The organism is Ensifer sp. Root423 (genome assembly GCF_001426275.1).
Taxonomy (GTDB): Bacteria; Pseudomonadota; Alphaproteobacteria; order Rhizobiales; family Rhizobiaceae; genus Ensifer; species Ensifer adhaerens.
Window position 1 is genome coordinate 220360 of the sequence record NZ_LMEG01000044.1, and the last position, 55232, is coordinate 275591.

Below are 55232 nucleotides of genomic sequence, written 5' to 3' on the forward strand. Positions count from 1 at the left end.
TGTCGCCGGAGATCGCAAGCCGCGCTGCACCACCGGCGAAAGCTTCGGCCATGCCCTTGAACAGCCAGTCGCTTGCCCGGTCGAAGCTCTCGTCCGGTGCATAGGCATAACGCGAAAGCGTCGTGTCCTCGTCCGAATAGAGAGTCGTCACGAGGCCTGCACCGGCCTTGTAGGCGTGCTTGGTGATAAGGCGAACAAGCGGCATCGCCGCGACCGGCGCAGTCATGACAAGGTCCTGACCGCGCTGAAGCTGCAGGCCGACCTGGATCGCGACTTCCGCGAGCTTGTCGAGTTTCACCGGGTCGATCGGATCGGGCGTATTGGCGGGAAAGGTCATGATCTACCTGTCTTTCTGAAATCGGAAGAAGAAGACTTAGAGCGCTTTGCGGCGAAAATGAAGGCTGAGCCCGGGAGGTTTAGTGCAATCAGCGCGCGCCGAGCCCCGCACGCACCCGCTCGACATTGCTCCTGTGCACAGCCTCATAAGGCGCGAAATAGAGGATCGCGCCGGAGGCGATATCCTCGGCGGCGAATTCCTTGAGTGCGCCGATGGCAGCACCGGTCGCGATCGCGCGGGTCAGCCGCTCGAGATAGCCGCGATTGGCATCGATCAGTTTCGGTCCGTAGCCGCCGCTGGCGATGCGTTCGCGGTCGCCATGGGCGGGTAGAATCCGAGCAATCGGCCATTGCCGCAGGCGCTTGAGTTCCGCGATGTGCGTCGCCGTCTGATCAGCCTCGCTGATGAAGGTCGTCGTATCCTCGAGCGTATCGCCCGCCAGCAGCAACTTCTCCTCGGGCAGCCAGATCACGTTGCCGTCGGCGCTATGGATGGCGAAGTGATGCAGTTCGACCCGGCGTGCGCCGACGGTCAGTGCAAGCGTCTCGTCGAACAGGCGGTTCGGCATCACGAGGGGCTGGATCGGCGGCGTCGCCGTTTCGATCTTCTCGCGGTTTTCTTCAAGTTTCGCTGCCGTCAGCTTGAGGGCGATGATCTCGCAATCGGCAAAGACCGCATTTCCGGCCACATGGTCCTTATGCCAATGGCTGAGCACGACGCGGATCGCGGTGACGCCAAGGCTTTCGAGATGGTTGCGGATCGCCCGGGCGTGATCGAGCGAGATATGCGTGTCGTAGACCAGCGCTTGCGTGCCGTCGACGATGGCATAGGAGGCGACGCCGAGTTCGTAGGCGCCGTCATCGAGCCAGTTCGCCGCCTGCGAATAGAGCCGCACTCCGGCAACGCGCCCGTCATAGTAGGCATAGACGCCGGGATAGGGCTCAAGAACCGTAAGGGTCGAGATCATGTCGGTCACAAGGCGCTCCTCCAGCATGGCTTGCGCCCTGTCATAGAGCAGGCGCGCGCCAAACTGAAGGACGGCGTGATCTCGCGCTCTTCGCTATGCCTGTCCGGCGCGCAGCAGGTAGGCGTCGTGCTCCCTGAGGAAGGTCATCAGCCGCTCACCGTAATCCGGCGTCACGGCCGCCTTGACGCTCGGCCGCTCGGCGAGCGCCTTGCGCCAGGCGCCGACACGATCGAGTCCGTCGAAAATGCCGTGATCTGCAAGCGTGTCGAAGAGATCGAAGTAACGGAAGATCGGTGCGAAGACCGCATCGACGAGCGAAAATTGTGTACCGGCAAAGTAGGGACCTTCGCCAAGTGCCGCTTCCATGGTCACAAGTTTGCCGGCCACCGCCTGGCGTTTCTGTTCGTAGGTTTCCCGGTCCTGAGCAGTCTCGAAGCCCCAGAGATCCGAAAGGATCGACGAGCCGAATTCCATCCAGCCGCGATGACGGGCGCGCTCCAGCGCATCTTCGGGGTGAAGCTTCGGGCCGGCTTGGCTTTCCTCGACATATTCGGCGATGACGGAGCTTTCAAACAGTACCTTTTCGCCGCTCTGCTGCGGCACCTGCAACAGCGGCACCTTGCCGAGCGGCGAGATTTTCAGGAACCAGTAGGGCTTGGCCTTGAGGTCGATATAGGTCCGCTCGAAGCGAACGCCTTTTTCGTCGAGCGCGATCGAGGCACGCTGCACATAGGGGCAGAGATGGTGGCTGACGAGGGTAAGCATGGCAATCTCCCGGTTGAGGTAAAGTAGATGCATATGCATGTATGTGGGCTTGCTTCGACTTTCAAGATGGATGTAATTGCATCTATGAGCAAAGAGACGAAAATCGACGAGAAGGGCCCTGGCCCCGAAACGACCGCGGCCTGGATCGGCCTGATGCGCGCACGGGAATGCGTGCTTGCTCGGATCGAGGCCGATTTCAAGGGGGCCAGCCTGCCACCGCTTGGCTGGTACGACGTGTTGTGGGAACTGGTTCAGGCCGAAGACGGCCGGCTGCGGCCCTTCGAGATCGAGGCGCGCACCTTGCTCGCGCAGTATAACTTGTCGCGCCTGATCGATCGCCTGGTCAAAGAGGGGTTGGTCCGTCGCGAAGCCTTCGACGCCGACGGTCGCGGCCAATGGGTTGTCGTCACCGAGGCCGGAAGGGCGCTGCGCGTGCGCATGTGGCAGACTTATGGGCCTTCGATAGAGGCCCATGTCGGCGCCCGGCTGACAGAAGCGGAGGCGCGGCAGCTCGCGGGGCTGCTGGCGAAGCTCAGGTAGAGCACGTCAGTTCTCAAACAGGGTACCGGCGAACGATCGGGTAGCGCCTTCCAGGCAAGTTACCCCTCACCTTAGCGCTCTTCCTGCAGGGGGGAGAGGGGGCGTGCTGGCGTGCTGTTCGTAGCGCCGCCGACCGGAGCCGTCACAGGAGAGGGAGGTCGTCGTTGCTGAGACGAACGGGACCATGCGTCTCCGTCGCCCCGCTCGCGGGGAGAAGGTGGCCGGCAGGCCGGATGAGGGACCCCGACGGAACGAGCGTCAATCTAGGACGCCGTCGTCGCCTAGCTGCTCAGCCCGAACGACTTCTCCAGCGCTTCCCAGGTCTCGTCCATGGCGAAGGTGCCGGAGAGATAGGGAATGGCCACGTGTCCATAGAGCGGCGAAAGCTGCCACTCGGCCGTTTCCTCGTCGACCCCTGCGATCTGCTGCAGGTAGATCGTCGAGACGAGGCCGGTGCGGTCGGCGCCGGCCTTGCAGTGGATCAGAAGCGGCTTTGGCGCGTCCCTGAGGATCGCCATCAGCGCGTCGGTTTCCTTGCGGTCGATCTCGGCCGAAGCGGACATGGGGAAGTTGATGAGCCGGATACCGTTGCGCTCGGCGGCGGCAACCTCATCGCGATACCAGCGCTCGTCCAGCTTTTCGCCGCGCAGGTTGAGAATGGTGCGGATGCCGTAGGCCTTGGAATAGGCGGCGATCGCCTCCGGCGTCGGCTGTGCCGAACGGTAGACCTCACCGGCCACGAGCGTATGGAAATTGCCGGTCCACTGAAGACCGACGAGGTAGATGACCAGGGCCGCGACGAGCGCAGCCGTGCCGACGGCGAGGCGCTTCAAAAGACGCTTCGCGCTGGGAAATCTTGCAAATGCCATGTGAGAGACCCGACGCCGTTCGAAGGCGGGCGTGCATGCAAAAATTGCACATTTCGTCCCCGCATCAGCGGCTCGTATAAGGCATCTGTGATATTTTGATGGCAGCGCCTCAGGCGATGAGCGGTGCGGCGATCGCCTTTAGCGTGGCCTGGGCGTCGCGGGGTGCAAGCCGCACCTGCAGACCGCGCTGTCCGCCATTGATGTAGACCTGCACTTCGGCAAGTGCGGCCTCCTCGATTGCCGTCGGCACGTGTTTTTTCTGGCCGAACGGGCTGATGCCGCCGACATGGTAACCGGTCAGCCGCTCGGCATCCGCCGGCTTCATCATCGCCGCCGACTTGCCGCCGAAGGCGGCGGCGAGCTTCTTCATGCTGACCTCACGATCCGAGGGAACGACGCAGCAGACCGGCTTGCCGTCGACTTCAGCCATCAGCGTCTTCAGCACCCGGCTCGGATCCTCGCCGAGCGCCTCGGCCGCCTGCAGGCCGACGCGCTCCGCATTGGGATCATAGTCATAGGCATGCACGCTGAAGGTGACACCGGCCTTCGAAAGCATCTGCGTGGCGCGCGTGGTCTTCGACATCGTCGTCGCTCCAAATGGGGGTCAGGCTTTGGCGAGTACGGCCTCGTAGAGGTCCGGCTTGAAGCCGATCAGCAGATTGCCGTCCGCTTCGAGCACCGGACGCTTGATCATCGAGGGCTGGGCGAGCATCAGCGCAATCGCCTTCTGTTCGTCGAGGCCCTGCCTGTCGGCCTCGTCGAGCTTGCGGAAAGTCGTGCCGGCGCGGTTCAGCACCGTTTCCCATCCGGCCTCCTTGCACCAGCGCTCGAGATGCGGGCGGTCGATGGCCTCGGCCTTATAGTCGTGGAAGCGATAGGCGATGCCCCGGCCGTCGAGCCAGGTGCGGGCCTTCTTCATCGTGTCGCAGTTCTTGATGCCGTAAATCGTAACCGTCATTCCCATGCTCCAGCCGCAGCGAGCAATTCCGAACGGCCGCGCCGCTGGGAATCGCGCAATTTCAAAGCGTGGCAGGAGTGATAGCCGCCCGATGCGCGGGAGGGAAGACCGAGACCTTGCGTCAGGTCACGCCGGCGTAGCGTCCCGGCTTGTGATTGATCGCCAGCGTCATGTTGACGACAGCGGCCCCGATCACCGAGAGCACCAGGTTCGATGGCGGCAACACGAAGAAGGCGGCAGCCAGAATGGTGAGATCGACCGCCAGCTGGAAATAGCCGGCACGGACGCCGAACCTTTCCTGGAGATAGATCGCGACGATGTTGATGCCGCCAAGCCCGGTGCGATGGCGAAAGAGGATCAACAGGCCCATGCCCATCAGCCCGCCGCCGACAACCGCCGCATAGATCGGGTCAAGCCGGGCGATCTCCACCCAGCCGGCCGTCAGCCGAGAAAACAGCGAGACGAGGCTGACGGCGATGAAGGTGCGCAGTGCAAACATCCAGCCGAGCCGTTTGACCGCCAGGACGTAGAAGGGCAGGTTGACGAGCGAAAAGACCAGCCAGAACTCGGCGCCGGTCGCATATTGCAGAAGCAGTGCCAGGCCCGACGTGCTGCCCGTGAGCAGCATCGCCTTGCTGTAGATGATGATGCCGAGCGACATGATCAGCGTGCCCGTCAGGATCGCCAGCGCATCCTCGTAGAGGCGATGGCGTTCAGTCGGGGTTTCTGTCGCGTCGATGCTGTGCTCGGCCATCATGGTCCTCAGAGGTTCTTGAAGTTGGCGATGACGCCGTCGACTTCCGCCGTCTTCAGGCCGGCAATGTTGATGCGGCCGGAACCGGGCATGTAGATGCCGTGCTCGTTCCGAAGCCGCATGACGTCGGCCTCGGCAAGCGGAAGCAGCGAGAACATGCCTTCCTGGCTGGCGACGGCGCCGAGCGCCTGCCAGCGATCGCGCAAGCCTTCGGCGAGCGCGCGGCGGATGTTGGTGATGCGCAGCCGCATGGTTTCGAGTTCTGCTTGCCAGTCACGCTTGAGCTCGGCGTCGGAAAGGATCATCCGCACGATTGCAGCACCGTGATCCGGCGGCATCGAGTAGCTGGTGCGGGCAAGGCCGGCGAGGTTGGAGCGGACCGTATCGGCCGAAGACGAGGAGGCCGTCACCGCGAAGATCGCGCCGGCGCGCTCGCGATAGAGCCCGAAGGACTTGGAGCAGGAAACGGCAACCAGCGCTTCCGGAACGACGCCGATCAGGTGGCGGAGACCGGCGACATCCTCGTCGAGACCGCGGCCGAAGCCCTGGTAGGCAAGGTCGACGAGCGGCAGCAGGCCGCGCTCGGCGATGACGGCGGCAAGCTCCATCCACTGCGCTTGCGTGATGACGCCGCCCGTCGGGTTGTGGCAGCTCGCATGCAGCAGCACGGCGTCGCCGGCGGCAGCGCTCTGGAGCGCCGTTATCATGGTGTCGAAGAGCACGGTTTGCGTCGGCACGTCGAAGAACGGGTAACCGGCGGGCTCAAGGCCAGCGGTCTTGAAGATGCTGGCATGGTTTGGCCAGCTCGGCAGCCCGATCCAGATGCGCTTGCCGCCCATCTGGTGGATAAGGTCGGCCGCGAGCCGGAGAGCGCCGGAACCGCCCGGCGTCTGCACGCCGGCGATATGGCTGCGATCGATGGTATCGCCACCGACCAGCGTCCAGAGATGATCGATAAAGACGAGATCGCCCTCGGGGCCGACATAGGACTTGCTGTCCTGCGTTTCGAGCAGGCGCTTCTCCGCTGCCTTGACGGCGCGAAAGATCGGGGTGTGGCCGGTTTCGTCGCGGTAGACGCCGACGCCGAGATCGACCTTTCCGGGGCGCTCGTCCTTGCGGTAAAGCCCGATCAGGGCCAGCAACGGATCATCGGGTTGGCGGGTCAGAGCGTCGAACATGCCGGAAATTCCCCCTTGAGTGGCAGCGATGCGTTATCGGTCGAGAAAGCCTGCCGGCCGCCGTTCCTCCGGCTGCCCTGCGGCTTTCTTCTTAAGTCAGCGCAAGCGCAAAATCGATGCGATATTTGCCACAGAGACAATATCGACAGCGTGCTATTTGCGCAAAATTCTGCAATTCATTTGCTGATTTGCGTGCTGCGGCATATTTCCTGAAGCCGAAATCGAAGCGTTGGGGGCGATGATGGTCGAGAAGATGGCGGTGGAACTGGATCAGATCGACCGGCGGATCATCCGCCTTCTGGTGGAGGATGCATCGCTCAGCAACAACGCGCTGGCGGCGAGAGTCGGGCTCTCGCCGGCGCCGTTGTCGCGCCGCCTTGCCCGGCTCTATGCGGCCGGCGTCATCCGCCAGACGGTGGTCGTCGATCCGAAGGCAGCCGGCATCGGCTTCCAGGCCTTCGTCGAGGTGACGCTGGAGCGCACCGCAAGCAAGGTCGGCCAGCGCTTCATCGAGCTGGTGTCGCGCATGCCGGAGGTGGTGGAATGCCACACGGTCGCCGGCGATTTCGATTTTCTTCTGAAGATCGCGGTGCGCGACGTCGCGGATTACAAACGCCTGCTCTGGAGCGAATTCGAGCAGATCGCCGAGATCAAGACGTTGCGCTCGACCATTCTGCTCGACAGCCCAAAGATGACGGCCGCCACGGGGGCGTGACGGCCGCTTGAACATTCAATCCCAAGTCCTAGGCTTCGAGCGACCCGGGTTTGCGCCCGGCGCTCGACGGCGCAGCGCAGGCGATCTTCATCAAGTCCGAGCGCCGGCGTGCAAGGCGGGTCGAGACGCGGGTGACAATCAGCCCGTCCTGCGGCGCGCGCACCTCGAGGGCGCCGTCCGCCTGGCCGGGGCGCGTAAGGATCGTTGCGAGCAGATCGCCCGCCTTCACGCTCTCGCCGATATCCCGGTGGAACAGGATGGCGCCGGCCTCAGGGGCCCGGATCATCTCGATGTTGTCGAGCGGTGCGATGATGCCAGCGAAGGGTGCAATTGTTTCTTCGTCACCGGTAATGACGCCGCGGGCGACGAGGAAGCGGAAGACCCCTACGGCATCCTTGCGAGCAAGCTCCGGATAGACGTCGCGCGTGCCGCGAAGCTCGACCGTCACCGAGAGGCGTCCCGGCAGGCGTGTCTTCTTCTGCCCGGTTTCGTATTTCCAGGCATAGGCGACAGCCTCCTCGAAGGCGGAGCTTTCGCCGTCCGAAAGGAAGACCGCCTCCATATCGAGCGCCGAGGCGAGGTCGCCCGCTTCCGGCCAGAAGGCGTCGTCGATATAGGCGTATTGCAGCGCCTCGTCGTCGCAATGAAGATCGAGCATCAGGTCGGCGCCGAGCGCCATATGCAGCAGCTGCCGTTTCAGCCGATCCGTCGCCGAGTAGCGGTCGAGATCGTCGATCAGCCGGTCACGGTCGCCAAGCGTGATCAGCGGAAAATCACGGTTGAAGTTCGTGCGTGAGCCGAGGTCGAAGCGGCCCTGCAACTCGCCGAAATGCGACTGCGCGGTGCCGATCGGATTTGCCTGGGGCACGACGGTGATGTCGCCGAGGATGGCGCCGTCTTTCTCCGCCTGCTGCAGCCGCTGCAGCAGGAAATGGGCAAGTGCGGTGCCCGGCAGTTCGTTGGCGTGCAGCGCCGCCTGGATGTAGGTCTTCGGTGCAGCGGCCGTTCTGCCCTTGAAACGGAAAACCGGCAGGCGCCATTCGATACCGGGCGTATCGCCGGCGATGATGATTTCGGAAACGTCCATGGGCTCCTCCCGTATCGTTCGTTGGTCGCGCTTATCGGCATTCCCAAGGCGCTCCGCAAGTCGCTAAGAACTAGGGTGCGGTTTCGGGTTGCGCCGACGTCGCTCTGGCTTTGACATGATCGGCAGGCCTATTGTTCCGTGAAGCATCCAGCACAGGTGGGAGACAGCAAGATGATCCTGATCGGCCAATATGACTCCCCCTTCGTGCGACGCGTGGGCATCGCGCTCAGCCTTTACGACATCCCGTTCGAACACCGTCCCTGGTCGTCCTTCGGCAATGCCGACGAGCTTCGGGCCTACAATCCGCTGACGCGCGTGCCGACGCTGGTGCTGGACGATGGGACGGTGCTTACCGACAGCCATATCATTCTCGATTATCTCGACAGTCTCGTTTCCGACGACCGGGTCCTGTTCCCGCGAACGGAACCGGCGCGCCACCGGGTGCTGAGAATCGCGACGCTTGCCACGGGCCTCGGCGACAAGGCCGTCAGCCTGTTCTACGAGAAGCGGTTGCACGGGGCGGTCTCGGCACTCTGGGTCGACCGCTGCCGCCGCCAGATCGAAGAGACGCTTCAAGTGCTCGAAACGAGCCGCGCGCAAAGCACGGGCGCCTATTGGTTCGGCGAGCGCATCGGCCATGTGGATATCGCCGTTGCGGCCGTGTTGCGCTTCCTCAAGGAGGTGCATCCCGATCTGGTCGCGATGGGGCGCTATCCGCGTCTGCAGGCGCATGCGGACATGCTTGAAGCGCTTCCGGTGTTCCAGACGATCAGCCAGCCCTTCATTCCGCCCGCGTAAGGGGGGCTCCCCGTCGGAGCCGGGCTGGCACATCACCAAGGTGTACGGCTACCTTCCGCCTGGACTTCAGCGCGACGGCAATAGCGGCCAGCGGGCGAGGATCTTCGTAGAGCCCGCCCCCTGGCGGGCATGGATCAGAACGAGTTCGCGCGCCACCCAGGAGACCGGTTCGGAAACGCGGAGATCCGGCGCGACCCGATCGTTCCGGTAGAGCGTCATATGGGGGATTGCCATGAGCGGGCGTTTGAGCGCCTCGATCTGCCGGACCAGCGCGCTGAAGCCCGGCGCGGCGTCGCGCGTCGTCAGGGCGCGCGGCCGGTCGCGGCCATTGCCGTTGCTGACCAACCTGTCGAGGCGGATCTCGACCGCTGGCACGTCGACGCGGTCACCCTGCCGCAGCGCATCCGCAACCGCGAAGTCGGGCAAGCCGCGGCCCTGCCAACGCTTGTCGACAGAGACGTGCAGGCGATCGGGCCGATAGATGAAGCCATCCGCCATCTGGTCGGCGAAATCCCTTTCGGCAATCGCCAGTGCCTTCGTGGCAGCCGGCTCGTCCGGAAGCAGCGCGAAGTAGAGGATGTCGATTGCCGGCGCTGGCTGGGGACAGCCGAGATCGAATGCGAATTGGTTCGACGACATGGTACCCTCCGCCGCCCGGGTCGCGCGCCACGACATGTGGTCTCGACCGGAGATGGGGATGCCGGCTGACAATGCCAAGGACATCCGGCGGGGAATGGAAGACTTCACCCGTTGGCTGACGCTGTTGTTTCGCTACTCCGTCGGCATCCGGCCAAATTTCTGCAAATTCGGATCGAGGCGGTCCCAGGCAAGGCCGCGCACGGCGTAGGTCACCGCTTGCGGTCTGTAACGGCTGGGATCGTCGAGGCTTGCAGCGCGAACGCTGAAGAACTCCGGCATGGCTGAGAAGGTCATGTAGACCGGAGAGCCGCAGCTGGGGCAGAAGCCGCGCGTCTTCACATGGCCGCTGTCGGCGACCATGTCCCAATGCGAGGCCTGACCTTCGAGCTTCACGCCCTCGCGGCGGAACGTCATATGCGATCCGTGCCCGGTCCCGCTTTCGTGCTGGCAATCACGGCACTGGCAGTCGTTGGAGAAGACCGGTTCTCCTGAGATCTCGTAGCGGATCGCGCCGCAGGCGCATCCGCCGATATAGGACTTGCTCATACATTCGCTCCAGTCTCGGGCACGGCAAAGCCTTTCGCGTGGCTGCGAGGGCGACGCCGACCAATCACTTTGCCTGTTTCGGGGGGGCCGGATCGCTATGGCGACCCGGCCTGGGCTTCAATGCTGTTCGTCGGTAATGGTGCCGAGCCGCGACAGGACCTTCGGCCAGCCATTGCTCATGTTGGCATAGGCGCTGTCGTTCTTCGGCGTGACGAAGCCGGAATGAACGAGCCGGAGGCGGGTGCCGTTGTCGACCTTCGTCAGCGTCCAGGTGACGACCGTATCGAGACGCGAGCCATAGCCGCTGTTGCCTTCGTCGCCACCTTTCCAGGAGTAGACGAAACGCTCATGCGGGCGCACCTCCAGCACCTGGCAACGGATGGTCCCGTCCCATGCGCCGGCGGGCGTCGTCCGGAAGGTGAAATGGGTGCCTTCCACCGGTTGGAAGCCGGTCGGCGGCATGATCCATCGGCCCATCAATTCGCCGTTGGTCAGTGTCCTCCAGATCGTCTCGGGCGTATGCGGAAAGACCTCGTCGACGACGATATCCTGGGTCTCGAGTTTCAAGGCTGCTGCGTCGGTCATGGATCGATCTCCTTGAGAAGGGTGCGCAGATTGGCGAAGCGGTCACGCCAGAAGGTGCCGTAGTGGCTCATCCAGTCGACGAGCGGCGCCAGGCCCTCGGGCTCGGCGCGGTAATAGACGTTGCGGCCCTCCGGACGCTCGGCGACGAGACCCGCCTGTTTCAGCGACTTGAGGTGCTGCGAAACCGCGCCCTGCGTCACGCCGCTGCCGCGCGTCAGTTCAACGACGGTGATCTCGTCGGCATTGGCGATGCGCTCGAACACGGCGCGCCTGGTCGGATCGGCAAGGGCGCGCATGACGGCGGTGATGGGAGCGGTTTCGATCATCATGGATAAATAAATAGCGGATACTAATTGATTAGTCAACGCTATTGATTTGAATGCTGCTGCAGAACGAAAAGGCACGCTCGAGGCGTGCCTTCAGTCGCTTTGATCCCCGGAGCACATTGCCTCAATGCGGGCTCGCCGTCGGGCGCACGATGATCTCGCTGACGTCGACATCGTCGGGCTGTCCGATGGCGTAGGCGATCGACGACGCGATGGCGTCAGGACTGATGCAGACGGCCCGCCATTCCTTCATGGTTTCTCGTGCGGTCAAATCGCTGATCGTATAGGCGAGTTCGGAGGTCGTCGTTCCGGGCGAGATGACGGTAACGCGGATGCGGTCGGTCTCCTGCCTCAGGCCGTCCGAGATCGCCCGGACGGCGAACTTGGTGGCGCAATAGACGGCGGCCGTCGGCGACACGGAATGGCCGCCGATCGAGGAGATGTTGATGATCTGCCCGTCCCCTTGCGCGCTCATGATCGGCAGGGCCGCGGCGATACCGTAGAGCACACCCTTGATGTTCACGTCGACCATGCGGTCCCACTCGTCGACCTTGAGCGCTGCCAGCGGCGACAGCGGCATCACGCCGGCATTGTTGACGATGACATCGAGGCGGCCGAATTCGGCCTGGGCAAAGCGGGCGAAGGCGGCGACGTCGCCGCGGTCGGTAACGTCGAGCACGCGAAAGCGGACCTCGCCGCCGGCGCCGGCGATTTCGCCGGCGATGCGTTCCAGCCGGTCGGACCGGCGTGCGCCAATCACGACCTTGGCTCCGGCAGCCGCCAGCAGCTTCGCAGCGGCTTCGCCGATGCCGCTGCTTGCGCCGGTCACGGCCACGACTTTTCCGTGAACATTTTCCATGGATATGCCCTTTCGAAAGGTGCGTTTCTGTTTGAGTCCGGCTCGGGCGTTGGGCCTGAGCCCCGGTGAGACAGAAGATAGAAAGGGCGACCCGTTCGATCGAGGTGCCGATCGAGCATGGGGCGGTCAGAAATTCTAACCAAAGATCTGGCGGCAACAGGGCCGGCAATGGCGTCCACCAGGATCTTCCGGATTGTCTTCGGGACAAGCAAAAGGGCGACGCGTCGCGCTTCGCCCTTTTGCCTTCGTTGCCGGTTGATATCGCTTATTCGCTCGCCTGCGCTGCCTGCTCGATCAGCTTGGCGACCGCTTCCGGCTTCGAGACGTAGATGGCGTGGCTGCCGGATGTTTCGACCACGGTGGAGCCCGCGCGTTTTGCCATCTGGCGCTGGGCGGCCGGCGGGATCATGTGGTCGTCGGTCGCGACCAGATAGAAGCTCGGCTTCTCCTTCCAGGCCGGAGCGGTGACGGCGCCGGCTGCCGCTTCGACGCCCCACGGGACCTGGGAGTCGGCCATGAAGGCGGCAATCTCAGGATCGACATCGGCCGCGAAGGCGGCGGCGAACTTTTCCTTGTCGAGCGAGAGGAAACCATCGACCGGCGGCAGGATCGGCGGAACGGGCGCGCCGGCCGGCGGGTTGGCGATGAGCGAGGAAACGGACTCGCCCTTATCCGGCGCGAAGGCGGCGATGTAGACGACAGACTTCACCTTCTCATCGGTGCCGGCTTCCGAAACGACCACGCCGCCATAGGAGTGGCCGACGAGCACGATCGGGCCGTCCTGAGCGGCGATCGCACGCTTGGTGGCCGCGACGTCGCCGGCAAGCGTCAGGGTCGGGTTCTGTACGATGGTGACGTTGTAGCCGTCCTTCTTCAGGATGTTGTAGACGCCCTGCCAGCCGGAGCCGTCGGCAAAGGCGCCGTGAACGAGCACGACATTCTTGGTGGCGGGGGCGGCCTGGGCCGGCGTCAGCGCGCTTGCGGAGAGGGCGAAAGCGGCGGCGGTGATGAGGGACTTGAGCATTTCGGGTCTCCTTCGTTGAGTTGTTTTGCGCGATATTCATTATCGCGATAACAATCATATACGGCGACTCCGATTTCTTGTAAAGATATTAATTATCGCGATATCTATTTTCGCGGCAGAAGCCGCAAAGCGCCACAAGGAGGTTGGAATGCCTGACGAACCGACAACGCTGCCGCTCGACAGCCAGCTCTGTTTTTCGATCTACTCGGCGTCGATCGCCATCAACCGCGTCTACAAGCCGATGCTCGATGCGCTCGGTGTGACCTACACGCAGTATCTCGTCCTGAGCACGCTTTGGGAGAGGGATGGGTTGACGATCTCGGCGATTGCCGATCGGCTGGGTCTGGAATCGAGCACGATCACGCCGGCTGTGAAGCGGCTCGAAGCTGCCGGCTTCCTGGGGCGGCATCGCAGCGTCACCGACGAGCGGCAGGTCGAGGTCCACCTCACCGCGAAAGGGCGCGGCCTCCACGTGAAGACCGGCTGCCTGACCGATGCGCTTCTGGAAAACTCCGGCTTCACGGTGCCGGAAATGATCGATTTGAACGAGCGGGTGCGGAAACTCCGCGATGGCATGCGCGACGCGGTGAAGTAGCGCTGCACCCGGGCCGCGACTGTGCCGGGAAGCAAAAAGGGCGCGCCGAAGCACGCCCTTTAACATTTTTTATCACCGACGCAGCAGATGCGTCCGCGCGTTTATTCCCACTCGATCGTGCCCGGCGGCTTCGAGGTGACGTCGTAGACGACGCGGTTGATGCCGCGGACCTCGTTGATGATACGCGTCGCCGCGCGGCCGAGGAATTCCATGTCGTAGTGGTAGAAGTCCGCCGTCATGCCGTCGACCGAGGTGACGGCGCGAAGTGCACAGACGAACTCGTAGGTGCGGCCATCGCCCATGACGCCGACGGTCTGCACCGGCAGAAGCACAGCGAAAGCCTGCCAGATGGCGTCATAGAGGCCGGCCTTGCGGATTTCGTCGAGATAGATCGCATCCGCTTCGCGCAGGATCTCGAGCTTCTCGCGGGTGATGCCGCCCGGGCAACGGATGGCAAGGCCCGGACCCGGGAAGGGGTGGCGGCCGATGAAGCTGTCGGGCAAGCCGAGTTCGCGGCCGAGCACGCGCACTTCGTCCTTGAAGAGTTCGCGCAGCGGCTCGACGAGCTGCATGTTCATGCGCTCCGGCAGGCCGCCGACATTGTGGTGCGACTTGATGGTCACCGACGGGCCGCCGGTAAACGAGACGCTTTCGATCACGTCGGGATAGAGCGTCCCTTGGGCGAGGAAGTCCGCACCGCCGAGCTTCTTTGCCTCTTCCTCGAACACCTCGATGAACAGGCGGCCGATGATCTTGCGCTTGGTTTCCGGATCGCTCTGGCCTTCCAACTCGCCGATGAACCGGTCGGAAGCGTCGACGTGCAGGAGGTGGAGGTTGTAGTGCTCCTCGAACATCGCAACGACGTTCTTCGCCTCGTCCTTGCGCATCAGGCCGTGGTCGACGAGGATGCAGGTGAGCTGGTCGCCAACGGCTTCATGGATCAGCAGTGCCGCAACCGAGCTGTCGACGCCGCCCGAGAGCGCGCAGATCACCTTCTTGTCACCGACTTGACGGCGGATCGCCTCGACCGCCTTGGCACGATAGGCCGACATCGACCAGTCGCCCTTGATGCCGGCGATCTTGTGCACGAAGTTGGAAATCAGCTTGGCGCCATCGGGCGTGTGCACGACTTCCGGATGGAACTGCACGGCGTAGTACTTGCGCTTCTCGTCGGCGATGAAGGCGAAGGGGGCGTTGGCGGAGGTCGCGACGACCTCGAAGCCTTCGGGGATCGCGGTGACGCGGTCGCCATGCGACATCCAGACCTGGTGGCGCGAGCCGAGGGACCAGAGACCGTCGAACAGCGCGCATTCCTTTTCGACTTCCAGGAAGGCGCGGCCGAATTCACGGTGATGGCCGCTCTCGACCTTGCCGCCGAGCTGGGCGCAGATGGTTTGCTGGCCATAGCAGATGCCGAACACCGGCAGGCCGGAATCGAAGATCACCGAGGGCGCACGCGGCGAGCCGATATCGAGCGTCGAGGCCGGGCTGCCGGAAAGGATGACGGCCTTCGGCTTCAGCCGCTGAAAACCTTCTTCGGCCGACTGGAACGGCACGATTTCGCAATAGACACCGGATTCGCGCACGCGCCGGGCGATGAGCTGCGTCACCTGGCTGCCGAAGTCGACGATGAGAACGGTGTCGGGATGGGCTGTCTGGGTCATTGGGTGCCTTCAAACAAGCTTGATCATGGCGAGCCTTTAATGAAAGCCCGCCATCGACGCAACGATTCAATTGCACCCGGACAATTCCGGGGTTTTGGAGCGGGATGAGGAAAAGTGCGTGCGGTTTTCCGCCCGCATCCCGCTCTGACTTGTGAGCATCGATCACGTTTATGGCTTTGGGTCGACCAGACCCGAAGCCATCGGGGTCTAGAGCGGGATCACGCCGCTCGAAACCGCATTCTCCAACCGGTCGATCACGCTTGCAAGCTTCTCGTCGATGACGTGAAGATACTCCGTCCAGTCGTTGACGTGCTTCAGTTCGGCCTTGCCGTCGGAAATGCCGCGAAGCGCAATCAAAGGAATGCCGAAGGACTGGCAGGCGCGCAGCACCGCGAAGGTCTCCATCTCGACCATGTCGGCGTCGATCGTCTCATAGGCAGCGCCCGAGACGATGTTGGCGCCGGTCGAAAGCCGCGCTTCCGGAACGCCGGGGATGCGTAGCGGCAGCGGCACCACGGCCGGAAGGTCGAGAAACGGCGTTGCGCCCTTCTCGAAGCCGAGCGGCGAGGCATCCATGTCGCGGTAGCCGACGGAAACCGCCTGGTAAACTTCGGTCTGTTCGAGCGTGGCGGCACCCGCCGAGCCGAGCGAAACGACGAGATCGGGCAGGGCCCGCTCGGCGGTGAGTTCGGCAAGCGTGCGCGTCAACACGACGGCCGCCTCGACCGGCCCGACGCCGGTCATCAGCGGCTTGATCCGGCCTTTCAGGTGCGGACCGTACTCGGCATCCACGGCCATGACGTAGAGCACCTTGTGTCCGGCAACGTCCTTGACGGCAAAACTCATCCTTCGATCCCTTCGCGTCCGCGCACAACCATCATCGTTCCGGTCATCGAGGCGATCAGCTTTGCCGGTCCGTCGGAGCGGATCGCATAGCCGCGACCGTCGGAAACGATGATCGTCGATCCGGGCTTTGTCACCTCGCCGCGGAAGAGGAAGCGTTCGCCGCGCCCGGGCGAAAGCAGGTTGACCTTGAACTCGATCGTCAGGATCGAGGCATCCGGGTCGATCACCGAATAGGCCGCATAGGTGCCGGCTGAATCGAGCGCCGCGGAGATCACGCCGGCATGCAGGAAGCCGTGCTGCTGCGTCAGCTTGTCGTCGAAGGGCAGCTCGATTTCGACCGTGCCTTGCTCGACAAGTGTCAGTTCGGCTCCGATCGTGCGCATTGCCGCCTGCCGCGCGAAGCTCTCGCGAATGCGCTTCCGGAAATCGGGGGGATCACGGTCGTCCATCAGTCCATGGGCCTTTGTGTCGGGCGGCATCATTATGACCGCGGGACAGTGGCACGGTCGTGAAGGTCGGACAAGTTCAATTCATGAGCAAAATCGCGCTGTTGAGCGCCGTCGCAAACGCAACCCAGACGAGATAGGGAAGGAACAGCAGGGCTGAAATGCGATCCCGTTGCCAACTTGCGACGACGAAGCCGGCAACCGCGATCACGAGCGCGATGATCACGATCAGCGCCGACGCTATATCCTGCATGCCAAAGAACAGTGGCGACCAGAGGAAGTTGAGGATCATCTGCGCCAGCCACAGGCGCATGGCGGCGCTGCGCCGATGATCGAGAAACATGCGGGCGCCGACAACGCCGATCATCACGTAGAGGATCGACCAGACCGGCGCGAAGATCCAGTCCGGTGGATTGAAGGCTGGCTTTGCCAGCGACCGGTACCATTCGCCGGGGATGTTGTTGGTGCCGATGAGAAGGCCGAGGCCGAGAACGGCGGCGATGAAGACTACGTATAAGATGGTTCTGTTCATGATCTCGCCAGATAGAACAGACTTTCCGTCTTTCCAGCGGGGCCGCCGTTTTGAAGCCATCATGCACCACCTATATGAGCTGCCATGAAGACCTTCCGACGTATCGACATCCGGCCGGCCGGCCCGGATGACATCATGATGATCGCCTCCGTTATCGTCGAAACCTGGCGATCGACCTTCCGCGGGCTGATTTCCGATGCCTTTCTCGACGCCATGAGCATCGAGGAACAGGCGTTGCGCCACGCAAGACGCATGCGCATCGCCGACGTCTTCCATCTGGTTGCGGTTGACGTGAGCACGAACAAGGTGATCGGCTTTGCCAATTACGGCAAGGCGCGCTCGATGCCGCCGCGGTTCGACCGCGAGCTCTATGCGCTTTACATCCTGAAAGAGTTCCAGGGCGCGGGCATCGGCTCGGCACTGGTGCGCAGCGTCGCCGGTCACTGCCGGGAGCTTGGCGGCAAGTCGCTCTTTGCCTGGGTGCTTTCCAGCAACCCGAATCGGGGCTTCTACGAGCATCTCGGCGCCATTGCCGTTGGCCAGGGCCAGGTGAGCCTCGGCGGCGAAAACCACGACCAGACCGCCTATCGTTGGAACGATCTGGCAAAACTCTCCGGCGACGGCCGTTTTTCGGCCTGAGATCGTCTTAGGCCTAAGCCAACCGCACGATGTGCTGGTCCCAGGCCACTCGGCTCTTGTTAGCCTTGAAGTGGCCGTCATAGGAGGAAACGGCAAAGCCGTGGTCGGCACTGGCGACCCCCGCCGCATCGGCGACGCGCTCTTCCTTCAGCACGGTACCGGTTCGTGCATCGAGCATCACCGCCACGCCGCCCTTCGGCGAAGTCAGTCCGATCAGCCCCTCGTTCCGGTTGACGGCGATGGCGCCGACATAGTTCGCCAGCGCTTCCGTCGTGCGCTCGGGCAGAGACAGGAACTTCAGGTCTTCGCCCTGGGAAAACGAGCCGACGAGCGGCGGCAGGTCGCTGCGCGCACCCTCATACTGGCAGGCAAACCAGATCTCGCCCTTCGGACCGATATCGACATGCCGGGTCGACAGGCGGCTCAGATCATCCGGCAGACCGTGCTTCTGTACGAGCGCGCCGGTTCGCGTATCGACCAGCGTCAGGCTCGGCTCCATATGGTCGAGATTGAGCTTGGTGCGGCCAAAATCCGGATGGGTCTCGATGCCGCCATTTGCAATCGCCAGCAGTTTCCCGTCGGCGCTCAGCGTCATGTCGTGTGGGCCGATGCCGTAGGTCGGGAATTCGCCGATGCGGGTGAAGTGGTCGCTGCCGTCATAGATGCCGACCATGCCGCGATTGGCGGCAAAGTCGTTCTCGGTGGCGTAGAGCAGCTTGCCGTCTGCCGAGAAGCAGCCATGGCCGTAGAAATGCCGGCCGTCGGCAGCGGTGATCACGATCGGCTCGGCCGTGCCGTCGGTTGCAAGGATCATCGCATAGGTGCCCGGCCTGCGGGCAAAGGCGACGATGCGGCGGCTGACGGGCGAATAGGCCATGCCGTGTGCACGGGCCGGCAGCGCCGTGCGGTCGATGATCTCGCCCGCTTCCGTCAGCGTCGCGACGCCATAGCTGCCGTCCGGCGCCATGAAGGCCGAGGCAAAGACGGCGTCGGCCCTGGTCAGGGCGAAGGCTCGCTCAGGCGCGAGGCTCGCCACCCAGGCCGCGCCCGCCATCCTCAGGAAACTGCGCCGGTCGATCAGGCCCGTGGCGGCTGTCATGCCATCCTCGCTCGTCATGGAAATTTGCAAGCCCTGGGCGGAGTGCCCGCTCAGGGCTGCGATGCAGCAGGTTGCGCGCTCAGAGCCAGCCGCGCCGCTTGAAGTAAAAATAGGGCACGATCGCCGAGATCACCATCAGCATCAGTGCCGCAGGGTAGCCGAATTCCCATTGCAGTTCCGGCATCACCCCGAAGTTCATGCCGTAGATCGAGGCGACCAGCGTCGGCGGCAGGAAGACGACGGCGGCAACCGAGAAGATCTTGATGATTTGGTTCTGCTCGAGGTTGATGAGGCCAAGCGTCGCGTCGAGCAGGAAATTGATCTTGTTCGACAGGAACAGCGCGTGATCACCAAGCGACGTCGCGTCCCGCTGGATCAGCTTGATCCGCTGCCGGCTTTCCTTGCCTGCCTTGCGCGGCCCCATGCCTTCGAGCGCCACATGATAGGCGACGAGCCGGCCGATGCTGACCAGGCTTTCGCGGATGACCGTCAAAAGGTCGCCCTTCTGGCCGATCTGCTCGATCAGCGACTGCAGGTCGCGCGTCTTCTTGGTGGCGCTGGCATTGGTCTTGCGGAACACATCCCGCGAAATTCCGTCGACCTCGCTGCCGGCGCGCTCCAGCGCATCCGCCGTACGGTCGATGATCGCCTCAAGCAGCCCGAGCATCACCAGTTCGCCGCTTTCGCAGATCTGGCCGTTGGCCTTCTGGATGCGGTTGGAAAAATTCTGGAACGGCTTCGGGTCCGCGTGGCGCACGGTAACCAGCGTCGCGCCCTTGAGAATGAAGGTCACCGGCACCTTGACCGGATAATCGCTGTCGAGCTTGGCGGCGGCCGTCATCGTCATGAATTCGGCGCCGGCCTCCTGGTAGAGGCGGTCGGAAAGCTCGATCTCCTGCATCTCGTCGCGGGTCGGGATCTCGATGCCGAGCTGGCCTTCGACGAGCCGCGTTTCCTCGGCCGATGGATTGTAGAGGTCGTACCAGATTGCCGGCGTCGGCAGGGCGATGCCGTCGATCATGTCGACAAGCACGAGGTGGCTGTTCTGGCTTTTGTAGATGCGCAGCATATTGGGCTCCATAGGGCGAGTCATCCGACCGCCTGAAGCCCTGATCAATCAGGACCGGACGGCCGTGAGCGTGAAGGCTCGACTTCGACTGTCGGGGTTCATTGGGAGTTGGTCCTTGTGGTGAAACGTGCCCGCGAGAGCGGACACGGGAAGCGCTTTGCGCCCAAAAACCTTGATTGTCAACACTCGGCGCTCAACCGGGATGCGGGCGGAAACCGCGCACATGTTTCCTCATCCCGCTCTAGTCGCCGTCGGCGAAGGAGAAGCCGGCGCCAAGCCCGATCGCGCCGCCGAAATCCTTGTTCAGCCGATCGAGAAGGTCGTTGGTATTGAGCGACAGGAAGGCGAGCTTGGCCCGTTTGTCCTTGTCCTCGAGCGCCTGATCGATCGGTCCGTCGATGTTGCCGGCCATGCCGATCACCGACTTGAAGACGAAGTCGGCTGAACCCGCGACCGAGCGGCTGTCTTCCGGCAAAAGGCTCTGCATGTCGGCAACGTCGAACAGTGTCTTCAGGCCTCGCACGTTGGCGGCGATCGACGGCATGGTGTTGCCGGAGCGCCAGTAGATCGCGAGCTTCGGATGTCCCTTGTCGTCCTTGCTCTCGTAGAACGGCTTCAGCCGCTGGTCCTTCACCGTCTCGACGCCATGGACGAGAATGCCGAGCAGTTCTGTTGCCGCTTCGCGGTTGTCGCGGAACTCGGGATTGTCAGGGCCCGGATGTTTCCAGGCCGCCTGAATGCCATCGGGCTTCTGCCATGCGGCCAGGAACTCGTTGGCGATCGTGTCGAGGTTCTTGGTGATCGCCAGGCCGTAGCGGCAGCGGAAATCGCCATCCTTGTTCAGAAGTGACTCGGCGCCCGTGCCATAGAGCACGTATTCGAGCGCGCCGAGCCCTTGTGCGGCGACGCTCTTGCCCTTGAGTTTGGCCTCGTCCGTTGCGCTTTCATCGTGCTTCGAAACGATCGCCTGCACCTGCTTCAGGCCCGTGCTCTTGCGGTCGGGGTAGAACAGGAACCGCTCGAAGCGGTTCTGCTCAAGTGCCGGACCAAGCCTCACCACCTCGATCGCCGACCAGGCGCCAACCATCTCGGAAAAGGCAACGCGAGCGCCATCGACCGTCGCCTGCGACGGCGCCGCGCAGAGCTTGGCCGTGGCCTGCGTGGCGGCAGCGGTCTTTTCCGTGAGGTTGCGATAGCCGGGGATGATGAAGTCGTCGACGGCTTTGGCCATGACCGCCGGCACGGCCGCCTCGTTGACGACGCGCGGCGAGAGCGCGCTTCCTTCCTGGGCCACCGCCGGGAAAACGGCCGTCAAGGTCAGGGCAAAAGCGAGAGTAAGCGTATGCGTGCGGGGCATCAGAGTGACTCCAGGAAGGCAAGGAGATCGCGGCGATCGCTTGCGGCAAGGGCGGCAAAGGCGTCACGGGCCTTCTGCCCTTCGCCGCCGTGCCAGAGGATCGCTTCGGTGAAATTGCGGGCGCGTCCGTCGTGGAGCAGGAAAGTGTGCCCACTGACGGTCTTCGTCAAGCCGATGCCCCAAAGCGGCGGCGTGCGCCACTCGCGGCCGGTGGCCACACCCACCTGCTGTCCGTCGGCAAGACCCTCGCCCATGTCGTGCAGCAGGAAATCGGAATAGGGCCAGATCAGCTGGAACGACTGCGCCTTGTTGGCCGCGTCCCGGCGGGTGACGAATTTCGGTGTGTGGCAACTGGTGCAGCCGAGTTCGTAGAAGACCTTCTTGCCACGCAGTGTCTCCTCAAAGCTCGCCTTGCGCCGCGCCGGCACGGCCAGGTTCTCCGAATAGAAGGTCACGAGGTTGAGCACCGGGTCGGGCGCTTCTGTGGGGCCAAGGCGTGCCTGCTCGCCGGTCGGCATGGTCAGGCATTGTGCCTGGGCCGCGGTGCAGTCGCCATGCGGGCGGTCGGCGTCGGGTGAAGAGATGCCGATGTCGGTGGCGAAGGCATCGGCGCTCTGTTGCCGCACGGTGGCGTTCTGCGCCTTCCAGCCGAAGCGCCCGAGCATGAGCTTGCCGGTCCTGGCGTCGCGCGTCAGCGCCGGCCGTCCGCTGATGCCGTCGCCATCCCTATCGTCGGGGTCGGCAAGGGCGAGGATATCCGCCTCGTGGATCGCCTCGATCAGGCCGAGGCCGATCATCGGCTGCGCCACACGCGGCGAGAGCGTGGTTTCCGGATCGAGCGGGCCATAGGCGAGATCGGCCACCGAATAGCCTGGTCGGCGCAGAGAGGCCGTTTCGCCGTCGGGGAAAGTGAAGGGCTCCTCGGTGTAGCTGATCTTCAGATGGCCTTCGGCGGCAAGGCCGGGCACGGCGCTATCCTGAAGCTGGGCGCCATAAACAGCGTCGCCGAAGTTCACCACCTCGTGCGCCGCAATCATCCGGCGCTCCTCGTCGTCGCGGGGCGGCCGCGCCAGGCGGAAGAACATCGAGGTTGTATCGACGGCACCTTCCGGCGGCCGGCCGCGTCCGTCCTTCAGGTGACAGCTCTGGCAGGCTCGGGCGTTGTAGAGTGGGCCGAGCCCGTCGGAGGCCTGTGTGGAGGAGGGGGAGGAAACCCAAAGCTTGCGAAAGAGCGCGTTGCCGAGCTTGAAGCCCTCTTCCTCCTGGAAGGTGAGATTGGCCGAGAATTGCGAAAAACTGTCGGCATTGACGGGCGCGATCGAGGTCGCGGCACCGCCGGACATTGCTTCGAAGGTTTCTGCCTTGGAGAAATCGGTCGCAGGCCGCGTCACCGCCTGGACGCGCTGGCGGTCCTTGTCGTTGAGGTCGGAGCGTTCGGTCAAAAGGCCGTCGCCGGCGAAGGCGGGCAGGGCCGTGAAAAGCGCTTGAACGAGAACAAGCGCGCAAAGGCGGAAAGCGCCAGATTTCATCTCAGGAGGATCGGGCCGCGTCTTTGTCGATGCGGCCCGCCTTTTCAGCTTATTGGAAGACGGCGTTAGGATTATCCAGGCTGTCGGAACCTTCAAGCTCGACAGTGCCGAGATCCAGCGACGCAATGACGCGCTGTACGGTCTTTGCTTGGGCGATCAGGCCGTCGATCGCCGCCTGAACGGTGGCGTTGCCCTCGGCATTGCCTTCGCCGATCATCTGGTCGTAGGCCTCGGTCGTTTCCGCGCGCTTGGCCATCGCCTGCATCTTCTCGACCGTGGTCGAAAGGTTGCCGGCCATTTCCTTGTCGAGCGCTGCATCCTTGGCGGCGACGAGTTCGGACAGCGACGGGCCGGTCATCTTCGTGCCGTCGACGCGGGTATATTCGCCGGTATAGGCCGACTGGATGCCGATCGCATCGTGCAGGTGCGAGTTGTGCGTGTTGTCGGAGAAGCAGTCATGCTCTTCTTCCGGATCGTGCAGTAGCAGGCCGAGCTTCATGCGCTCGCCCGCCAGTTCGCCATAGGAGAGCGAGCCCATGCCGGTGAGGATGGCGACGAGACCAGCCTTCGGATCGGCCTCGACCGCCTTGGTGGCGGCACCATCCGGCGTCCAGTTGGCAACCATCTCCTTGAGGTCGGAAACGAGCAGCTCGGTCGCAGCCTTCAGGTAGGCGGCGCGGCGGTCGCAATTTCCGCCGGTGCAGGCCTTGGTGTCGTAGTCGGTGTAGGGGCGGTTGCCGGCGCCGGCCTTGGTCCCGTTCAGGTCCTGGCCCCAGAGCAGGAACTCGATCGCGTGGTAGCCGGTCGCGACGTTCGCTTCGATGCCGCCGGCTTCCTGCAGCGTGCCCGCCAGGAATTCCGGCGTGATGTTGGAGGCGTCGACGTCCTTGCCGTCGATCTTGATCGTCTTGTTGGCGATGACATTGGCGGTGAACAGCGCGTTCTCGTCGCTCTCGGTGCCATAGCTCGGGTCGACATAGTCGATCAGGCCCTCGTCGAGCGGCCAGGCGTTTACCTTGCCTTCCCACTCGTCAACGATCGCATTGCCGAAGCGGTAGACTTCGGTTTCCTGGTAGGGGTTGCGGGCCTTCTTCCAGGCGTCGCGCGCGGCCTTCAGCGTTTCTTCGCTCGGCGTCGCGATCAGCGCGTCAACGGCCTTGTCGAGCGCTTCTGCGGTCGTCAGCGCGTCTTCGAACTTGGCGTGGGCGACGGCGGTGTAGTGCTTCACCACGGCGGCGGCATCGGTTGCGGCATGGGCCGGCTGCAGGGCCATCGCCGAGGTCGCCGTCATCAGCGCCAGCGCGGCGCCCCGGAAAAATTTCTTGGTCATGACCCTCTCCTGTTGCGTCCCCCGGCGCCGTCGAACGAGCCGCAAAACATGGCGTCGTTCAGCCGTCGAGCCATCAGAAAAGGCCCCGCCGAGCTCGCTTCTCATGAACCAAAAGCAAACTTGTGTCAAAGTGTATAGTTTAGAACGCTTTCAATCTGATGCGCGTCTTTTGCCGATCGTCAAACGGCGTTAACCCTTGCGTTGCATCAGGCAGAAGAAGAAGCCGTCCGTGCCGGTGGAAGCGGGTGTCAGCGTCACCGTCTTCATGTCCGCCGACCAGGGCTGCGGCTTGTCGGTGCCGAACAGCGTCGCCCAGATATCGGCGGCCGACAGGATCTCGAATTCCGGATTGTCTTCGCAGAAGCCGTAGACCTGCGCCTCGTTTTCCTCAGGCAGTACCGAGCAGGTGACGTAGATCAGATGGCCGCCGGGACGGACGAACTGGGCAGCGCTTGCCAGCGCTTCTTCCTGCTGGGAGATGCGCTCTTCGAGGTTCTTCTGGTTCAGCCGCCACTTGGTGTCCGGGCGACGGCGCCAGGTACCGGTGCCGGTGCAGGGCGCATCGACCAGCACGCGGTCGAAACGGCCGGCAAGCGGCGCGAGGCTGTCGGTGGATTCATGCACCTGGACATTGCGGGTGCCGGCGCGCTTCAGCCGCTCGATGATCGGGGCTAGCCGCTTGCGGTCGGTGTCGTAGGCGTGCACCTGGCCCTTGTTGTTCATCGCCGCCGACATGGCGAGCGTCTTGCCGCCGCCGCCGGCGCAATAGTCGAGCACCTGTTCGCCTTCCTGCGGATAGGCGAGATCGGCGACGATCTGCGAGCCCTCGTCCTGAACCTCGAACCAGCCCTTCTGGAAGGAAAGCTCGGCCGTGACGTTCGGCAGGCGCGAGGCGCCTTCGCCGGCGGGAATGCGGATACCATTACGGGCGATCGTTGCGGCCTCGGCACCGCTACGCTCCAGTGCCTTCAGGACCTTGGCGCGCGACGCCTTCAGCGTGTTTGCGCGCAGGTCCAGCGTCGGCCGGCCGGCGAGCGCCTTGGCTTCTTCCAGCCAGTCGTCGGAAAAGTTCTCTTCAAAGGAGGCCTGGACCCATTCGGGGATGTCGCCCTGCACATGGGCCGGGGCGTCCTCGATCCGGCGCGACCTGAAGGCTTGAAGCTGTTCGGCCGGTGCCTCCGGCGCGAACTTGTCGCCATCGAGCTCGGCGGCCAGCGCCTCGGGCGAAAAGCCCCACTGGCGGTACATCACCGCGTGGCCGAGGGCCGAGGCGCTGTCGCTATCCATCAGGTAGGCGTGGGAGAGCTTCATGCGAAGGGCGTCGTAGACGATGTTGCCGATCGCCGAGCGATCGCCGGATCCGGCGAAACGGTGGCCAAGGCCCCAATCCTTGAGCGCGTCGGCGACCGGGCGCTTCCGCTTTTCGATATCCTCAAGAACCTCAATGGCTCCAGCGAGCCTGCCGCCCAAACGCATCTTCGATCAACTCCTTTTTCGCCGTGGTAACGGCGATGGCATCGAAGAGCAAGACGGCGGAGAAGATTAACCGCCGGGAACGGCCTTTAGCGAAGTAGATCCACCCGCCCGCAGGCCGGGTAGCAGTATTTCAAGATCAGGAATTGACGACGCGATAGCAGACGCTGGCAGTGCCGGAGCGGACCATGCCGATCTGCGATGCTGCAGCCTTGGAAAGATCCATGACGCGACCGCGGATAAACGGGCCACGATCGTTGATGCGAACGATAACGCTCTTGCCGTTGCGCTTGTTGGTGACCTGCACCTTGGTGCCGAATTTCAGGGTGCGATGGGCGGCCGTCAGGTGAGCGGCATTCATGCGCTCGCCGGAGGCGGTCTTGGAGCTCAGCGCATACCAGGATGCGCCGCCGCAGCCGGCGCCGGCTGCATGGCTATCGGAAACGGAGACGAGACCGATAGTGGCCGTGAATAGCGCTGCAGCGGCAGCAGTCGTGATCTTCGCTGGCGTCAAACTGGCGATCCCCTCGGTCAAAACACTTGGTTAAAAACTTCTGAGAACCGCTAATTGGGGCGAAAAATGGCAAAAACGTGCTTCAACCATTTACGCTCTATTAGGATTTATTAAAAAATGACGAAATTTCAAAAACGAAGATTGTTTGAAATAGTTTAAACGCAGACAGGAGTTCTTTGGAATCAGGGGTTGAGCGTTCGCCAGCCTCCGCACGCGAGCCGAACCCGCCCGTAATCGAAAAATTTCATTAAAAATTTCGAATTGGACCAATTTTCCGGAATCCGGATGGTCGAAAATTCGTTACTAGCGCGCAGGTTGTATGAAATTAACCAAGTATCGAACGATTATCCAAAGAATGTCACAATTGCGGTGGCCCAGCCCTGGCCATTACTGACGGACTGACTATCGACGTTCTATAAGCATTACGGGTTATGCTATCTGGCGGGTGCCGTATTGCATTTCACTGTCCGCGCCACGCGCCCGACTGCCAAAGCTGTGCAAGCGAGACGCGATAATCCGGAAAGGCAAATTCAAAACCGGTTGCACGCATGCGGGCATTCGAAACCCGCTTGTTTTCTCCATAGAAAGTGCGGGCCATCGGTGACAGTTCGGCTTGCTCGAAGGGCGTTTCCGGCGGCGGCTCGACGCCCATCAGCCGGGCGGCTTCCGCGACCACGTCCTGCGGCGGCGCCGGCTCGTTGTCGGTGATGTTGAAGACGCCGCTGGTGCCATTGTTGGCGAGGAACAGCGCTGCGGCGCCGATATCCTCGACGCGGATTCGATTGAACACCTGGCCGGGCTTGACCAGCCGCCGTGCCGTGCCGTTTTCGAGATTGCAGAAGGCGTTGCGTCCGGGGCCGTAGATGCCGGAGAGCCTGAGCACCGCGACCGGAATATCCTGCTTCTTGCCGAAGGCGATCCAGGCGTCCTCCGCTTCCACGCGCTCGACAGAGCGGGCCGAGACCGGCTTGCGCAGCATGTCCTCGGTGACCCATTCGCCGCCATGGTCGCCATAGACGCCGACCGTTGAGAGATAACCGATCCATTCGAGGTTCGGTGCGATCTGCGTGAGGTCCGGGCTCGTGGTGCGGAACATGGGATCGCCATCGCGACCGGGCGCGATCGACTGGATCAGATGAGTTGCCTTGCCGAGGGCGGCGGCTAGGTCGTCGGAGATCGTCTCGCCGTCGAAGAGCACCGGGCGGAGGCCGGCCCTTTCGAGTTTTGCCGCCTTCTCCTCGCTCCGGGTGGTGCCGATAGCGCTTGTGGCCGTTGGGGCCATCGCTTTTGCGATTGCCGTACCGGAGTAACCGGCGCCAAGGATCAGGACATGCATCGGCTCACTCCCGCGATCTGCCATTCGTTGAGGACGTCTTCGTCCGTCTCTGGCTCGCATTGTTCGGCAAATTCCGCAAGCGCCGCAGGCGCGACCAATCGTGACAGCGCCCACACCGCCATCGCCCGCACCACGGCTGAGGTGTCGTTGACGCGGGCCTTGACTGCGGGCACCAGCGCCTGGCTGCCTGAATTGCCGGCGGCGATCAGCACGTTCCGCACGAACCGGTCGCGACCGATGCGCTTGACCGGTGAGCCTGAGAACAGGCTGCGAAAGCTCGGATCATCGAGGTCAAGCAGGGTTTCGAGCGACGGCGCCTTCAGATCGTCGCGTGCTCTGAGCTTCATTTCCGAGGCTGCCTGCGCGAACTTGTTCCAGGGGCAGGCGGCAAGACAGTCGTCGCAGCCATAGATGCGGTTGCCGATCAGCGGCCGGAATTCGGGATCGATCGGCCCCTTGTGCTCGATCGTGAGGTAAGAGATGCAACGTCGCGCGTCGATCCGGTAGGGCGCCGGGAAAGCGTCTGTCGGACAGGCATCGAGGCAGGCGCGGCAGGAGCCGCAATGGTCGCGCTCGGCTTCGTCGAAGGCGAGGTCCGCCGTCGTGAACAGGCTGCCGAGAAAAAGCCAGGAGCCGAATTCGCGGCTGACCAGATTGGTGTGCTTGCCCTGCCAGCCGAGGCCGGACTGCTCCGCCAGCGGCTTTTCCATCACCGGGGCGGTATCGACGAAGACCTTGACGTCCTCGCCAGCGCGCGCGGCAAAGCGGGTCGCGACTTCCTTGAGCTTGCCCTTGATGATGTCGTGGTAGTCGCGGTTCTGGGCATAGACCGAGATCGCACCGCGATCGGTCCGCTCAAGAATGCCACGCGGATCGTGTTCCGGGCCGTAGTTCATCGCGAACATGACGACGGAGCGCACCTCGCTCCAGAGCGTGCGCGGATCGGAACGGCGCTCGGCTGTCTCTTCGAGCCAGTCCATCGTGCCGTGAAAGCTCTCGTCGAGAAAGTCTCGAAGCCGGGCCGGTGCTTGCGGAATGGCATCCGGCCGGGTGATGCGACAGAGATCGAAGCCCTTGTCTGCCGCCTCTGCCTTCAGGAACGCCGTCAGCTTCAGCCGGCGCCGTTCCTCACTGTCTGCCTTGGCATCGATGCCGGGCACGGTATTCGCCTCAGAAGTCGAGATCCGCATAGTGCGGAACGGGGGTGACGCCGCGCACGCGCTCGGCAAGCAGCGGCCGGAAGGAGGGGCGGGACTTCAGCCGCTGGTACCACTCCTTGGCGCTCGGGGCGTCCGACCAGTCGATTTCGCCGAGATAATCGAGCACGGACACCGTCGCGGCGGCGGCAAGATCGGCATAGGAAATCCGGTCGCCGGCAAGCCAGGTGCGCGTGCCCGCGAGCCAGGAGAGATACTTCATATGCTGGCGGATGTTGGCGCGCGAGGTCCGCAGGACCTTGCTGTCGGGTGCGCCGCCGCCCTGGTCCGGCGTCATCTGCAGCTTGAAGATCCGCTCGCGCACCAGCGGCCGCGTCACATCGGCTTCCATCTTCTGCAGGAACCATTCGACCAGCCGGCGGATTTCCGCGCGCTGGAACGGATCCTCGGCCAGAAGGCGGCGATCCCGCTTCATGATGCCGTTCGTCTCGTCGAGATATTCCGAGATGATCGTCGCCCCACAGAGCGCCCTCATACTGTCGTCAACATAGACCGGTAGCGTTCCGGCCGGGTTCAAAGCCAGGAAGTCGCGCCGGTTCTCCCAGGGCTGCTCGTCCGTCAATTCCGTCTGGTAGCCGTATTCCGAAAGGATCAGGCGAACGAAGCGTGAAGCGGCGGACATGGGGTGGTGATACAGTGTCGGCATCGATGATCTGGCTTCTCAGGGCTTTGGCTTGGGGGCGTCAGCGTGGCGGCGCAAGCGTCTGGCCACGGCTCATGTGTTAGAGCTATAGAAATTTGTGGTGGCAAACACAAGCGAATCAGCCTTTTCCTCCCACTCCAAAACTTGTCAGGAAATTCTCATATATGGCGGATCAATCGATCATCAGTGCGCTTGTCCTCGGTCTGATCGAGGGCCTGACGGAGTTCATCCCCGTCTCATCGACGGCGCACGTCCTTCTCGCCGGCCACTTCCTCGGCTTCAAGTCGCCGGGCAACACCTTCGCCGTCCTCATCCAGCTCGGCGCCATTCTGGCGATCCTGCTCGTCTATTTCCAGAAGCTTCTGTCGATCGCGCTGGCGTTGCCGACAAGCATCAAGGCGCGCCGCTTCGTCGTGTCAGTGCTGCTCGCCTTCCTGCCGGCGGCGGTCATCGGTGCCATTGCCCATGATTTCATCAAGACGGTGCTGTTCGAGACGCCTGTCCTGATCTGCGTCGTACTGATCGTCGGCGGCGTCATCCTTTATGCGATAGACCATCTGCCGCTGAAGCCGCGCTATACCGACGTGATGGACTACCCGCCGTCGCTGGCGCTGAAGATCGGCCTGTTCCAGTGCCTGGCTATGATCCCCGGAACGTCCCGTTCCGGCGCGACGATCGCCGGCGCCCTGCTGATGGGCACCGACAAGCGTTCGGCCGCCGAATTCTCGTTCTTCCTGGCGATGCCGACCATGGTCGGCGCCTTTACGCTGGACCTCTACAAGAACCGCGATGCGCTCTCCTTTGACGATTTTACCCTGATTGCAGTCGGTTTCATTGCGGCCTTCGTCGCCGGCATCTTCGTCGTGCGCTCATTGCTCGACTTCGTCTCGCGGCGCGGTTTCACGCCTTTCGCCATCTGGCGCATCATCGTCGGGATCGCCGGCCTGATCGGTCTGTGGCTGCTTGGCTGAGCAGAACCGACGATCTCAGAATGACAAAAGGCGCGTCCCGGACGCGCCTTTTTCTTTGACCTGTTGTCAGGCCCTAAAAACAAAGCCGCGTGCGTCTCATGGTGAAACGCACGCGGCTACTGGCCCCCGCCAATAACTTTTGATGCCTCGTCGAGGCGCCGGCCCTTAGTGGCCGGAAAGGTCGATCGATGCCGTGGTGCACGGATCGACGCCATAGGCCGGTGCGCAATCCTTGCCGCTGCTGGCGACCGTGTTCGGCGCCATGAACGAGCCAGCCAGAATGATCAGTGCCGCACACGCAAAAAAGATTGCGATCGACTTGCCCATGGACGCTATGCCTTTCGAGATTGATGCCGCCGCCCGCCGTCATGCCTTGGGATCGGGGGCGCGAGGCGGTGTTTAGTTGGTGGATATGACATGATCAATATCAGGACATGTTGAATTTGCGGTAAATGCCAATCGCTTTTCCGACTGCGGCAGAACTGCAACGCTGTTACCGCAATACAACAGAAAACGGCCGCCGGTGGTTCCGGCGGCCGTTCAAAAAAATCGTTGGGCTGCTGCCGATCAGGCGGCGCGGCCGCTACGGGTGTACTGGCCCTGCGGGCGGTAGCGCACCAGATAGGTCGGCAGGATCGATTCCAGCATCGTCGGGTCGATGCCGATGCCGGAAAGTGTGCGGCCTTCCGATACGGCCTTTGTGGAGACGACATTGTCGGATTTCAGCAACACCACCTGGTCGGCGGTAAGCGGCGGCGTGACGAAGGGGATCAGCGACGAAACGCTGCCGATCAGAGACGCGACGCCGAAGGGCAGCGAGACGAGCGTGCGCTTGCGGTCGATCGTGTTGAGCATGATCTCGAGACAGTCGCGGAAGCTCAAGACGTCAGGGCCGCCGAGTTCGTAGATCTTGCCCTTGGCGATCGTGCCGTCGACGGCGCGGGCCACGGCTTCGGCGACGTCGGTCACGTAGACGGGCTGGAATTTCGTCTCGCCGCCGCCGATCAGCGGCAGGACCGGCGAGAAGCGGGCCATGTTGGCGAACTTGTTGAAGAAGCCGTCCTCTGGACCGAAGACGACCGATGGACGCAGGATGATCGCGTCAGGCTTGGTCTCAAGGATAGCGGCCTCGGCGCGGCCCTTGCTGCGGGCGTAGTTCGATGCAGAGGAGGCGTCGGCGCCGATGGCGGAGATATGGGTCAGCGTCGCGCCGACGCCGCGGGCCGCTTCAGCCACGGCACGGGCGCCGAAATCCTGGACCGCATCGAAGGTGTTGCGGCCGCTCTCGAACAGCACGCCGACGCAGTTGATGACGTGATCGGAGCCTTCAACGGCGCGGTCGACCGATTTACGGTAGCGCAGGTTCGCCTGAACGAAGGAGATCTGGCCGACATTGCCGAGCGGCTGGAGATGACCGGCAAGGTCCGGCCGGCGAACGGCGACGCGGATGCGATAGCCGCGTTTGGCGAGCGCGCGCACCACATGACGGCCGACGAACCCGGATCCGCCGAAAATCGTCACCAGCGGCGGAAGGTTGGACAAGGTCATGGGATGTGCACTCCTGATCGGATCGGAAAGAATTGATTGCTACATAGCCCAACAGCCGCGAGAGGTGAAGGCCAATCGACGCCTGCGTGCAGAGCCTGCTGAAGGTTGGGGGCGGTGGGATCAGACGCCTTCGACGACCACCATCTCGGCGTCGGCGACTTCCTGGCGGATCGCGGCGGCAATCTGGTACTCGGGAGAGTTATAACAGTCGATCGCCGCCTGCAGCGATGGAAATTCGATGACGACGTTGCGGGCGCGAACGCCACCCTCCAACCGATGATGCAGCCCGCCGCGTGCCAGAAAATTGGCGCCGTATTTCTCGAAGGCGGGCTTTGCGGCCGCTACATAGTCCTTGTAGCGCTCGGGGTCGCGGACATCGACCCGTGCGATCCAGTATCCCTTGGCCATATTGAGCTCCTCGTCTTGCAGCACGAAAGGCTGACGGGAGTGTTACTTCCGGCAAATTTGGGCCAAGGTCAAGCGGATCGACCGGGCGCGTTGGTCCGACGGGTGTCGCCCGGCATCAGCGCGCGAGCGCACCGTTCATTTCGGCAAGGATGGCGCGGGCAGCCGCAAGCGGCTCGGCGGCTGCGACGATTGGGCGCGCGACGACGAGATGGCTGGATCCGGCCTTGAGCGCCTCGGAGGGCGTCATCACCCGCTTCTGGTCGCCCTTGTCCGCGCCGGCCGGGCGAATGCCCGGGGTGACGAGTGCCATGTCCGGCCCGATGATCTTGCGCACTGCCGCCGATTCTTCCGCTGAGCAGACGATGCCGCCCATGCCGGCGGCGCGCGCCTGTTCGGCCCGGCGCAGCACCAGCGTGTGCGGATCGTATTCATAGCCGGCATCGATCACGTCCTGCTCGTCCATCGAGGTGAGCACGGTGACGCCGAGCAGGCAGAGGTCGGAGCCTTTCGCAGCCTCGACAGCCGCCTTCATCGCCTTCGGATAGGCGTGCAGGGTCAGCATCGACATGCCCATCTTGGCGATGTTCTCGACGCCCTTGGCCACCGTGTTGTCGATGTCGAGCAGCTTCATGTCGAGGAAGACGTTCTTGCCGCTTTTGGCCAGGTCGCGCGCGAATTCCAGGCCGCCGGCAAAGACCAACTGGTAGCCGATCTTGTAGAAGGAGACATCGTTGCCGAGCGTCGACACGATCTTCTCGGCATCCGCAATCGTCGGAAGGTCGAGGCCTACGATCAGTCTGTCGCGCGCGGTTTCGGTCATCGTCTAAATCCCCTGCCAGTGTTCCATCGGGGTCCAGTCGCATGCAACAGTCCGATCCGCAAGGCGGAAAGCGAAGACATTGCCGCCGCCACCACCCTTCTGGTCGGCTGCGCGCGAGATTGGCGCGCCGGTAAGGCGGCATTTCAGAAGTGTGCCGACGCCGCCATGGCCGACGAAGGCAATCGGGATTTTCGGATCGTGATCGCCGAGGATCCGAAAGACCGCGTTCGAGATGCGGCTCTGGGCATCGATCGCGCGCTCCCAGCCCTCGAAGCTTTCGGTGGGATTGGCGAAGAACCAGTCGGCCGCCTTCTCGAATTCCGGCGGCGGCAGGAAGCCGGTGGCCGAGCGATCGTTCTCGCCCATGTCGTGGTGGACCTCGATCGTCACGCCGGCCGCATCGGCCAAAAGTTGTGCCGTCTCGATCGCCTTGGTTTCGTCGCTCGAAACGATCCGTCCGAGCGAACGCACCCAGGGCAATCGGGCGGTGATGACCGCGCGTTCGCGGCCAACAGTGGAAAGTCCCCATTGCGGGACGGGCACGTCCGGATCGATCTGGACCTGCGGATGGGTGACGTAGACGCCGAACATCCCGTCAGTGCGCCCGGCGATAGACCCAGAGCTGCGCCGGCGGAATGTTGCGCACGACGAAGTCGAGATGCTGGATGCTGTAGCGGTCCGGCATGGCAACGACGGGCGACAAAGGCCCATAGGAAATCTGCACGACCGGCCGGCCGACCGGAACGCGCGACAGCAGATCGTCGATCAGTTCGACGCGGCGATGCATCGGGAAGTTCAGAAGCGGCACGGCAGAGACGACGCTGTCGAAGGTCTGGCCGTTGAGTTCGCCGAGCGTGTGTTCCAGATCGAAGGCGTCGCCGTTGATGAAGTTGACGCCGTTGAAGTTGGTCTTGAGCTGATTGTAGAAATCGGTCGAATACTCGATCGACACGAGATTGGACGGCTCAAGGCCACGTTCCAGGATCGCCTTGGTGATGACGCCGGTGCCGGGGCCGAGCTCAAGAACCGGAAGGCCTGAGGCCGGATTGATGACGCTCGCCATTCGGCGCGCTGTGACGGAGGAGGTCGGCAGGATCGCGCCGACGGCCTTGGCATTGCTCATCCATCCCTTGAAAAAGCGAATCTCTTCGTCGAACTTCCGTCCGAGCCGTTCCTTCACCTTCACGCGCAAATTCATTGAACCCCTCAAAACCGCTGTCCTCTCCTCGCACAGGCCGTCCGCTCAAAATTCCTCGCCCGGTGATTCGGGCCGGCCGCGGCGGCGGTGATCATAATGTGTCCCCATCTGCGGCAAAAACAAGTCTGTCTGCGCCTGAAAGCGTTCGCTTATCAACAGTCCGCAGATGCCGCGGCCAACAAAAAACCCGTCACGCGCGGGCGTGACGGGTTGGCATTTCGCGCCGCGTCAGGCCCGGCTACACGCGCATCGGCATGAGCACATAGAGCGCATCTTCAGCGGCCAGATCACGGACGAGCGTCGGCGAGCCCGGGTCTGCCAGCATGAAGATCGCATCGGTGCCGGTCAGCTGCGAAGTAATGTCGAGCAGGTACTTGGCGTTGAAGCCGATTTCGAGCGGATCGTGGTCGTAGCCGACGGGCAGTTCTTCCGTAGCACTGCCGGAATCGGGATTGTTGACCGTCAGCGTCATCTGGCCTTCGTTCAGCGCCAACTTGACGGCGCGGCCGCGCTCCGACGAGATCGTCGATACGCGATCGACCGCCTGGGCGAAGGACTGGCAATCGACGCGCAGTTCCTTGTCGTTGTTGGCTGGGATGACGCGCTGGTAGTCGGGGAAAGTGCCGTCGATCAGCTTCGAGGTCATGACGATCGAGCCGATCGTCAAGCGGATCTTGGCGTCCGAGACTTCGACGGTGACGACGAGTTCCGGGTTGTCGAGCAGCTTCTGCAATTCGCTGACGGTCTTGCGCGGGATGATGATGCCCGGCATGCCTTCGGAGCCGGATGGCGCCTCGACGTCGGCGCGCGCCAGGCGATGGCCGTCGGTTGCGACGGCGCGCAGTTTCAGCTCACCCTTGCTTTCGACCGTGTGTACGAAGATGCCGTTGAGATAGTAGCGGGTTTCCTCGGTCGAGATCGCAAACTGGGTGCGATCGATCAACATCTTGAGGTCGGTCGCCTTGAGGCGGAACGAATGCGAGAAGCTGCCGGCGGTCAGATCCGGGAAGTCGGATTGCGGCAGGCACTGCAGCGAGAACTTGGAACGGCCCGAGGCGACGGTCATCGCCGTGCCCTCGGCGTTGGTGGCGAGCAGCACTTCCGAACCGTCGGGCAGCTTGCGCACGATGTCGTAGAGCAGGTGCGCTGGCACGGTGGTCGCGCCCGCCTGCTCCACCTGGGCCGGGGTCGCCTCGGTGATTTCGAGGTCGAGGTCGGTCGCCTTCATTTCGAGGCTGGCGCCGTCGGAACGCAGGAGCACGTTCGAGAGGATCGGGATCGTGTTTCGCCGCTCCACCACGCGGTGCACGTGGTTCAGCGATTTCAGGAGGTTGGATCGCTCGAGAGTAATGCGCATGGGATGCCGCTTTCAACCATTGCCCGGCGGGCGAAACGTCCGCCTGAGCGTCAACTGCGAGTGCCCCGGCCGACCGACCGGATAGATGTGGACCGGCAAAATGGCAGAAAGAGCGCCCGGAAAGCAAGGGGTTTGAGGGCTTCTGTCCCCAGATGCGGCACGTAGGCCCGTCGTCTTGCCCTTGCTCTGCGATGGTGGCTCACTCATAAAGACCGGACAGACACATCGGTAAGCACGATCAGGACGTTACAGGTGGAAAAGCAAAAGACAGCGGAACCGGCGGGCGGACAGAGGGAGCGCAGCTACCGGCTGCACAATGTGAGCGTTCCGGCCCGCCCCCTTGATGCCGCGCTCTATCTGGTGGCAACCCCGATCGGGAATCTCGGCGATATCACGCTGCGCGCGCTGGAAACATTGGCCGGCGCCGATGTGCTTGCCTGTGAGGACACGCGGGTCACCCGTGTTCTGCTTGATCGATACGGCATCACCAATCGGCCCTACGCCTACCACGAGCACAATGCCGACGAGGCCGGTCCGCGGCTGCTGGCAGCGCTCGCCGAAGGGCGTTCGGTGGCACTCGTCTCTGATGCCGGCACGCCACTGGTCTCTGACCCCGGCTACCGCCTGGGGCAGCTTGCGATCGAGGCCGGACATCGCGTCGTGCCGATTCCCGGCGCCTCGGCGCCGCTTGCAGCCCTCGTCGGGTCCGGCCTGCCGAACGATGCTTTCCTCTTTGCCGGTTTCCTGCCGACCAAGGACAAGGCCAAACGCGATCGCCTCAGGGAACTCGCCGCCGTGCCGGCAACGATCCTGTTCTTCGAATCGCCGCACCGGATCGCTGCGACGGTTGCGGCGGCGGCCGACGTTTTGGGGGAAGGCAGGCGGGCGTCCGTCTGCCGCGAATTGACCAAGACCTTCGAGGAATTTCGCCGCGGCACGCTCGGCGAGCTTGCTGCTCATTATGAACAGGCGGGGCCGGTCAAGGGCGAGATCGTGCTCGTCATCGGCCCTCCCGATGCCGCGCCCGAACCGGAAGCGGCCGACGTCGACGCGCTGCTGCAAAGCCTGGTCGCCGACATGCCGACCGGCAAGGCGGCAACCGAAGCCGCCCGCCAGACGGGCCTGCCGCGCAAGGAACTCTATGACCGGCTGCTGCAGTTGAAGGAACGCAATGGCGACTGAGGCGGGTGATCGGCGGAAGCTGAAGGCACTCAGGCGGGGATACCTAGCCGAGTATCGCGCCGCACTCTGTCTCTTGCTCAAGGGCTACCGCATCGTCGCGATGCGCCATCGCACCAAGCTTGGCGAAATTGACATCATTGCCCGGCGCGGCGATCTCATCGCCTGCGTCGAGGTCAAGGCCCGTCGCTCGGCCGAAGACGACGTCTTCGCCGTGACGGCGACAGCGCAGAGGCGTATCCGTGCCGCGAGCGATCTTTGGCTGGCGAAACAGCCTGATTTCAACAGGCTTTCCGTGCGCTACGACATCGTCACCGTGACCCCTTGGGGCTGGCCGCGGCACCTGCCGGATGCGTTCTGAATCGGCGCATAATGAAGGGAAATGATTGCGTTGTTCCGCGGGTGCCCCTCATTGGAACATATTCTCGAATTTGTAATCGTTCCGACATAAAAGCGTTACGGGCCTGTCATTGAAGGTCACTAGTCCACTGCCATCCGCAACCCGGTGGAGAGGATTAGTCATGTTCAAGAAGTTTACGCTCGCAGCCCTTACCCTTGCATTTTCCGCGACCTCGTCGCTTGCCGCGACCAACATTACCTGGTGGCACGGCATGGCCGGCCGCAACGGCGAAGTCATCAATGAAGTTTCCAAGAAGTTCAATGAAGCCCAGAGCGCCTGCGCGCTGACCCCGGTTTCCAAGGGCACCTACGAGGAAGCGCTCGCTTCCGGTATCGCCGCTTTCCGCTCGGGTGAACAGCCGAACATCCTGCAGGTCTTCGACGCCGGTGCCGCCACGATCATCAACGCCAAGGGCGCGGTCATCCCGGCCGAAGACCTGATCATCAAGGCTGGTCACAACTTCGACCGCAACGCCTTCATCGATGGCGTGCGCTACTTCTACGCCGACAGCGAAGGCAAGTTCGTCGGCATGCCGTTCAATTCCTCCGCGCCGATCATGTACATCAACGACGAGGCCCTGAAGAAGGCCGGCGTCGAAGCGCCGAAGACCTGGGAAGAGTTCGAGGCCGTCGCCCCGAAGCTGAAGGAAGCCGGTTACATCCCGCTCGTCCAGTCGCAGCTCACCTGGCAGTTCACGGAGAACTTCTTCTCCCGCAACAACATCCAGTTCGCCACCAACAACAACGGCTACGACGCCGTCGTCGACACTGAGCTGAAGGTCACCGACCCGAACCTCGTCATGATGTTCGACAAGCTGAAGGCCTGGAAGGATGAAGGCTACTTCGCCTTCTACGGCGCCGGCTGGAACGACAACCAGAAGGTCTTCGAAGAAGGCAAGGCTGCGTTCTGGATCGGTTCGTCGGGTTCGTTCGGCGGCCTGCAGAAGACGGCGCAGATGCCGTTCTCGGCAACCTTCCTGCCCTATTGGGGCTCGATCAAGGGCGCCGGCACCAACTCCTTCATCGGCGGCGCGGCACTCTTTGCCATGTCCGGCAAGACGGATGAAGAAAACAAGTGCGTTGCCGACTTCTTCCAGTTCCTGACCTCGCCTGAGATCCAGTACTTCTACCACAAGGCCACCGGCTATGTGGCCATCACCAAGGCAGCCTACGAGCTTGCCCAGAAGGATGGCTACTACAAGGAGAAGCCGGTTGCCGAAGTCGGCATCAAGCAGCTGATGCTGCCGGCCGGCGACTGGTCGAAGGGCTACCGCCTCGGCTTCTACCCGCAGATCCGCGAAATCATGGAACGCGAATACGGCCGCATCTTCTCGGGCGAAACGACCGTCAAGGACGCGTTCGACACCATCGAGAAGGAAGGCAACGAGCTGCTCGCCCGTTTCGCCAAGACGGCCGGCTGATCTCGATGTCGACCGCGACAGATCTCCTCCCCGCAGCGCGGGGAGGGACCGGAACAAAGACCGGGGGGCGTCGCTTCGGCGCCTTCCGGATTTTCGGTGGCCAGTCGAATAGCGGAGGCGAAAGCGCTGCAAAGCGCGTGCAGTTCTCCTCGCCGTTCCTGCCATACCTCTTCCTCGCGCCGCAGCTCGCGATCATCTTCATCTTCTTCTACTGGCCGTCGGTTCAGGCGCTCCAGTCGTCGTTCTATCTTGAAGACCCCTTCGGTTTCGGCTCGACCTTCGTCGGGATGACCAATTATACCGACGTGCTGAAATCAGGCGAATATCTCGGCATTGTCCGTTTCACCGCCGTTTTCACGGCGTTGGTCACCTTCTTTGCGCTGTCGATCGGGCTGCTGCTCGCCGTCAAGGCCGATGGCGTCATCCGCGGCAACGCCGCCTATAAGACGCTGCTGATCTGGGTCTATGCCATTGCCCCGCCGGTCGCAGGCCTCATCGGCATGATGTTCTTCGACCAGCATATCGGCCCGATCGTCGAGCTTGCGCGCTGGTTCGGCTGGGACATCAAGGTTGGTCTGAACTACTTCGACACCGCCTTTTCCATGGTGGTCGTCTCGGTCTGGAAACAGATCCCCTACAATTTCATCTTCTTCCTCTCAGGGCTCCAGGGCATTCCGGTCTCGGTGCGGGAAGCTGCGGCGATCGACTGCCGCTCGGGCTTCCGCCGTTTCTGGACGGTGATCCTGCCGCTGCTCGCGCCGACCGCCTTCTTCCTTCTGATCATCAACGTCACCTATGCGCTGTTCGACACTTTCGGCGTCATCGACGTGATGGTGAAGGACAAGGCTGCCAACAACCCGATCACCCTTGTCTACAAGGTCTACATGGACGGTTTCCGCGGCAACGATCTCGGCGGCTCCTCGGCCCAGTCAGTGATCCTGATGCTGATCGTCTTCGTGCTCACCATCTTCCAGTTCCGCTTCATCGAGCGGCGCGTGCATTACAACTGAGGTGGGGCCGATGTATCGCACCAAGATTTTCGACCACATCATCCTGCTCTTCGGCGTCTTCATCATGGTGGCGCCCGTCGTCGTCGCCTTCATGACCTCGACGCACGAGGCGGCCGACATTCACCGCAACGGTCTCAGCCTCAGCTGGGGCGGCCATTTCGTCGAGACCTACCAGACGGTACTGACGCGCGAGGGCGGCTTCACCGGCAAGATCACCGGCTTCAACATGATGCTGAACTCGATGATCCTCGGCCTGGGTTTCGCCGTCGGCAAGATCGTGCTGTCGATGCTGGCGGCCTATGCGCTCGTCTATTTCCGCTTTCCGCTCGCGACCTTCTTCTTCTGGGTGATCTTCACCACCCTGCTTCTGCCACTCGAAGTGCGCATCCTTCCTTCCTATGAAGTGATGAACACGCTGAAGCTGACCAACACCTATACCGGCCTGATCGTGCCGCTTCTCGCCTCGGCGACGGGCACCTTCTACTTCCGGCAGTTCTTCAAGTCGGTGCCGGACGAGTTGCTGGAGGCCGCGCGCATCGACGGCGCCGGCCCCTTCAAGTTCTTCATCGACGTACTGGTGCCGCTCTCGCGCACGATGATGGCGGCGATCTTCATCATCATGTTCGTCTACGGTTGGAACCAGTATCTCTGGCCCACCCTGATGACCACCGACGAAGGCTTCTTCACCCTGGTGCGCGGCATCAAGCAGATCCTGCTCGTCTGGGTCGGCTCGAACATCCCCGACTATAACGAGGCCTTTGCGCTGGCGATTCTCGCCATGCTGCCGCCGGTCATGATCGTCGTGATCTTCCAGCGCTGGTTCATCAAGGGCCTGACGGAAAGCGACAAGTAAACGGGGTCGTGGCGGGACAAAAGTCCCGCCCGCTCCTGAAACGACATCAATCTTACGGAGGCAGCCATGGCGGCCATTACCATCGCCGAGGTCTCGAAGATCTATCACGGCAATGTCGAGGCGGTGAAATCCGTCTCGATCGATATCGAGGACGGCGAATTCATCGTGCTGGTCGGCCCGTCCGGCTGCGGCAAGTCCACGCTTCTGCGCATGGTCGCGGGGCTGGAGACGATTTCGAAGGGCACGGTGACGATCGGCTCACGCGTGATCAACGAGGTCGATCCGGCCGAGCGCGACATCGCCATGGTCTTCCAGAACTACGCGCTCTATCCGCACATGACCGTCTACGAAAACCTCGCTTACGGCCTGAAGAACCGCAAGACGCCGAAGGCCGAGATCGACGCCCGCGTCGCAGAAGCCGCTCGCATGCTGGAGATCGAGCCCTATCTTACCCGCAAGCCCCGTGCGCTCTCGGGCGGCCAGCGCCAGCGCGTCGCCATGGGCCGCGCCATCGTGCGCAAGCCGGCGGCCTTCCTCTTCGACGAGCCGCTCTCCAATCTCGACGCCAAGCTGCGCGTCTCCATGCGCGGCGAGATCAAACGCCTGCAGAAGCGCCTCGGCACGACCTCGCTCTACGTCACCCACGACCAGCTCGAGGCGATGACCCTTGCAGACCGTCTGGTGGTGCTGAATGGCGGTCGCATCGAACAGATCGGCCGTCCGCTCGACGTCTATCACCGCCCGGCCTCAACCTTCGTCGCCAGCTTCATCGGCTCGCCGGCGATGAACCTGATCAAGGGTGTGATCGAAGGCGGCAACCTGCAGATCGGTCTCTACAGGATCGCGCTTGGCGACCGTGCGCCGGTCGAAGGCCCGGTCACGGTTGGGCTTCGCGCCGAAGATCTCAAGCTCGCCGGCGTCGGCGAGGACGCCATGCTGTTCCAGGTCGACTATGTCGAGGAACTGGGCGCGCAGCGGCTCGTGCACGGCACCATCGAGAGCCAGGCGCTCACCATCGCGCTGTCTCCGGAGACGCCACTTTCGGGTGATCTTGCAGTGACGATCGCCGTCGACCGTCTGCACTTCTTCTCGACCGAGACCGGCAAGCGGCTGGAGCGCGGCACGTCGTTTGCCAATGAAGCGCCGGTTGCAGCGCCACGCCTGGAGACCGCATCGTGATCTCCAAGACCGTCGAGCAGCTTGCCGTTCCTTCGCTTGAAACGCGCGCCAGCTTTGCCGAGATCGTGCGCACCATTGCCGCCCATGACGCAGCCATGGCCGCACGGCCGGAGATGAACAGCGTGGAGGTCGGCGGCACACCGGCCTCCGATACGCCGCTCGCCTTCCCGTTCACCGTTGCTGCCTGGAACCTGGAGCGCTGCCTGTTTCCGGCCGAAAGCGCCGCCCATCTCGCCGCGACGAACGCGCCGGTCGTCCTTCTTTCAGAAATGGACAACGGCATGGCCCGCACCGGCCAGCGTCACCCGACCGCCGAAGTCGCCGAAACACTCGGCATGCACTATGCGTATGGCATCGAGTTCATCGAGATGGGTCTCGGCTCCGATACGGAGCGTGAGTTCTGTGAGGACGAATTCAACGCCAAGGGGTTCCATGGCAATGCGCTGATGGCTGCGGTGCCGTTCTCCCGGCCCTTCATGTTGCGCCTATGGGGCGGACGCCTCTGGTTCACCGATGGCGAGCAGCCGCGCCTTGGCGAGCGCTGTGCGATCGGCGCCGTCATCGAGACGGAAGCCGGACCCTTCGTCGCCGTCTCCACCCATCTCGAGAGTGCGACGACTGCCGTCTACCGAGAGCGCCAGGTCAAGGAATTGATCGATGCACTCGACGAGACTTTCCCCGGCCTGCCGGTGATGATCGGTGGCGATCTCAATACCGGCAACCATGCCGGCGGCGATTTCGAGGCCGAAGGGCTGTTTGCCATGAGCGCCATCAGAGGCTTTACCCGCCATGGTGGGCCGCTCGACGTGATGACCACGCGGCCGAGCCTGATCACCCGCTGGCCAGAGCGGGCGATGAAGCTCGACTGGTTCCTGTCGCGCGGGCTGAAGATCGGCGAGACCACGATCATTCCTTCGCTTGACGAAACCGGCCGGCCGCTTTCGGATCACGATCTCATCACCTGCGTGATCGAAGGCTTCGAATAGGCTCGCCTCTCCTTGCCTAAGGCCCGCCCGCATTCTACATGTCGAGGGCTTTGCCAGTGCGGCAGAGGGCAGCGGTTTTCCCGTCCTCATTCGCTCCGGCGGTTTGAAATCGATCACGCTAAGCGTGATCCATGAGGGAATGGGTAGATGGCGAAAATCGTCAATGTCGGGGTCCAGATGGACCATGTGTCGGGCATCAACATTGCGGGTGACTCCACCTTCGCCATGAGCCTCGAGGCACAGTCGCGCGGCTATCGCCTCTTCCACTATACGCCGGAAAAGCTGTCGCTGCGCGACGGCAAGGTCTATGCGAGCGTGCAGCCGATGACGCTGCGCGACGTCAAGGGCGACCACTTCACGCTTGGCGAAGCCGAGCGCGTGGATCTTTCGACCATGGACGTCATCCTGCTGCGCCAGGACCCGCCCTTCGACATGGCCTACATTACCTCGACGCACCTTTTGGAACGCCTGCATCCGAAGACGCTGGTCGTCAATGATCCCGCCTGGGTGCGCAATTCGCCGGAGAAGATCTTCGTCACCGAATTCGCCGACCTGATGCCGAAGACGCTGATCACCCGCGACCCCGCTGAGATCTCCAGCTTCCGCCAGGAAATGGGCGACATCATCCTGAAGCCGCTCTACGGCAACGGCGGCGCCGGCGTGTTCCACTCGACCCGCGACGACCGCAACATGTCCTCTCTGCTCGAAATGTTCGGCCAGATGTTCCGCGAGCCCTTCATCGCCCAGGAATACCTGCCGGCGGTGCGCAAGGGCGACAAGCGCATCCTGCTCGTCGACGGCGAGCCGGTCGGCGCCATCAACCGCGTTCCGGCAGACCACGACGCCCGCTCCAACATGCATGCTGGCGGCCGGCCTGAGCCGACCGAACTGACGGCGCGTGAGAAGGAAATCTGCGCCCGCATCGCGCCTGCGCTGAAGGAGCGCGGCTTCCTCTTCGTCGGCATCGACGTTATCGGCGACTACATGACCGAGATCAACGTGACGTCGCCGACCGGCATCCGCGAAGTGAAGAAGTTCGGCGGCGCCGATGTCGCGAGCCTGCTCTGGGATGCGATCGAGCGCAAGCGCGCCTGATCAAGATCTCGGCCTAGGATCCATCTCGGGTCGATGGCGCTTGCCGCGGGCCTACGCCCGCGGCCGTTTGCCGAAGCGTCCCGGATACACACCCGCGCCTCCTCAAATGTTCCGTTATTGTTCTTGTTTTTGTGCGCGATCCGTGCAAGGCTTCTGCCTGCAACCCTGGGCGGTTGTGGCGCCCGATAACTGGGCTGCCTGGGCGAGGGGCAAGCATGGTCGCGCGCGTCAGCACGGTCGCATTTCAGGGTATCGAGGGCCTGCCTGTCGATGTGCAGGTGATGGTCGCGCCGGGCAAGGTCGGCATGCAGATCGTCGGCCTGCCGGACAAGGCCGTCGCCGAAAGCCGCGAGCGGGTGCAGGCCGCCCTTCATGCTTCAGGTCTGGCGCTGCCGGCCAAGCGCGTGACCGTCAATCTTGCGCCCGCTGACCTTCCCAAGGAAGGAGTCCGGAAGCCACATTGGCGATCGTATTCGTGGTAAATCGACAAAATTTTACAACACGTTATCGTCAATGTTTTTACGAATATGGATATTGGTAACCGAGCGCGGAAGATGCGCGAGGCTGGTCGAACCGCGGATGTCCATGAAGACCCGCATCCCGATGCCGCAATCAGCCTCTTGTGTCGGTGAGCTTCGTAGCGTTCGAACCTGCTGATCGATGCCATTGGCGATTAAATCCGTAACGGTGTCTGCAGGATCGCCGTCAGGGCTGTTTTTGCAAATTTGTCGTCGTCTGCAGTCGCGGGGCTTCGGCCTACCTGCCTAGCGCGATGGCGTACTGCATGCTTCCACCATCATCAGGTCGCTGCGCGGCCGGCCACTAACCGACGGCCTGTTGGCACTGTCTCTCGACGCCGGCTGGGAGCTTTTGCGCATCCTGCCGATTGGCGACGTCGCAATCGCAAGTGGCCGCTCATAGCCGCGACGTTGCCGTACAGTCGATCAGAAAAGTCTTCCCAGCTATATCTCGAGCGGTGCAACTTACCTTCAGCGCCCTATCGCCGGTCATAAGTACATCTCGTCGATCAATAATTTAACGATCGACAAATTGACTCTAGTTATGTAATAGAATCAATAATTCGTGCAAACAGACAGGGGTAATGCATTGTAACGCTTCGTGGAGTCTTTAATTATGCTGAGATCGAAGTCTTGTTATTCAATTCATAGGCGACAAGGCGCTTAAAAACAAGAATTCAACTTAAAAAATATTTCGGAAAATCAAGACACCAGATCGCTATTTATTGAGGCTGGTGGGGAGCCGTCGTTGATTGAAATTGAAGACTTCGGGATCACCGAATATAGCTTTTCGATAAGCGGGCATCGCAAGCGCTATAATTTGACCACAGTGCTGCATCTGTTCGGTGAAAAGTTTTGTAGAGGCTTAGAAGCGGCATGGCGCAGGGCCGCCACCTTTAAGGCCGGTGATACGGCGCACGGGTACTTCAAGAAGCTCCGTCTTCTCCTGCAGGGTCTTGGGGCAGCAGGATCGCTAGGGAAGGACGAGGTCGCCACGCGGGTATTTCAAACCCTTCAGGGCGGTAGGACGCCGACACAAAAAGACTGGCAACACGTCACTAACGAGTTTCTTCGTGTGATGGGCGATGTCGACGACCGATCGCTCACCATCTCCACGAAACGGAAGGTACGTGACAAGTATGTCGAGGCCGCACGCAGTGCGCTCAATTGGCTGGTCGATGCAGGGTTTCTCCCCGCCGTTCAGATGAGGCAGAGAACAGCGTCAAAATTCAGTACTGAATCGGGTACGGACTCGCTCGCGAGCCTTCTCTACAAAGCGGGACGGCTTGACCTCACAAACAAAACCGAACTCGAAGCTTCGAATGAGTTCATCGCAACGAACGCAAAGGCCTTGGCGGAGCTACGCAGTTGCTACGTTGCAGAATTCCTATCCGATTATGAGAACTTTCAGCGTGGTCAGGTAGTCCTGGGCGAAAAGCCTAAGATGTCTATCGATGAGTTTGAAGCAATAATATTGCGCAGACCCGGCGATCGGATTGGAAATCCGATATTTGGCGTCGAAATCGGCCTAAGTGACTGCGATTTATTCTCAGTTATCATTAGGTATTACAAAGATGTATATCACAATAGTCGTGATATTGTGTTTGGCTTGAAAAAATTTCAAAAGCTCGTCGCGTGGGCGGGCGGCCACGCGCACCTCCAATCCTTCATTGAAGCCACGACCAAGGCGCTCAATGCCGCATTTCATATTATCTTGATCGACACGGGATTGAATGTGCAGCCGACAAAGGACCTCGGGGAGGACCCATACGTCGGTACTTCTAAGCGTGGAAAGCGACAGATCGCCACGATTGCCGAAAAGAAGAACCGAGCCGGCGGCAAGGAGGTTAAGGGGCGGTTGCGTGAAGACGAGGTCGGCGAAGTTTCCGTAAAAGTAAAGGGTGAGGTTTCCGGTTTCCGCGTCATAGAGATGTTCAGGGAAATGTCCAAACCGATGAGGCCCGTAGACGGCCCAATAGCCGAAAGGCTTTGGATATACAGGCGTCCCGGCGAATACACCGTGAGGCACAACTTAGGTCAGATGGACAGAGACTGGCACTATGGTTTTTTGGATCGCCATAAAGACAACGCCCTGTTCGGAGGTTTGAGTGTCACGAAAAGGGTTATTCGTCGAAGCTTCATGAACGCCAAACGGGCCGATGGTTCCTTCGATGTGAACTTGGCTATGGCGATCGCGGGGCAATCGACACCCGAGATGGCGTATCACTATCTCGACTTGCAGGGTGTCAAAGCCATCCTGCAGGAGATGATCCGGAAATTCCTCGACGCTTGGGAGGCGGTATCGGCCTCTTCGCTTGACGACGCCGCAGCAAAAATCGGTGTCGATCCATCAGACTTCGAAAGAAGGAAGGAGCTTGGGCTAGAGAACGGGCTTCATTTTGCGCTGTTTGGGGATCGAAGTAAATCGAAGAAAAACACAAAGATAGAAGAGGAAGCGCTTCTATTCAATTCTGCTCGGAGATTCACCGTTCGGGAAAATACAATGCGGGATTTATGTTTGGCAAAGGTCGCCATGTACAAGCAGATGGAGAAGGTTTTGTATCTGAATCCGAAGCGGTTCATCCGGAAATGGATACCTTTCCTCGGCATTGTGGAAGGATACATTATTAAGATCAAAGAAAGTAGGTTCGCTTCCCAATTCGCTATTGTCCAATCGGATGTCGAGGGGCGGATAGCTTCCGGCGACATTGCTATCCCGGTTATTTGGTGAGGCGATGTCAGTAGCCCTACTTAACGCCGATGTTACCGCACCAAGCCTCCATGACCAGATTATCGGAGCCCTTCCAGTCCGATATTGGTTCAAGGACGGTACTACCCCCCTCAGCAATAAATGGGTCATTGGCACGGAGAGTGTCGCTGTTCGGAAAAATCCGACGATCACGATCGATTTCGATCAGTATCTAACCGCGTTTCCGAGCTCGATCAATCTGCTGGACCCTGAGTGCGAGCGCGACCTAATTACGATAAAACTCGTAGTTTACCACAGCCTCGATGACGAGCCAGTCGGATGGAATAAGTCTGCGGTAGGGGCCTCCAACACTTTCCGATTTCAACTGCTGTTCTTGAAATGGCGAATTCAGAACGGAATAGAGAGCTATGCGAAACTCAACGCAGTCTGGCATCGGCAGTTCGTAAGAGCTCTCAGATCAGGTGGCCGCGATGCGCTGTTGTCGATGCCCGAACGAATCAAAACGCTGTGCGGTGCATGGGACAGAGGCGAGTTAGACCCCTGCTTCAACCAGCGTGGTGATGTAGACGGCGAATTCGTTGCGCACATGTTGGGTCTGCAAAACGCGAGTTCACTGACGTCAGCGACGCGCGCGACGATGTATCAGTACATCACTCAGAAGGGTCTCAGATATGCCAGAACTTACAAGATTCCCGAAAAGCCAATCTCGCAAGAAAAAATTGCCGAAGGTTCGGCGCTAGATTTTTTGAAGCCGTGGACCCAGCTTTGGAACCTGCGAGAACTTCTAAGCCACGATCCTATTGGCTATCGAGCTCACCTGAACGAACGTGACAAAAGCAGCCTGGTCAAGTGGGCCAAAGCCCGGAGGCGAACCAAAGACGCTCCAGAATACCAGACGAGCTGGCTGATCGATGCGTGTTTGAAACTGGTCCACGACGACATTGTCAAAGAGCTGTTCGATATCGTTGAGAACGGGCTGGATCAAACTGGGTGTCCTACGGACTTGAAAAGGTTTGAGAAGGTGAACGACCGTTTGCGTCACCTCGGATTTCCAGAACTCAGCCCGATATACAGTATTTCAACGCGCAGGGGCGACCAACCACACCATCTGGTCACTATACGTACCTTCCTACTCGTTTTTCTCCCAATCTTTTGTTCCGTCGTCATATGTGCGTTTACCGCCAGGCGCGATGACGAGCGCAACTGCCTAAAGGTGGACTGCGTCGAAACCGACGCCAACGGAAACATGTGGTTGAACTGTCTGATTGCGAAGAATATCCGCGACGTGGACCGGATACCGATCCCCTCGTCGGTCAAAGCTGCAGTCGACATCGTGCGTCGTCTTCATTCTTATAACAGATTTCGCCAGGACGAGTGGCTATTCAATATAGCATGCCCGGTAACGGGGAGACCTGCCCTGGTTAGTCCCGGAAAGAATCTCAAACGGTCATGTAAATGGCTAGGTGTTCCGCCGCTCGCGAACGGTGAGACTTGGGTCTTCACACCGCATCAATTCCGGAAGTTCTTCGGAACGACATACTTCCATCGATGGATGTTCCCGAACCTGACCGCGCTATCTTTCCACTACAGACACTTCAACCCGGACACCACCAGAGGATACTTGAAAATGAGGGCGGCAACGGCGTTACGTATGGGAGAGGATAAATTGGCAAGGGCCGAAGTCGCGAGAAGAAACATTGAGCGTGAACGCGATACGAACGATGGCAGGTGGCAGCTGGTCAGGCACATCATGCAAACGGCGCTCGACGGCGCGAAGTTGGCCGGGTCGGCGGGGCAGAGGATCACACAGCAGGTCAACGAGTTGAAAGAGAGGTTCCTTCCAGAACTCGAGATAACCAAGGGAGGCTATGACGAACCTGGTTTCGAAGCGGCGTTGGAAAAACTGGTCAGGGCAACGCCGATGCAAGTCCACCCTGAGGGTCACAGCGTATGCCTGTGCAACAACTCGAACGATGACAAGTCAAAGTCGAAGTGCCTTGCCTTGAAGCAGATGCTAACCGGCATGCTCCCGAGCGATAACGCAGAAGTCGACTTCGATTTTGCCGATGACGAGACCTGCCTGTCATGCCCGCACTCAGCTCGCGTTCCCGCCATTTCTCCGTATTGGGAAAGCGCGCTGGCGGAAGTGCGGCTGATGGTCAAACTGACCACTGGCGAACAGAGGGAAGCGATCGAAAGGCGCATCGCGGCTATCGAGGTGTATGCGTAATGGGCCGCCGCAGGAAAGTTCCGAGCGAGACCCAACCCGAGGCGGGAGCGAAGCGCGTCCGGCGGGAAGATCGATCTGATTTTGTCGCCGCCTCCTTCGCCGCCAAGCTCAAGGAAATGCGAGCCATTATGAAGGGGTGGCGGAGCGAGGGCCGCTCTGCGGAAGCATTTTGGCCAGACACCAAGGTCGCGTTACGCGAGTGGCACCATCCCGAGAAGGGTATCTTCAGATGGGGCAGCCCCAACATGGACAGCCCTAGCGGCCCACATGAGGATATGGTGAAAGAATGGGTCCGCCTGCTCAAGGAAGCATCGAGTATCCCGATCGGGGTGACTGATCTCAAGGCAGAGAACGACCAGCTGAAGAAGATCAATCGAAAGCTCGGCGAACAACTCGCAACCCGTACTTATCAGGTAATGGAATTGCTGGACGCCGTTGCCACTCTGGACGGCAGCCATCACCTCCTGTCAACATACAGTTTGAGAACATGAACGCGTTTGTTTCGACAACGAAGATAGATCACGCGTCAACCGATTTCACAATTGACGAGATTCCGCTTCCTAAGTTCTCCCTGCCCATGAATGATCGGGTCGGATGCTCGATGTTCATTCTGCCCTTTCTCTTGGAGAAGGGCATTAGGTATAACTCGAAATGGCGAACGTTGGAAAAGGCCGCCCTGAACCTCGCAGTTTGGGAGGACTACTTGCATCTCCAGGGCGTCAATCCCTTTGACGCCGACGAGCGCCATCTCAAACGTTTTCTCTTGCGCGGCGGCATGCGGACTGGAAACATCATACCGTTCAAGGATTCCGAGTTAACAATCGACGCTACGAACGTGCGGAAGCTTTACACGATATTGGCATGCTACGACTTTTGGGAGCGCAAGCGCGGGCTTACGCTTAAAAGATACGTGGGGAGCACGTTGGGATCGCTCGCAGACGCCCTGTTCACCCGAAAGTCGGGCACGCTTTCCACAACGCCTTTCAAGTTTAGCCGGGCGCAGGAAAGCAAGACCAAGAAAACGCGAAAGACACCGTCCGAGTCCGATGCGAAGCGGATCATCGCGAAGGCGAACTCGGACAACGTAAGCGAGAACCGTCGCGAAACTTGGTTCCTGATAGCGTCCCTGATGCGACATTCTGGCTTCCGGGCGGGTGGTTGCTCCAATCTGACCATAGCTTCGATCCTAAACGGCTTTCGCGAAGAAGGTGAGTTTCTGGCAATTCCAGAATGCGAAACCGTGCTGCGACGTCACTATCTTCCCGAGAACCGCAAGCTGATCCTCAAAGCGCTCAAAAACTTGGCCGCGCGGGGCAGAAAATATCTCTTCTTCGTCGTGACCGAGAAGACGGGGTCAAGGGAAGCCCCGATTTCCATAAAGTTGCTCGAGGATATACTCGACTATATATGGACAACGAGAGCGGATTTCGTAAAAAAACGTTTCAAAATCAGGCAGCACAAGGCACCCGATGAAGTCTTTCTGTCTTATAAGAACAGAGCATTCGCCCAAGAGAGCATCAGCAACAAACTAGGTAAGATTTTTGCGGATTGCTTCATTCCCGGAAGCGGGCACAAGCTGAGGGCGGCTTTTTGCCAAGCGATCGTGAAGGACGTTTACCATCGTCATCGAAGTGTACATGGAAGGGCCTGGCAGGCGAGCATGGTATTGGAAAGAGCCAGGCAGTTGATGGGGCACCAGGACGTCGAAACCCTGCAGCCGTACCTGGATGACGTGCTCGCCGAAGAGGCTGAACTCGAAGGCGAGCCGGTGGTAATCCGCGATCCCTTAGACGCCGCTGACATACGGGGAATATCCGAGGCGTTCGACGAGGGTAACGAGTCGTTAAAAGCTGATTTGAAGGCAGTCATGGAGAAGCACAACGTGTCTCCGATCGCCGAGCCCGCCAGCGAATACGCGGTCATCTGACTGGGTATTCGCTGACGCTAGCAGGGATGCGGTCCGTGTGTCGAGATTTTGCCGTCGATTTTGGTGCGCTGTACCACCCGAGCCAAATCCTGCCAACGCTCCCCGTTGCGCCCTAGCGAGGTCCAAGGGGAGCACAGTCGGCTCGCAGTTGGCTTGTATATAAACGAGACGGCACTGGTTCGTGCCGGGTGCCGAAGAGGTCGTTAAAGACCAGTCCGACAATTAGGCCACCTATGACAGCTACCCAACCGATACACGAGCGCTGACTATTCGATGGGCTTCGTCAGCATCAAGCATTCGGGTGCCGGGCAGTTCTATCTATTTGGCATGCCCGAGCCAGGCCAACGCGTGGAGCGCCAGCATCCGAAACCCATCACAAAATCGGCCGTGTCGCTCGTGGCCTTCTGCTAGACGACCTGAGCCTGGACCGGCAGATATTGAAACATTGGGTTGAAGCCCATAAAGATTGCGCAATCTGTTTCGAGAGCGATCGTTCTCGAGTGGGAGACATCGGGGTCGCATTTCGTCAATGGCAATAACGGAGAAATCCATCAAGCTTTTGTGGTCGAACGCAGCAGGTCGCTGCTCATTCAATGATTGCCGTGTCCGCCTCTCTCAGCGGGAAGCCGAAGGGCGTGCGCCTTACACAATCGGCGAGATGGCCCACATTCGTGGGGACAAACCTGGCGCGAACCGCCACGATACCTCCCAGACGACTGCGGAGCGCGACGACTACACTAACCTCATCCTACTTTGCCCCAACCACCACACCGAAATCGACAAGAAGCAGAATGAAGGGGTCTTCACCGTCAATATATTGCACAAGATGAAGACCGAGCACGAAGACTGGGTGGATCAGCGTACCGACAAAGACGAGGCACCGGAGAGGCAAGCGCTCGCCAAGTCCATCTTGGTTCTCATCGAGGAGAATTACCAGGCTTGGCAAACCTTTGGCCCCATGTCGGAGATAGCCCTGAGCGAGCCTCACAACGATGAGGTCTTCTCCATCTGGGTTTCCGAGCGTCTGTCCACCATCGTGCCGAACAACCGGAAGATCACTGGTCTGCTCGAGCGCCACAGAGATGTACTCGACCCTGACGACCAGAAGGCCATCTCGGCGTTTCTGCTCCATTCGCGTAGCTACGAGAGGTGGGTCAACGACGAGATATCATATGCTGGCGTTCTGCGATTTCCCGCGGAGTTCGCCGATCGGATAAGGAGGGCAGCAAATGGCGGCGCGTAGCGACGTTTTCCCTTGGCCAAGCCATTATGGCCATTTTCGCTTTTTCGAAGACCGGATGAAGGGTCATGGCCGGGTCGCGAATCTCGCCTCCGCTGGAAACGGGATTTACGAGCTAACACGCGATACCGGGCAAGTCCTTCGTGTTTTCATCTGCGAATGCTACTCGTTCGGCGTCGCCCAGTTCATCGACGTACAAAACCAGCTCGGTCATGTGGACGTTGTGATCATCAATTCCAATTGGTGCGGTTACACCAAGGATGCTCGGGAACATTGCCGCGCTGCGCAAGTTGGTCTGTTCACCATCGCCGAGTTCATGGGGGCTCTGGGACAAGAGGACTTCTGGAACTATCAAACTCCAGCGGAACGCGAGCGCGAGAAGGCCGAGAGGTGCGGATGACGGAGAGCATCCAAATCTACGGCTTCGGATCACGCTTTCATGGGAAGACGCCGGCACGCGACGTGGACCTCTTGATCGTTCACTCCGACGTCGGGTCGGCGTCCTGCCGCTTTGCCATCTATTGTAAGCAACTGCTGTCGGCGGCAGTTCCCAATGCCGACATCACAATGTTGTCCCGGAATGAAGAAGCCGACCTGCGGTTCATCACTCAATCGTGCGCTATGTCGCTCGGTCAAGTTTGCTCTGGAACCGTCAACGAGGACGTCGAACGGATCGGACTTATCATCGCCGATCGTGCGCACGCTCAATGACCGAAAAGTGGTGATGCAATGTGAGCGCTGTTTTCCTAGCACATTGACCAAGAACGTTGGCCCGTTTCGGACGCTACGGTTGCGAAAGTGGTGGCAAGAGAATGCGCCAACAGCGGACGCTTCAAGGCGTGACTTCTCTGGTCGGGCGTCGAGTCCAACGGAGTAGTTGCAGTGCGTCGCCAAGCGCGTTAGAGGCGCTTCACGAACTTACCCACCGGGGGGGCCAAGTTATCTGGCAGAGGACGACCTTGCAGAAGCGATCAGCACTAATCATCGGCAACAGTGAGTATACCGGCCCCAACACCACCAAGCTCGGCAATCCCGTCAACGACGCTAACGCAATGGCGGCAAAGCTTCATAAATATGGCTTCCAGACGACACTCGTCACGAATGGAAGCTACTTGGACATGCGAAACGGTCTAACTAAGTTTGGGTCGTCGCTGCAACCTGGATGTTGTGCGCTAGTATTCTTTGCTGGTCACGGCGTTCAGATCGACGGCGAGAACTTCCTGTTCGCGTGCGATACCGATGCGACGGGCGAGAACCAAGCCAAATACTCCTCACTCTCACTTAACCAGGTGATAGAGTTGTTGGAGAAATCACAAGCTGACACCAAGATTGTGATTCTCGATGCTTGTCGCGAAAATCCTTTCGAAAAATCATGGCACCGATCCGCGGTCACTCGTGGCCTAGCCTCGGTGTTCGCTCCTCGCGGAACGATAATTGCATTTGCGACGTCACCTGGTCAGATTGCCAGAGATGGAAGAGCGGAGAACGGTGTATACACCGGCGCACTTCTTCAGCATATCGATGCCCCTGATTGCCCCATTGAAACTGTGTTCAAACGTGTCAGAAACGCAGTCTCGGCGGCCACCAGCGGCCGTCAGATCACGTGGGAGCACACCTCTCTTTCTGGCGACTTCTACTTCAATGTGAGCGCGAAGAGTGTCGTCGGCATTTACGGACCATCGGCCATCGCCGACCATTTGTTCGTCCTCGATCCGGCGAAAAGTTCTCACAAGTTAATCCGCAGCCTGAAGTCACTAGACTGGTACACCCAAAATCCTGCGGCCGACCGCGTGACACCCCCCTTCCTAAATACAGTGAAAGAGGACAATCTTTTCGTTCTTGGTAGAAATCTTTACCAAGCCGCGAACGGTGGTGCGCGAAGTGCCGAGTCCTTCATTAAGGGTTTCGCTGAAAAGACCAGTGGGACGCGGCCGGAGAAGATTCGCGCCCTCTTAGACGGCATTCTTTTTGAAATATTCTTCGATTCGCACGGCCATCTTCGCCAGACCATTAAGGGCAACATGTTTGACGAAGCCTTTGATCTGCAGGCATATAGTCAATACAAACCGAGCTTCGACTTCATCTCAGATGTGTTAATCGCTGCCAACGGCAGATTTCACGCCGTGCCGGGGAAAGGTCACACGGTAGCAGCATCGATCACGACCACACCGCACGAGCGAGGTCTTCGGATTACGGGCGTCTTCATAGATACGATCAACGTGTTGACGCTCCTTGACCCGGACTTTGAGGCCGTCGAAGGGGATTCGATCATTGTTCGTAGGTTGACCAGAGACGCGTTCGAAAGAGAGCTTTCCAACCAGTTGATTGTTCCACGTCGCTTGCTCAAGGTCGATTTCGATGCCCCACCAAAGGCAGGAGAGACGCTGGCGGTTCCTATCGGATGGGGAGTTTCGCTTAATCGACCAACGTAGGACGAGTGGGCCAGTCTGTGTCGGGGTTGCAAGGGGCAACGATTGAACGTGACATCTGCCCTTGGGGCCGTCTGCGGTCTGACTGCTTCGCGAACGCAAGAGACGAAAGCGGCCAAGCAGCCGCAATTTGCCGAAGTCCGTTTTCGGTCCAAAACGGCCATCGTGGCGCACACGGATGTCGCCAGTTGCTGAAGTTTTCCATCCTACAAGAAGCGGAAATACATGGGCAAGTTCGATTGTGAATCATCCCATAACCCCAACGCGTAGTGATTGCATTCCAGACCGAATACTAATCTATTGGTACCGACTGTATTCGCGATCAAATCGGGTTCATTCGCTCGGGGAAAATTTTGAACCAGAACGTCCATCAGCAGCCCTTTGAAGGCAGGCCCGTTGACGAAACGTATCGAAGGAATTGGGACGGTAAGTCGTGGCAACGCCGCGCGCACCTTCTAGTCCAACTGCGTCATGGCGCACAGAACGTGCAAATTGTGCCGGATAGGGTCGGAGGAGAT

The 55232-nt window shown here is 61.1% G+C and carries 59 protein-coding genes and 1 pseudogene (2 of these 60 only partly in view); 24 read left to right on the forward strand and 36 right to left on the reverse strand.

The features are described 5' to 3' along the window. The 3 genes from ASD01_RS28310 to ASD01_RS28320 all read right to left on the reverse strand — a co-directional run. Nucleotides 1–337, reverse strand: partial view of an aminopeptidase gene (locus ASD01_RS28310; protein WP_034804607.1) — the start only. Its footprint begins 917 nt before the window's first position; 337 of the gene's 1254 nt are visible here — the first part of the coding sequence; it begins with the start codon at nt 335–337; the stop codon falls past the left edge of the window. Nucleotides 338–425: 88 nt separating this feature from the next. Next, nucleotides 426–1304, reverse strand: coding sequence for an MBL fold metallo-hydrolase (locus ASD01_RS28315; RefSeq protein WP_034805188.1), 879 nt, complete (start codon nt 1302–1304; stop codon nt 426–428). Between the two features lie 93 nt (nt 1305–1397). Next, a complete protein-coding gene (locus tag ASD01_RS28320) occupies nt 1398–2069 on the reverse strand; it encodes a glutathione S-transferase family protein (protein WP_234798718.1) in 672 nt (223 codons plus the stop codon). An 84-nt stretch (nt 2070–2153) separates the two neighbouring features. On the opposite strand from ASD01_RS28320, the gene ASD01_RS28325 reads away from it, so the two are divergent. After that, complete coding sequence (locus ASD01_RS28325) at nt 2154–2609, forward strand: MarR family winged helix-turn-helix transcriptional regulator (RefSeq protein ID WP_234798719.1); 456 nt, start codon at nt 2154–2156, stop codon at nt 2607–2609. A 281-nt stretch (nt 2610–2890) separates the two neighbouring features. On the opposite strand, the gene ASD01_RS28330 is transcribed toward ASD01_RS28325, so the two are convergent. The 5 genes from ASD01_RS28330 to tatA all read right to left on the reverse strand — a co-directional run bounded on the left by ASD01_RS28330 (nt 2891) and on the right by tatA (nt 6368). Then, a complete protein-coding gene (locus ASD01_RS28330; RefSeq protein WP_060644812.1) occupies nt 2891–3478 on the reverse strand; it encodes a dual specificity protein phosphatase family protein in 588 nt (195 codons plus the stop codon). Nucleotides 3479–3587: 109 nt separating this feature from the next. Next, nucleotides 3588–4061: a Cys-tRNA(Pro) deacylase gene (gene ybaK, locus ASD01_RS28335; protein WP_034804568.1), complete on the reverse strand. Its 474-nt coding sequence runs from the start codon at nt 4059–4061 to the stop codon at nt 3588–3590. Between the two features lie 21 nt (nt 4062–4082). Next, on the reverse strand, nt 4083–4436 hold the full coding sequence (locus ASD01_RS28340) for an ArsC family reductase (protein WP_034804565.1): 354 nt from the start codon (nt 4434–4436) through the stop codon (nt 4083–4085). Nucleotides 4437–4557: 121 nt separating this feature from the next. Then, nucleotides 4558–5190: a YitT family protein gene (locus ASD01_RS28345; protein WP_034804562.1), complete on the reverse strand. Its 633-nt coding sequence runs from the start codon at nt 5188–5190 to the stop codon at nt 4558–4560. 8 nt (nt 5191–5198) lie between these two features. Then, on the reverse strand, nt 5199–6368 hold the full coding sequence (tatA, locus tag ASD01_RS28350) for a tyrosine aminotransferase (protein ID WP_034804559.1): 1170 nt from the start codon (nt 6366–6368) through the stop codon (nt 5199–5201). Nucleotides 6369–6606: 238 nt separating this feature from the next. On the opposite strand from tatA, the gene ASD01_RS28355 reads away from it, so the two are divergent. After that, nucleotides 6607–7083, forward strand: a complete 477-nt coding sequence (locus ASD01_RS28355; RefSeq protein WP_034804555.1) for an Lrp/AsnC family transcriptional regulator — start codon at nt 6607–6609, stop codon at nt 7081–7083. A 28-nt stretch (nt 7084–7111) separates the two neighbouring features. On the opposite strand, the gene ASD01_RS28360 is transcribed toward ASD01_RS28355, so the two are convergent. Then, on the reverse strand, nt 7112–8170 hold the full coding sequence (locus ASD01_RS28360) for a M14 family metallopeptidase (protein WP_034804552.1): 1059 nt from the start codon (nt 8168–8170) through the stop codon (nt 7112–7114). A 171-nt stretch (nt 8171–8341) separates the two neighbouring features. On the opposite strand from ASD01_RS28360, the gene ASD01_RS28365 reads away from it, so the two are divergent. Then, nucleotides 8342–8968, forward strand: a complete 627-nt coding sequence (locus tag ASD01_RS28365) for a glutathione S-transferase family protein (protein ID WP_034804548.1) — start codon at nt 8342–8344, stop codon at nt 8966–8968. Nucleotides 8969–9034: 66 nt separating this feature from the next. Here ASD01_RS28365 and ASD01_RS28370 read toward each other — a convergent pair whose 3' ends face one another. The 6 genes from ASD01_RS28370 to ASD01_RS28395 form a co-directional block, all read right to left on the reverse strand. Further along, a complete protein-coding gene (locus ASD01_RS28370; RefSeq protein ID WP_034804545.1) occupies nt 9035–9607 on the reverse strand; it encodes a 2'-5' RNA ligase family protein in 573 nt (190 codons plus the stop codon). A gap of 132 nt (nt 9608–9739) precedes the next feature. Continuing rightward, nucleotides 9740–10153, reverse strand: a complete 414-nt coding sequence (locus ASD01_RS28375; RefSeq protein ID WP_034804542.1) for a GFA family protein — start codon at nt 10151–10153, stop codon at nt 9740–9742. A gap of 117 nt (nt 10154–10270) precedes the next feature. Next, nucleotides 10271–10738 (reverse strand): SRPBCC family protein, encoded by a 468-nt coding sequence (locus ASD01_RS28380; RefSeq protein WP_034804539.1) that lies wholly within the window; start codon nt 10736–10738, stop codon nt 10271–10273. Next, nucleotides 10735–11064, reverse strand: coding sequence for an ArsR/SmtB family transcription factor (locus ASD01_RS28385; protein WP_034805182.1), 330 nt, complete (start codon nt 11062–11064; stop codon nt 10735–10737). Before ASD01_RS28385 ends, ASD01_RS28380 begins: the two co-directional genes overlap by 4 nt. A 124-nt stretch (nt 11065–11188) precedes the next feature. Next, the gene (locus ASD01_RS28390; RefSeq protein WP_034804536.1) at nt 11189–11923 is read right to left on the reverse strand and encodes an SDR family oxidoreductase; all 735 of its coding nucleotides are present in this window, start codon (nt 11921–11923) and stop codon (nt 11189–11191) included. Nucleotides 11924–12188: 265 nt separating this feature from the next. Further along, nucleotides 12189–12947: an alpha/beta hydrolase gene (locus ASD01_RS28395; RefSeq protein WP_034804533.1), complete on the reverse strand. Its 759-nt coding sequence runs from the start codon at nt 12945–12947 to the stop codon at nt 12189–12191. Between the two features lie 148 nt (nt 12948–13095). On the opposite strand from ASD01_RS28395, the gene ASD01_RS28400 reads away from it, so the two are divergent. Continuing rightward, entirely contained in the window at nt 13096–13542 is a 447-nt protein-coding gene (locus ASD01_RS28400) for a MarR family winged helix-turn-helix transcriptional regulator (RefSeq protein ID WP_034804530.1), read from the forward strand. Between the two features lie 101 nt (nt 13543–13643). On the opposite strand, the gene guaA is transcribed toward ASD01_RS28400, so the two are convergent. The 4 genes from guaA to ASD01_RS28420 form a co-directional block, all read right to left on the reverse strand. Next, on the reverse strand, nt 13644–15206 hold the full coding sequence (gene guaA / locus ASD01_RS28405) for a glutamine-hydrolyzing GMP synthase (RefSeq protein WP_034804526.1): 1563 nt from the start codon (nt 15204–15206) through the stop codon (nt 13644–13646). A gap of 207 nt (nt 15207–15413) precedes the next feature. After that, nucleotides 15414–16052, reverse strand: coding sequence for a 5'-methylthioadenosine/S-adenosylhomocysteine nucleosidase (locus ASD01_RS28410; RefSeq protein ID WP_034804523.1), 639 nt, complete (start codon nt 16050–16052; stop codon nt 15414–15416). After that, entirely contained in the window at nt 16049–16501 is a 453-nt protein-coding gene (locus tag ASD01_RS28415; protein ID WP_034805179.1) for a PaaI family thioesterase, read from the reverse strand. The genes ASD01_RS28410 and ASD01_RS28415 overlap by 4 nt, the downstream gene beginning before the upstream one ends. Nucleotides 16502–16577: 76 nt before the next feature. Further along, nucleotides 16578–17030 carry a TspO/MBR family protein gene (locus ASD01_RS28420; protein WP_060644814.1) on the reverse strand — a complete coding sequence of 151 codons (453 nt, stop codon included), beginning with the start codon at nt 17028–17030 and terminating at the stop codon, nt 16578–16580. Between the two features lie 84 nt (nt 17031–17114). On the opposite strand from ASD01_RS28420, the gene ASD01_RS28425 reads away from it, so the two are divergent. Then, entirely contained in the window at nt 17115–17669 is a 555-nt protein-coding gene (locus ASD01_RS28425; protein WP_034804517.1) for a GNAT family N-acetyltransferase, read from the forward strand. A 13-nt stretch (nt 17670–17682) separates the two neighbouring features. Here the strand turns inward: ASD01_RS28425 and ASD01_RS28430 are convergent, their stop codons facing one another. From ASD01_RS28430 to ASD01_RS28475, 10 genes are all read right to left on the reverse strand, one after another. Then, nucleotides 17683–18768 (reverse strand): DUF1513 domain-containing protein, encoded by a 1086-nt coding sequence (locus ASD01_RS28430; protein ID WP_034805176.1) that lies wholly within the window; start codon nt 18766–18768, stop codon nt 17683–17685. Nucleotides 18769–18847: 79 nt separating this feature from the next. Beyond that, complete coding sequence (locus tag ASD01_RS28435) at nt 18848–19837, reverse strand: magnesium transporter CorA family protein (protein ID WP_034805161.1); 990 nt, start codon at nt 19835–19837, stop codon at nt 18848–18850. Nucleotides 19838–20078: 241 nt separating this feature from the next. Beyond that, entirely contained in the window at nt 20079–21194 is a 1116-nt protein-coding gene (locus ASD01_RS28440) for an imelysin family protein (RefSeq protein WP_034804513.1), read from the reverse strand. Next, nucleotides 21194–22723, reverse strand: a complete 1530-nt coding sequence (locus tag ASD01_RS28445) for a di-heme oxidoreductase family protein (RefSeq protein ID WP_034804510.1) — start codon at nt 22721–22723, stop codon at nt 21194–21196. The genes ASD01_RS28440 and ASD01_RS28445 overlap by 1 nt, the downstream gene beginning before the upstream one ends. Nucleotides 22724–22772: 49 nt before the next feature. After that, nucleotides 22773–24053 (reverse strand): imelysin family protein, encoded by a 1281-nt coding sequence (locus ASD01_RS28450; RefSeq protein WP_029742958.1) that lies wholly within the window; start codon nt 24051–24053, stop codon nt 22773–22775. 189 nt (nt 24054–24242) lie between these two features. Continuing rightward, nucleotides 24243–25529 carry an RsmB/NOP family class I SAM-dependent RNA methyltransferase gene (locus ASD01_RS28455; protein WP_034804507.1) on the reverse strand — a complete coding sequence of 429 codons (1287 nt, stop codon included), beginning with the start codon at nt 25527–25529 and terminating at the stop codon, nt 24243–24245. Between the two features lie 136 nt (nt 25530–25665). Next, on the reverse strand, nt 25666–26040 hold the full coding sequence (locus ASD01_RS28460) for a septal ring lytic transglycosylase RlpA family protein (RefSeq protein WP_060644815.1): 375 nt from the start codon (nt 26038–26040) through the stop codon (nt 25666–25668). Between the two features lie 460 nt (nt 26041–26500). Beyond that, nucleotides 26501–27376, reverse strand: a complete 876-nt coding sequence (locus ASD01_RS28465) for an SDR family oxidoreductase (protein WP_034804505.1) — start codon at nt 27374–27376, stop codon at nt 26501–26503. Beyond that, nucleotides 27364–28566 carry a tRNA epoxyqueuosine(34) reductase QueG gene (gene queG, locus ASD01_RS28470; RefSeq protein ID WP_051659674.1) on the reverse strand — a complete coding sequence of 401 codons (1203 nt, stop codon included), beginning with the start codon at nt 28564–28566 and terminating at the stop codon, nt 27364–27366. Before queG ends, ASD01_RS28465 begins: the two co-directional genes overlap by 13 nt. Next, complete coding sequence (locus ASD01_RS28475) at nt 28547–29239, reverse strand: glutathione S-transferase family protein (RefSeq protein WP_034804500.1); 693 nt, start codon at nt 29237–29239, stop codon at nt 28547–28549. The genes queG and ASD01_RS28475 overlap by 20 nt, the downstream gene beginning before the upstream one ends. 161 nt (nt 29240–29400) lie before the next feature. On the opposite strand from ASD01_RS28475, the gene ASD01_RS28480 reads away from it, so the two are divergent. Continuing rightward, nucleotides 29401–30207, forward strand: coding sequence for an undecaprenyl-diphosphate phosphatase (locus ASD01_RS28480; protein ID WP_034804497.1), 807 nt, complete (start codon nt 29401–29403; stop codon nt 30205–30207). A 165-nt stretch (nt 30208–30372) separates the two neighbouring features. Here the strand turns inward: ASD01_RS28480 and ASD01_RS36280 are convergent, their stop codons facing one another. The 7 genes from ASD01_RS36280 to dnaN all read right to left on the reverse strand — a co-directional run bounded on the left by ASD01_RS36280 (nt 30373) and on the right by dnaN (nt 35538). Continuing rightward, entirely contained in the window at nt 30373–30534 is a 162-nt protein-coding gene (locus ASD01_RS36280) for a hypothetical protein (protein WP_034804494.1), read from the reverse strand. Between the two features lie 240 nt (nt 30535–30774). Continuing rightward, on the reverse strand, nt 30775–31755 hold the full coding sequence (locus ASD01_RS28485) for a complex I NDUFA9 subunit family protein (protein WP_034804481.1): 981 nt from the start codon (nt 31753–31755) through the stop codon (nt 30775–30777). A 120-nt stretch (nt 31756–31875) separates the two neighbouring features. After that, entirely contained in the window at nt 31876–32163 is a 288-nt protein-coding gene (locus ASD01_RS28490; protein ID WP_034804478.1) for a DUF1330 domain-containing protein, read from the reverse strand. A 115-nt stretch (nt 32164–32278) separates the two neighbouring features. Next, on the reverse strand, nt 32279–32983 hold the full coding sequence (gene pyrF / locus ASD01_RS28495; protein ID WP_034804475.1) for an orotidine-5'-phosphate decarboxylase: 705 nt from the start codon (nt 32981–32983) through the stop codon (nt 32279–32281). Between the two features lie 3 nt (nt 32984–32986). Beyond that, nucleotides 32987–33574 carry a histidine phosphatase family protein gene (locus ASD01_RS28500; protein ID WP_034804471.1) on the reverse strand — a complete coding sequence of 196 codons (588 nt, stop codon included), beginning with the start codon at nt 33572–33574 and terminating at the stop codon, nt 32987–32989. Nucleotides 33575–33578: 4 nt separating this feature from the next. Further along, complete coding sequence (pmtA, locus tag ASD01_RS28505) at nt 33579–34181, reverse strand: phospholipid N-methyltransferase PmtA (protein WP_082572892.1); 603 nt, start codon at nt 34179–34181, stop codon at nt 33579–33581. A gap of 238 nt (nt 34182–34419) precedes the next feature. Further along, nucleotides 34420–35538 (reverse strand): DNA polymerase III subunit beta, encoded by a 1119-nt coding sequence (dnaN, locus tag ASD01_RS28510; protein ID WP_034804468.1) that lies wholly within the window; start codon nt 35536–35538, stop codon nt 34420–34422. 252 nt (nt 35539–35790) lie between these two features. On the opposite strand from dnaN, the gene rsmI reads away from it, so the two are divergent. From rsmI to ASD01_RS28600, 18 genes and pseudogenes are all read left to right on the forward strand, one after another. Further along, on the forward strand, nt 35791–36720 hold the full coding sequence (gene rsmI, locus ASD01_RS28515) for a 16S rRNA (cytidine(1402)-2'-O)-methyltransferase (protein WP_034804465.1): 930 nt from the start codon (nt 35791–35793) through the stop codon (nt 36718–36720). Next, nucleotides 36710–37078 carry a YraN family protein gene (locus ASD01_RS28520; protein ID WP_034804462.1) on the forward strand — a complete coding sequence of 123 codons (369 nt, stop codon included), beginning with the start codon at nt 36710–36712 and terminating at the stop codon, nt 37076–37078. The genes rsmI and ASD01_RS28520 overlap by 11 nt, the downstream gene beginning before the upstream one ends. A gap of 160 nt (nt 37079–37238) precedes the next feature. Next, a complete protein-coding gene (locus ASD01_RS28525; RefSeq protein ID WP_029742937.1) occupies nt 37239–38537 on the forward strand; it encodes an extracellular solute-binding protein in 1299 nt (432 codons plus the stop codon). A gap of 5 nt (nt 38538–38542) precedes the next feature. After that, nucleotides 38543–39547: an ABC transporter permease subunit gene (locus ASD01_RS28530; RefSeq protein ID WP_234798720.1), complete on the forward strand. Its 1005-nt coding sequence runs from the start codon at nt 38543–38545 to the stop codon at nt 39545–39547. 10 nt (nt 39548–39557) lie between these two features. Next, nucleotides 39558–40400, forward strand: coding sequence for a sn-glycerol-3-phosphate ABC transporter permease UgpE (gene ugpE, locus ASD01_RS28535; protein ID WP_034804459.1), 843 nt, complete (start codon nt 39558–39560; stop codon nt 40398–40400). 66 nt (nt 40401–40466) lie between these two features. Continuing rightward, nucleotides 40467–41579, forward strand: a complete 1113-nt coding sequence (locus ASD01_RS28540; RefSeq protein WP_034804456.1) for a sn-glycerol-3-phosphate import ATP-binding protein UgpC — start codon at nt 40467–40469, stop codon at nt 41577–41579. Continuing rightward, a complete protein-coding gene (locus ASD01_RS28545) occupies nt 41576–42565 on the forward strand; it encodes an exonuclease/endonuclease/phosphatase family protein (protein ID WP_034804453.1) in 990 nt (329 codons plus the stop codon). The genes ASD01_RS28540 and ASD01_RS28545 overlap by 4 nt, the downstream gene beginning before the upstream one ends. Before the next feature lie 147 nt (nt 42566–42712). Next, complete coding sequence (gshB, locus tag ASD01_RS28550) at nt 42713–43660, forward strand: glutathione synthase (RefSeq protein ID WP_034804450.1); 948 nt, start codon at nt 42713–42715, stop codon at nt 43658–43660. A 215-nt stretch (nt 43661–43875) separates the two neighbouring features. Beyond that, nucleotides 43876–44106, forward strand: a pseudogene (locus tag ASD01_RS28555) (magnesium chelatase domain-containing protein); the annotation flags it as partial. An 820-nt stretch (nt 44107–44926) separates the two neighbouring features. Continuing rightward, the gene (locus ASD01_RS28560) at nt 44927–46909 is read left to right on the forward strand and encodes a hypothetical protein (RefSeq protein WP_060644816.1); all 1983 of its coding nucleotides are present in this window, start codon (nt 44927–44929) and stop codon (nt 46907–46909) included. A gap of 4 nt (nt 46910–46913) precedes the next feature. Continuing rightward, nucleotides 46914–49118, forward strand: a complete 2205-nt coding sequence (locus ASD01_RS28565; protein WP_060644817.1) for a hypothetical protein — start codon at nt 46914–46916, stop codon at nt 49116–49118. Continuing rightward, complete coding sequence (locus tag ASD01_RS28570; protein ID WP_060644818.1) at nt 49118–49609, forward strand: hypothetical protein; 492 nt, start codon at nt 49118–49120, stop codon at nt 49607–49609. The genes ASD01_RS28565 and ASD01_RS28570 overlap by 1 nt, the downstream gene beginning before the upstream one ends. A 110-nt stretch (nt 49610–49719) precedes the next feature. Next, complete coding sequence (locus tag ASD01_RS28575) at nt 49720–51045, forward strand: site-specific integrase (protein ID WP_156623710.1); 1326 nt, start codon at nt 49720–49722, stop codon at nt 51043–51045. Between the two features lie 658 nt (nt 51046–51703). Next, complete coding sequence (locus tag ASD01_RS28580; protein WP_244495315.1) at nt 51704–52288, forward strand: HNH endonuclease; 585 nt, start codon at nt 51704–51706, stop codon at nt 52286–52288. After that, nucleotides 52275–52685, forward strand: a complete 411-nt coding sequence (locus ASD01_RS28585) for a hypothetical protein (RefSeq protein WP_060644821.1) — start codon at nt 52275–52277, stop codon at nt 52683–52685. The genes ASD01_RS28580 and ASD01_RS28585 overlap by 14 nt, the downstream gene beginning before the upstream one ends. Beyond that, nucleotides 52682–52996 carry a hypothetical protein gene (locus ASD01_RS28590; protein ID WP_060644822.1) on the forward strand — a complete coding sequence of 105 codons (315 nt, stop codon included), beginning with the start codon at nt 52682–52684 and terminating at the stop codon, nt 52994–52996. Before ASD01_RS28585 ends, ASD01_RS28590 begins: the two co-directional genes overlap by 4 nt. A gap of 248 nt (nt 52997–53244) precedes the next feature. Beyond that, on the forward strand, nt 53245–54717 hold the full coding sequence (locus tag ASD01_RS28595; RefSeq protein WP_060644830.1) for a caspase family protein: 1473 nt from the start codon (nt 53245–53247) through the stop codon (nt 54715–54717). A gap of 350 nt (nt 54718–55067) precedes the next feature. Beyond that, on the forward strand, nt 55068–55232 hold the beginning of the coding sequence (locus ASD01_RS28600) for a hypothetical protein (RefSeq protein ID WP_060644823.1). 792 nt of this gene lie beyond the right edge of the window; 165 of the gene's 957 nt are visible here — the first part of the coding sequence; it begins with the start codon at nt 55068–55070; the stop codon falls past the right edge of the window.

Excerpts from the sequence above, each read along its gene's own strand:
- ASD01_RS28315 (WP_034805188.1), bottom strand. The coding sequence starts at position 1,304 with ATGATCTCGACCCTTACGGTTCTTGAGCCCTATCCCGGCGTCTATGCC.
- ASD01_RS28320 (WP_234798718.1), bottom strand. The coding sequence starts at position 2,069 with ATGCTTACCCTCGTCAGCCACCATCTCTGCCCCTATGTGCAGCGTGCC.
- ASD01_RS28325 (WP_234798719.1), top strand. The coding sequence starts at position 2,154 with ATGAGCAAAGAGACGAAAATCGACGAGAAGGGCCCTGGCCCCGAAACG.
- ASD01_RS28330 (WP_060644812.1), bottom strand. The coding sequence starts at position 3,478 with ATGGCATTTGCAAGATTTCCCAGCGCGAAGCGTCTTTTGAAGCGCCTC.
- ybaK (WP_034804568.1), bottom strand. The coding sequence starts at position 4,061 with ATGTCGAAGACCACGCGCGCCACGCAGATGCTTTCGAAGGCCGGTGTC.
- ASD01_RS28340 (WP_034804565.1), bottom strand. The coding sequence starts at position 4,436 with ATGACGGTTACGATTTACGGCATCAAGAACTGCGACACGATGAAGAAG.
- ASD01_RS28345 (WP_034804562.1), bottom strand. The coding sequence starts at position 5,190 with ATGGCCGAGCACAGCATCGACGCGACAGAAACCCCGACTGAACGCCAT.
- tatA (WP_034804559.1), bottom strand. The coding sequence starts at position 6,368 with ATGTTCGACGCTCTGACCCGCCAACCCGATGATCCGTTGCTGGCCCTG.
- ASD01_RS28355 (WP_034804555.1), top strand. The coding sequence starts at position 6,607 with ATGATGGTCGAGAAGATGGCGGTGGAACTGGATCAGATCGACCGGCGG.
- ASD01_RS28360 (WP_034804552.1), bottom strand. The coding sequence starts at position 8,170 with ATGGACGTTTCCGAAATCATCATCGCCGGCGATACGCCCGGTATCGAA.
- ASD01_RS28365 (WP_034804548.1), top strand. The coding sequence starts at position 8,342 with ATGATCCTGATCGGCCAATATGACTCCCCCTTCGTGCGACGCGTGGGC.
- ASD01_RS28370 (WP_034804545.1), bottom strand. The coding sequence starts at position 9,607 with ATGTCGTCGAACCAATTCGCATTCGATCTCGGCTGTCCCCAGCCAGCG.
- ASD01_RS28375 (WP_034804542.1), bottom strand. The coding sequence starts at position 10,153 with ATGAGCAAGTCCTATATCGGCGGATGCGCCTGCGGCGCGATCCGCTAC.
- ASD01_RS28380 (WP_034804539.1), bottom strand. The coding sequence starts at position 10,738 with ATGACCGACGCAGCAGCCTTGAAACTCGAGACCCAGGATATCGTCGTC.
- ASD01_RS28385 (WP_034805182.1), bottom strand. The coding sequence starts at position 11,064 with ATGATCGAAACCGCTCCCATCACCGCCGTCATGCGCGCCCTTGCCGAT.
- ASD01_RS28390 (WP_034804536.1), bottom strand. The coding sequence starts at position 11,923 with ATGGAAAATGTTCACGGAAAAGTCGTGGCCGTGACCGGCGCAAGCAGC.
- ASD01_RS28395 (WP_034804533.1), bottom strand. The coding sequence starts at position 12,947 with ATGCTCAAGTCCCTCATCACCGCCGCCGCTTTCGCCCTCTCCGCAAGC.
- ASD01_RS28400 (WP_034804530.1), top strand. The coding sequence starts at position 13,096 with ATGCCTGACGAACCGACAACGCTGCCGCTCGACAGCCAGCTCTGTTTT.
- guaA (WP_034804526.1), bottom strand. The coding sequence starts at position 15,206 with ATGACCCAGACAGCCCATCCCGACACCGTTCTCATCGTCGACTTCGGC.
- ASD01_RS28410 (WP_034804523.1), bottom strand. The coding sequence starts at position 16,052 with ATGAGTTTTGCCGTCAAGGACGTTGCCGGACACAAGGTGCTCTACGTC.
- ASD01_RS28415 (WP_034805179.1), bottom strand. The coding sequence starts at position 16,501 with ATGGACGACCGTGATCCCCCCGATTTCCGGAAGCGCATTCGCGAGAGC.
- ASD01_RS28420 (WP_060644814.1), bottom strand. The coding sequence starts at position 17,030 with ATGAACAGAACCATCTTATACGTAGTCTTCATCGCCGCCGTTCTCGGC.
- ASD01_RS28425 (WP_034804517.1), top strand. The coding sequence starts at position 17,115 with ATGAAGACCTTCCGACGTATCGACATCCGGCCGGCCGGCCCGGATGAC.
- ASD01_RS28430 (WP_034805176.1), bottom strand. The coding sequence starts at position 18,768 with ATGACAGCCGCCACGGGCCTGATCGACCGGCGCAGTTTCCTGAGGATG.
- ASD01_RS28435 (WP_034805161.1), bottom strand. The coding sequence starts at position 19,837 with ATGCTGCGCATCTACAAAAGCCAGAACAGCCACCTCGTGCTTGTCGAC.
- ASD01_RS28440 (WP_034804513.1), bottom strand. The coding sequence starts at position 21,194 with ATGCCCCGCACGCATACGCTTACTCTCGCTTTTGCCCTGACCTTGACG.
- ASD01_RS28445 (WP_034804510.1), bottom strand. The coding sequence starts at position 22,723 with ATGAAATCTGGCGCTTTCCGCCTTTGCGCGCTTGTTCTCGTTCAAGCG.
- ASD01_RS28450 (WP_029742958.1), bottom strand. The coding sequence starts at position 24,053 with ATGACCAAGAAATTTTTCCGGGGCGCCGCGCTGGCGCTGATGACGGCG.
- ASD01_RS28455 (WP_034804507.1), bottom strand. The coding sequence starts at position 25,529 with ATGCGTTTGGGCGGCAGGCTCGCTGGAGCCATTGAGGTTCTTGAGGAT.
- ASD01_RS28465 (WP_034804505.1), bottom strand. The coding sequence starts at position 27,376 with ATGCATGTCCTGATCCTTGGCGCCGGTTACTCCGGTACGGCAATCGCA.
- queG (WP_051659674.1), bottom strand. The coding sequence starts at position 28,566 with ATGCGGATCTCGACTTCTGAGGCGAATACCGTGCCCGGCATCGATGCC.
- ASD01_RS28475 (WP_034804500.1), bottom strand. The coding sequence starts at position 29,239 with ATGCCGACACTGTATCACCACCCCATGTCCGCCGCTTCACGCTTCGTT.
- ASD01_RS28480 (WP_034804497.1), top strand. The coding sequence starts at position 29,401 with ATGGCGGATCAATCGATCATCAGTGCGCTTGTCCTCGGTCTGATCGAG.
- ASD01_RS36280 (WP_034804494.1), bottom strand. The coding sequence starts at position 30,534 with ATGGGCAAGTCGATCGCAATCTTTTTTGCGTGTGCGGCACTGATCATT.
- ASD01_RS28485 (WP_034804481.1), bottom strand. The coding sequence starts at position 31,755 with ATGACCTTGTCCAACCTTCCGCCGCTGGTGACGATTTTCGGCGGATCC.
- ASD01_RS28490 (WP_034804478.1), bottom strand. The coding sequence starts at position 32,163 with ATGGCCAAGGGATACTGGATCGCACGGGTCGATGTCCGCGACCCCGAG.
- pyrF (WP_034804475.1), bottom strand. The coding sequence starts at position 32,983 with ATGACCGAAACCGCGCGCGACAGACTGATCGTAGGCCTCGACCTTCCG.
- ASD01_RS28500 (WP_034804471.1), bottom strand. The coding sequence starts at position 33,574 with ATGTTCGGCGTCTACGTCACCCATCCGCAGGTCCAGATCGATCCGGAC.
- pmtA (WP_082572892.1), bottom strand. The coding sequence starts at position 34,181 with ATGAATTTGCGCGTGAAGGTGAAGGAACGGCTCGGACGGAAGTTCGAC.
- dnaN (WP_034804468.1), bottom strand. The coding sequence starts at position 35,538 with ATGCGCATTACTCTCGAGCGATCCAACCTCCTGAAATCGCTGAACCAC.
- ASD01_RS28520 (WP_034804462.1), top strand. The coding sequence starts at position 36,710 with ATGGCGACTGAGGCGGGTGATCGGCGGAAGCTGAAGGCACTCAGGCGG.
- ASD01_RS28525 (WP_029742937.1), top strand. The coding sequence starts at position 37,239 with ATGTTCAAGAAGTTTACGCTCGCAGCCCTTACCCTTGCATTTTCCGCG.
- ASD01_RS28530 (WP_234798720.1), top strand. The coding sequence starts at position 38,543 with ATGTCGACCGCGACAGATCTCCTCCCCGCAGCGCGGGGAGGGACCGGA.
- ugpE (WP_034804459.1), top strand. The coding sequence starts at position 39,558 with ATGTATCGCACCAAGATTTTCGACCACATCATCCTGCTCTTCGGCGTC.
- ASD01_RS28540 (WP_034804456.1), top strand. The coding sequence starts at position 40,467 with ATGGCGGCCATTACCATCGCCGAGGTCTCGAAGATCTATCACGGCAAT.
- gshB (WP_034804450.1), top strand. The coding sequence starts at position 42,713 with ATGGCGAAAATCGTCAATGTCGGGGTCCAGATGGACCATGTGTCGGGC.
- ASD01_RS28565 (WP_060644817.1), top strand. The coding sequence starts at position 46,914 with ATGTCAGTAGCCCTACTTAACGCCGATGTTACCGCACCAAGCCTCCAT.
- ASD01_RS28570 (WP_060644818.1), top strand. The coding sequence starts at position 49,118 with ATGGGCCGCCGCAGGAAAGTTCCGAGCGAGACCCAACCCGAGGCGGGA.
- ASD01_RS28575 (WP_156623710.1), top strand. The coding sequence starts at position 49,720 with ATGTTCATTCTGCCCTTTCTCTTGGAGAAGGGCATTAGGTATAACTCG.
- ASD01_RS28580 (WP_244495315.1), top strand. The coding sequence starts at position 51,704 with ATGGCCCACATTCGTGGGGACAAACCTGGCGCGAACCGCCACGATACC.
- ASD01_RS28585 (WP_060644821.1), top strand. The coding sequence starts at position 52,275 with ATGGCGGCGCGTAGCGACGTTTTCCCTTGGCCAAGCCATTATGGCCAT.
- ASD01_RS28590 (WP_060644822.1), top strand. The coding sequence starts at position 52,682 with ATGACGGAGAGCATCCAAATCTACGGCTTCGGATCACGCTTTCATGGG.